The organism is Ancylomarina longa (assembly GCF_003996985.1).
GTDB classification, from domain to species: Bacteria; Bacteroidota; Bacteroidia; order Bacteroidales; family Marinifilaceae; genus Ancylomarina_A; species Ancylomarina_A longa.
Genome location: NZ_RJJX01000010.1, coordinates 57672 through 115342, shown reverse-complemented (window position 1 = coordinate 115342; position 57671 = coordinate 57672). Strand labels below are relative to the sequence as shown.

Annotated in this window: 36 protein-coding genes (2 of these 36 cut by a window edge); 19 read left to right on the top strand and 17 right to left on the bottom strand. The window is 35.4% G+C overall.

Going from position 1 to position 57671, the window contains the following annotated elements:
* Positions 1-499: the 3' portion of a glycerate kinase gene (locus DLK05_RS09205; RefSeq protein WP_127343714.1), read on the top strand. It extends 644 nt beyond the left edge of the window; the window shows 499 of its 1143 coding nt (coding positions 645-1143); its start codon lies beyond the left edge, outside the window; it ends in the stop codon at positions 497-499.
* 257 nt (positions 500-756) lie between these two features.
* On the opposite strand, the gene DLK05_RS09200 is transcribed toward DLK05_RS09205, so the two are convergent.
* Positions 757-1443 carry a hypothetical protein gene (locus tag DLK05_RS09200; protein WP_127343713.1) on the bottom strand — a complete coding sequence of 229 codons (687 nt, stop codon included), beginning with the start codon at positions 1441-1443 and terminating at the stop codon, positions 757-759.
* A 417-nt stretch (positions 1444-1860) separates the two neighbouring features.
* Between DLK05_RS09200 and DLK05_RS09195 the strand changes: the two genes are divergently transcribed.
* Positions 1861-4716 carry a helix-turn-helix and ligand-binding sensor domain-containing protein gene (locus tag DLK05_RS09195; RefSeq protein WP_127343712.1) on the top strand — a complete coding sequence of 952 codons (2856 nt, stop codon included), beginning with the start codon at positions 1861-1863 and terminating at the stop codon, positions 4714-4716.
* 190 nt (positions 4717-4906) lie between these two features.
* On the opposite strand, the gene DLK05_RS09190 is transcribed toward DLK05_RS09195, so the two are convergent.
* The 6 genes from DLK05_RS09190 to DLK05_RS09165 all read right to left on the bottom strand — a co-directional run bounded on the left by DLK05_RS09190 (position 4907) and on the right by DLK05_RS09165 (position 16865).
* Positions 4907-7153, bottom strand: coding sequence for a glycoside hydrolase family 3 N-terminal domain-containing protein (locus DLK05_RS09190; protein ID WP_235831981.1), 2247 nt, complete (start codon positions 7151-7153; stop codon positions 4907-4909).
* Positions 7154-7178: 25 nt separating this feature from the next.
* Positions 7179-8618, bottom strand: a complete 1440-nt coding sequence (locus tag DLK05_RS09185) for a glucoamylase family protein (RefSeq protein ID WP_127343711.1) — start codon at positions 8616-8618, stop codon at positions 7179-7181.
* A gap of 8 nt (positions 8619-8626) precedes the next feature.
* Positions 8627-10336 carry a family 43 glycosylhydrolase gene (locus DLK05_RS09180; protein WP_127343710.1) on the bottom strand — a complete coding sequence of 570 codons (1710 nt, stop codon included), beginning with the start codon at positions 10334-10336 and terminating at the stop codon, positions 8627-8629.
* Positions 10337-10559: 223 nt separating this feature from the next.
* On the bottom strand, positions 10560-12266 hold the full coding sequence (locus DLK05_RS09175) for a LamG-like jellyroll fold domain-containing protein (RefSeq protein ID WP_127343709.1): 1707 nt from the start codon (positions 12264-12266) through the stop codon (positions 10560-10562).
* 29 nt (positions 12267-12295) lie between these two features.
* Positions 12296-13831 carry a RagB/SusD family nutrient uptake outer membrane protein gene (locus DLK05_RS09170; protein WP_127343708.1) on the bottom strand — a complete coding sequence of 512 codons (1536 nt, stop codon included), beginning with the start codon at positions 13829-13831 and terminating at the stop codon, positions 12296-12298.
* Positions 13832-13850: 19 nt separating this feature from the next.
* Positions 13851-16865, bottom strand: a complete 3015-nt coding sequence (locus DLK05_RS09165) for a SusC/RagA family TonB-linked outer membrane protein (protein ID WP_127343707.1) — start codon at positions 16863-16865, stop codon at positions 13851-13853.
* A gap of 718 nt (positions 16866-17583) precedes the next feature.
* On the opposite strand from DLK05_RS09165, the gene DLK05_RS09160 reads away from it, so the two are divergent.
* Both DLK05_RS09160 and DLK05_RS09155 read left to right on the top strand, forming a co-directional pair.
* Positions 17584-22896 carry a T9SS type B sorting domain-containing protein gene (locus DLK05_RS09160; RefSeq protein WP_127343706.1) on the top strand — a complete coding sequence of 1771 codons (5313 nt, stop codon included), beginning with the start codon at positions 17584-17586 and terminating at the stop codon, positions 22894-22896.
* The gene (locus tag DLK05_RS09155) at positions 22896-23933 is read left to right on the top strand and encodes a PorP/SprF family type IX secretion system membrane protein (protein ID WP_127343705.1); all 1038 of its coding nucleotides are present in this window, start codon (positions 22896-22898) and stop codon (positions 23931-23933) included. Before DLK05_RS09160 ends, DLK05_RS09155 begins: the two co-directional genes overlap by 1 nt.
* Here the strand turns inward: DLK05_RS09155 and DLK05_RS09150 are convergent.
* Both DLK05_RS09150 and DLK05_RS09145 read right to left on the bottom strand, forming a co-directional pair.
* Positions 23930-26389 (bottom strand): cache domain-containing protein, encoded by a 2460-nt coding sequence (locus DLK05_RS09150; protein ID WP_127343704.1) that lies wholly within the window; start codon positions 26387-26389, stop codon positions 23930-23932. The two genes, DLK05_RS09155 and DLK05_RS09150, sit on opposite strands and share 4 nt — an antisense overlap.
* Positions 26386-26946 carry a hypothetical protein gene (locus DLK05_RS09145; protein ID WP_127343703.1) on the bottom strand — a complete coding sequence of 187 codons (561 nt, stop codon included), beginning with the start codon at positions 26944-26946 and terminating at the stop codon, positions 26386-26388. The genes DLK05_RS09150 and DLK05_RS09145 overlap by 4 nt, the downstream gene beginning before the upstream one ends.
* A gap of 363 nt (positions 26947-27309) precedes the next feature.
* Here DLK05_RS09145 and DLK05_RS09140 point away from each other — a divergent pair, with 363 nt between their 5' ends.
* Positions 27310-30339 (top strand): sensor histidine kinase, encoded by a 3030-nt coding sequence (locus tag DLK05_RS09140; protein WP_127343702.1) that lies wholly within the window; start codon positions 27310-27312, stop codon positions 30337-30339.
* On the opposite strand, the gene DLK05_RS09135 is transcribed toward DLK05_RS09140, so the two are convergent.
* Positions 30333-31148 (bottom strand): aminotransferase class IV, encoded by an 816-nt coding sequence (locus DLK05_RS09135; RefSeq protein ID WP_127343701.1) that lies wholly within the window; start codon positions 31146-31148, stop codon positions 30333-30335. The two genes, DLK05_RS09140 and DLK05_RS09135, sit on opposite strands and share 7 nt — an antisense overlap.
* A gap of 218 nt (positions 31149-31366) precedes the next feature.
* Here DLK05_RS09135 and DLK05_RS09130 point away from each other — a divergent pair, with 218 nt between their 5' ends.
* Positions 31367-31657, top strand: a complete 291-nt coding sequence (locus tag DLK05_RS09130; RefSeq protein ID WP_127343700.1) for a hypothetical protein — start codon at positions 31367-31369, stop codon at positions 31655-31657.
* 58 nt (positions 31658-31715) lie between these two features.
* Here DLK05_RS09130 and DLK05_RS09125 read toward each other — a convergent pair whose 3' ends face one another.
* The 3 genes from DLK05_RS09125 to DLK05_RS09115 form a co-directional block, all read right to left on the bottom strand.
* Positions 31716-32057 (bottom strand): avidin/streptavidin family protein, encoded by a 342-nt coding sequence (locus tag DLK05_RS09125; protein WP_127343699.1) that lies wholly within the window; start codon positions 32055-32057, stop codon positions 31716-31718.
* Positions 32058-32136: 79 nt separating this feature from the next.
* Positions 32137-33129 (bottom strand): isoaspartyl peptidase/L-asparaginase family protein, encoded by a 993-nt coding sequence (locus DLK05_RS09120; RefSeq protein ID WP_127343698.1) that lies wholly within the window; start codon positions 33127-33129, stop codon positions 32137-32139.
* A gap of 111 nt (positions 33130-33240) precedes the next feature.
* Entirely contained in the window at positions 33241-36231 is a 2991-nt protein-coding gene (locus DLK05_RS09115) for a tetratricopeptide repeat-containing hybrid sensor histidine kinase/response regulator (RefSeq protein WP_127343697.1), read from the bottom strand.
* Between the two features lie 335 nt (positions 36232-36566).
* On the opposite strand from DLK05_RS09115, the gene argS reads away from it, so the two are divergent.
* The 7 genes from argS (at position 36567) to DLK05_RS09080 (ending at position 43503) form a co-directional block, all read left to right on the top strand.
* Entirely contained in the window at positions 36567-38360 is a 1794-nt protein-coding gene (gene argS / locus DLK05_RS09110; RefSeq protein WP_127343696.1) for an arginine--tRNA ligase, read from the top strand.
* Positions 38361-38543: 183 nt separating this feature from the next.
* On the top strand, positions 38544-39875 hold the full coding sequence (gene ffh, locus DLK05_RS09105; protein ID WP_127343695.1) for a signal recognition particle protein: 1332 nt from the start codon (positions 38544-38546) through the stop codon (positions 39873-39875).
* Positions 39876-40042: 167 nt separating this feature from the next.
* Positions 40043-40924 carry a bifunctional methylenetetrahydrofolate dehydrogenase/methenyltetrahydrofolate cyclohydrolase FolD gene (gene folD, locus DLK05_RS09100; RefSeq protein WP_127343694.1) on the top strand — a complete coding sequence of 294 codons (882 nt, stop codon included), beginning with the start codon at positions 40043-40045 and terminating at the stop codon, positions 40922-40924.
* Between the two features lie 425 nt (positions 40925-41349).
* Complete coding sequence (locus DLK05_RS09095; RefSeq protein WP_127343693.1) at positions 41350-41676, top strand: DUF134 domain-containing protein; 327 nt, start codon at positions 41350-41352, stop codon at positions 41674-41676.
* 81 nt (positions 41677-41757) lie between these two features.
* Positions 41758-42135 (top strand): NifB/NifX family molybdenum-iron cluster-binding protein, encoded by a 378-nt coding sequence (locus DLK05_RS09090; protein ID WP_127343692.1) that lies wholly within the window; start codon positions 41758-41760, stop codon positions 42133-42135.
* Between the two features lie 128 nt (positions 42136-42263).
* Positions 42264-42626, top strand: a complete 363-nt coding sequence (locus DLK05_RS09085) for a hypothetical protein (protein ID WP_127343691.1) — start codon at positions 42264-42266, stop codon at positions 42624-42626.
* A 256-nt stretch (positions 42627-42882) separates the two neighbouring features.
* Positions 42883-43503, top strand: a complete 621-nt coding sequence (locus DLK05_RS09080; protein WP_127343690.1) for a CPBP family intramembrane glutamic endopeptidase — start codon at positions 42883-42885, stop codon at positions 43501-43503.
* An 11-nt stretch (positions 43504-43514) separates the two neighbouring features.
* Here the strand turns inward: DLK05_RS09080 and DLK05_RS09075 are convergent, their stop codons facing one another.
* Both DLK05_RS09075 and DLK05_RS09070 read right to left on the bottom strand, forming a co-directional pair.
* Positions 43515-44426, bottom strand: coding sequence for a cyanophycinase (locus DLK05_RS09075; RefSeq protein WP_127343689.1), 912 nt, complete (start codon positions 44424-44426; stop codon positions 43515-43517).
* Between the two features lie 66 nt (positions 44427-44492).
* Positions 44493-44762 carry a zinc ribbon domain-containing protein gene (locus DLK05_RS09070; RefSeq protein ID WP_127343688.1) on the bottom strand — a complete coding sequence of 90 codons (270 nt, stop codon included), beginning with the start codon at positions 44760-44762 and terminating at the stop codon, positions 44493-44495.
* A 411-nt stretch (positions 44763-45173) separates the two neighbouring features.
* Here DLK05_RS09070 and DLK05_RS09065 point away from each other — a divergent pair, with 411 nt between their 5' ends.
* Positions 45174-47300, top strand: coding sequence for a thioredoxin domain-containing protein (locus tag DLK05_RS09065; RefSeq protein ID WP_209319805.1), 2127 nt, complete (start codon positions 45174-45176; stop codon positions 47298-47300).
* A 56-nt stretch (positions 47301-47356) separates the two neighbouring features.
* A complete protein-coding gene (locus tag DLK05_RS09060) occupies positions 47357-48160 on the top strand; it encodes a M48 family metallopeptidase (RefSeq protein WP_127343687.1) in 804 nt (267 codons plus the stop codon).
* An 879-nt stretch (positions 48161-49039) separates the two neighbouring features.
* Here DLK05_RS09060 and DLK05_RS09055 read toward each other — a convergent pair.
* The gene (locus DLK05_RS09055) at positions 49040-49729 is read right to left on the bottom strand and encodes a rhomboid family intramembrane serine protease (RefSeq protein ID WP_235831980.1); all 690 of its coding nucleotides are present in this window, start codon (positions 49727-49729) and stop codon (positions 49040-49042) included.
* Positions 49730-49742: 13 nt separating this feature from the next.
* Positions 49743-50450, bottom strand: coding sequence for a cell division ATP-binding protein FtsE (locus DLK05_RS09050; RefSeq protein ID WP_127343686.1), 708 nt, complete (start codon positions 50448-50450; stop codon positions 49743-49745).
* A 268-nt stretch (positions 50451-50718) separates the two neighbouring features.
* Here DLK05_RS09050 and DLK05_RS09045 point away from each other — a divergent pair, with 268 nt between their 5' ends.
* The 4 genes from DLK05_RS09045 to gyrB all read left to right on the top strand — a co-directional run.
* A complete protein-coding gene (locus tag DLK05_RS09045) occupies positions 50719-53910 on the top strand; it encodes a tetratricopeptide repeat protein (protein WP_127343685.1) in 3192 nt (1063 codons plus the stop codon).
* Between the two features lie 19 nt (positions 53911-53929).
* Positions 53930-55639, top strand: coding sequence for a TonB-dependent receptor (locus DLK05_RS09040; RefSeq protein ID WP_127343684.1), 1710 nt, complete (start codon positions 53930-53932; stop codon positions 55637-55639).
* A 123-nt stretch (positions 55640-55762) separates the two neighbouring features.
* The gene (locus DLK05_RS09035; protein WP_127343683.1) at positions 55763-56263 is read left to right on the top strand and encodes a hypothetical protein; all 501 of its coding nucleotides are present in this window, start codon (positions 55763-55765) and stop codon (positions 56261-56263) included.
* Between the two features lie 348 nt (positions 56264-56611).
* Positions 56612-57671: the 5' portion of a DNA topoisomerase (ATP-hydrolyzing) subunit B gene (gene gyrB, locus DLK05_RS09030; protein WP_127343682.1), read on the top strand. The gene runs 902 nt beyond the window's last position; the window shows 1060 of its 1962 coding nt (coding positions 1-1060); its start codon is at positions 56612-56614; the stop codon falls past the right edge of the window.

The following is a 57671-nucleotide window of genomic DNA, read 5'->3' as shown; positions in this document are numbered from 1 at the left end:
TCCTGATATGGTAGCGCAACTGGATAATGGATTGATCCGCTTTAACAAGGTGGTGAACGATCAGTTTGCCATGGATCTGCAGCATATAAAAGGTGCTGGAGCTGCTGGCGGATTGGGAGCCGGCTGTATTCTTTTTCTGAATGCACAGTTAAATTCAGGTATCGAATTGATTAAGAAAGTTGCCGATTTTGATAACAAAATTATGGATGCGGATTGGATTATCACCGGAGAAGGAAAACTGGATAGTCAAACTTTATCCGGTAAGGTAATCAGAGGAGTGCTCGATGCACTCAGCGGCCAGAAACTAGCTCTTTTTTGCGGCTTGGTCGATTTGTCGGAAGAAGAATTGAAAGCAATTCCTACCGATTATCTTGCACAAATATCAAGTTCGGCTAAAGATGTTAAGGACTCTATGCAAAATGCCCGAATCTATCTACAAATGGCCGCAGAGGAGTTTGCAAGCTCGGGTTTGCTAGGATCAGAAAAGAATATGTATTAAAATGCCTTATCTAAGAACCATTCTACCAATCCCCCCAAGTCAATAATCCAATTTTTTAGGGCAAGTTGCCAATGGAGCGCGAGATATTGTCAATGGGCGTGTCGGTATTGCCTCGGGAAGCCAAAATATTGCCGATGGGCGGGTAGATGTTACCGATTGGAAGCAAAAAATTACCGATGGGATACTAAAAGTCCCGAGGGGAGGGGGTTACCTACCTCGGGACTAATAAAATCAAGGGTTTCAGAAAATCCTCTTTTTTAATTCAGGTATTTTTCTCTGCGATCCTCATTATGCCAAAATACATAACGGCCACATTCTCTAATAGTACTCATATTATTAATCAGCAAAGTATAGGCCTTATCACGAAGTGCTTTGGTATTACTGTTGTCGTCTTTCGAGCCGTTTACCATAGCTAATAGTACAGACATTTCGCTCGAGGTAGCTTTGGCAGTGGTAATAATTTCCGGATTGAGATTAATGGCATTTAAAGGCTCTGGATTATTCTCTCCCAAAATGGCTAAATCGATTAGATCCTGAATCATATCTTTATGACCGTTGCCTTCCCGAATACGTTTTACCTTTTTGCTTAGGTTATCATTATTACGATAGGCGTAGGTGAGATGGTGCAGTAACTCGTTTCGAAGATCGTAAGCCAGAGGCGACTTCTCTAACCATTCTTGTTGAGCAGCTTTTTGCTCTTTGTATTCACTCATCCATTGTGCCTGACAATATCTTAGGGCACCAGATAGTGGAACCAATTGATCGATTAGCGTTATGTCTAGTCCTGCCTGACCTAACAGCTCTTTGTCTTTAGTAGCCTCCTTTGCAAGGGTCTCTGCATTTGCAGTACATTCGTCAATTGATTGGTTGGGGAGTTTGACATCCGAATTGCAGAATTTTGCAATTGTCTCTTTCCATGATTCAAAATTGCTTTTAAAATCCATGTTATATATTTAGAAATAGTATATTGCAGGGCTCATCGGCCTCTTCTTCCAGTGGCTCGCTAAAGTTTCCGGTTGATGACCAGCCGATGAGTTACCTGTTTTTTCTGAACAGGTGAGCAAAAGTCCTTCTGTTTAGAAAACGATTTCTAAGTTAAATAAAGTTGATGAAAAATTTGCCTGTCAAATGTGTCAAGTTTGATCAAATCACTTATCTGTTTGATTCTTAATAACAAACAATTGTAAAAAATTTATGTTTGAAGAATTACAGATAAAAAATAACAGGTTTTTAATCGAAAAAATAACTTGGTAATTAATTGTGGTGAGCTCCAGCTTTCTTGAGGCTTCTCAAAGGAGCTGTAATGCCGTAGAATCCCCGAATTTGCTATATTTGTATAGATCTATCCTAAAGCCACGTTTATGAAACGCTTCTACTTTTATTTTTTTGTTTTCTTATTTCATGCCAGTCTTTCCTTTAGTGCAGCACCTTCTTATAATACTTTTGTAATTAATTACAATAGAAGTGAGTATAAGGGCCAAAGTCAAAATTGGGATGTGGCTTTTGATGATATTGGGCGTGCCTATTTTGGAAATGGAGCAGGCGTTTTGGAATTTGATGGGGAGGATTGGGAATTATATCAGCATCATTCTAAAACAGCAATCAGGGCTTTGTATTTCGATAAGGAAAGTAAGAGGCTTTATTCTGGTTGTTACGAAGATTTTGGATATTGGAAACGGGATGATTTTGGAGTACTGCGATATTATTCCTTGGGGATTTATCTGAAGGATTATCATTTTTCAGGAGAACGAATTTGGTCTATCGAAAAGAGTGGAAAAGAGATTCTATTTCAATCATTTCCATCTCTGTTTGTTTATAATACAGAAACAAATCAAGTTCACTATATCAAGACCACTGGCGATCTTTTGTTTTTGGGAAAGATAAAGGATGTTGTTTACACCAGGATTAGAGGAAAAGGGATCTGTTCCTATGAGAAGGGAAAATTTACTGTTGTTGATAGTTCTGCTTTTGCAAAGGAAGCCACTTTGCGCTTTTACTTGCCATATAACAATGGATTATTGGTTGGGGATGGAAAAACAGGACTTCATCTTATTGCAAAAGGAATATCCAGAAAATGGGATTGTGAAGCAAATCAAATACTCTCCTCTAAAGATGTGAATACAGGTGTCGCAATAGGGAAGGACTCCTATGCAATCGGCACCTTGTCGGCAGGGCTCTATATTATCAGTCACGAGGGAAAAATACTCAACCACATCGACCGCCAAAGTAAATTAGAGAACAATACTGTATTAGGATTAGGAATGGATCATTCGGGCGATCTGTGGTTAGCAATGGACAACGGGCTTTCCCATGTGGAGTTGAATTCAGATGTGAAGTATAAAATAGATGTAGAGCATGCGCCATCGGCAATTTATTCCGTTATCAAGCATAAGGGATATGTATATGTTGGCACAAATAATGGCTTGCTATATTCAAAATTTAATAAGGATCTGATGCAGCTGGATTTTCGGGATCTGAAGCCAATGAAAGGAATTTCGGGGCATATATGGAAACTGGAAGTATTGAAAGGTGAATTAATATGCTCCAGTAACGATGGTATTTATACGATAGTTGCAGATCATCAAATTCCATTATCAGAAGCGGCTGGCGGAACCGATTTTGAAATTCTTAGGTTGGATGGAGTGGAATGGCTAATAGAATCTACCTATTATAAGATAAGGGTGTTTAAGCGGATAAATAACCAATGGGTATTTTCCCATTTTGTGGATGGCTTTGAAGGAAGTTGCAGGTTTATAGAGATCGATAATGAGGGATACATCTGGATTAGTCATGAGGTAAAAGGACTGAACAGACTCAAATTGTCCGATGATTTAAAACGGGTAGTATCGAATAAATATATTGGACTAGATGCCGGATTACCAACCGAATATCATTTGAATGTATTCAAATTAAATAGTAGGGTGGTGGTAACAACAGGAGGGGATATCTATACCTACGATGATTTAAAAGATAGAATGGTACCCTTCGAAAAGCTCAATAATATACTGGGCAGATTTAAAAAGGCAGTTAATATCGTAAACGTAGATAAAAATCATTTCTGGGTAATTGCGGATAATGAAGCAGCCTATATGAGAAATATTGCAGATTCTATTGAAATTGTAAAAGCATTTACCTTAAATAAAGAATTTGCTTTTCCTGATAAATACCAAAATATATCCGTTAATAAAGATGCCAGTGTGCTTTGCCTGGAGAATGGTTTTGCCATTTTACCCAATAAGTTACCTATAAATGGAGTACATCAGGCATTAAGTATAACCCGTATTACCAGTGGAAAACGTGGGGTCGACAATAAGGGGAAACTATTGCCTTTGACAAGTGAGGAGGACATAGAATTAATGCCTCGGGATAACTCCATTGAATTTACATTAAGCTGCGTAAATTTTAGTCCTAATCGGGTAAGCTACCAATATCGAATCCCCGGCCTTATAGATCAATGGTTGGATAGCGACACGAAAAATGTAAATAATATTAGTGATATTCCTGACGGAGAATATGAATATCAGGCAAGGGTGATTTTCTCTGATGGTGCAATATCTAATGTGGTCATCTATACTTTTACCGTATTACCACGATGGTATGCATCAAAAACAGGTATTCTAATTATTATCTTATTCCTGCTTATTTCGATGAGTCTGTTGATTGTTTTTAATAAGCGCATTTTGGCAAAGCAAACCTATCAATTGGAAAAGAAACATAAAGACGAGCTCCTGCAAAGCGAATCGACTATTCAGCAGTTGAAAAATGATGTATTGAAAAAAGAATTGGAAAACCTGCAAGGCAAATTATCCGTTTCTGCCAATGCTTTGGTTGAGAAAGATATTTCGATTAATAATATTAAAAGCGAACTGGAAAAAGTGTACCACAAATTGGAGGGTCGTTTACCCCATCGCGATTTTGATAAATTACTTCATGTGATAAATAAACAATTGACTCCTAAAAAAGACAGGCTCGCTTTTGAACAACATTTCGCTGTGTCGCAGAGTGGATTTTACGATAAGATGAGGGAGGAATTTCCAAAATTGACCCCTGCAGATTTACGTTTGTGTTCTCTCCTGAAAATGAATATGAATTCAAAGGAGATTTCGAAGCTACTGGGAATTACGGTTCGAAGTGTAGAGGTAAGTCGCTACCGACTGCGAAAAAAAATGGGATTGAAACCAGAAGATAATCTTATTAAGGAGATCATGAAATATTAATTAGCCCTTAGGTGGATCATCCCAATTTATCAGGAAAAAATCAGGCTGTTCTTAAAATACAATTAATTCATGTTTTTATTGGATAGCCTGATTTTTTTCAATCCAATAGAGAGAAGTTAATTTTCGATTATTCGAAAATTAAAATCCCCCAAAGCATTTCTACTTTAGGGGAATAACCACTATCAACTAACTAATCTTTAAGAAGAAAACTCTCTTCTAATACTGAGTCAGATGCTCCACCAACAAATACATTGAATTTGCCTGGTTCACTTCCCCAACTCATATCTTTGCGATAAAATTTTAAATCATCATTGCTAAGGATAAAATTGATAGTTTTGGTTTCTCCAGCTTTCAGCAATACTTTTTGGAAACCTTTTAACTGTTTCACTGGTCGGGTAACGCTACCCACCAAATCACGAATATAAAGCTGAACTGTTTCCTCTCCATCTACTTTACTATCGTTTTTGATTTGAACGGAAACTTCTAATTTTTGATCCTTAGTAATTTCCTGCGCACTTAATTTTAAATTAGAATAAGTGAAATGAGAATAACTTAAACCATGACCGAATGCAAACAAAGGTGTGTTTGGTGTAAATAAATATCGGGAAACATATCTTTGTTCTGTACTATTTGCAGAGTAGGGTCTTCCCGTATTTTTCATGTCGTAATAAATTGGAATTTGACCGGTAACTCGTGGAAAGGTAACTGGTAATTTCCCTGAAGGGTTATATTTTCCAAATAAAACATCGGCAATTGCAAATCCTCCTTCCGTCCCTGGATACCATGCTTCCAAAATAGAATTTGAAATCTTCACTTCGCGCTCTAAGGCTAATGGACGACCATTCATTAGTACCAAAACAATAGGTTTTCCGGTTTTGCGGACGGCTTTCAATAAATCGGTTTGAATTTGTGGTAATTCAATGGAGGTTCTACTTGCTGCTTCTCCTGACCAATTCTCAGGAGCACCAAGAAATACCAATACTACATCTGATTTTTTTGCTGCACTTACCGCCTCGGCAAATCCTTTTTTATCATTGCCATTAAAGCTGCAACCTTTAGCGTAGAGTAAATTTTTATTATACTTTTTTATTGCATCAAAGGGACTGGTCACAAAATCCCATCCACCAGAGGCTCTCCAGGAACCAAGCAGGTTGACTGTGGCTTTTGCATGAGGACCAATTATTGCAATTTTTTTATTTCCTGAAAGAGGTAAGGTTCCATCATTTTGTAATAATACCATTGATTTTTTGGCTACATCTAAAGAGGCTTTTAAATGATCAGGATTATAAATCATTTCTTTTTCTCTTTTTTCATCCAAATATCTGTAGGGATCATCAAATAATCCCAGATAAAATTTCATCTTAAGAACCCGTCGTGCAGCTTCTTCCACTCTTTTTTCATCAACTTTACCTTCTCTAATTAACTCTTTCAGGTGATCCAGATAAACGGATCCTTGCATATCCATATCAACTCCAGCATTCATAGCCAATTCTCCAGCTTCTTTCTCATCGGCTACAATACCATGATCTACCATTTCGTTGATAGAGGTATAGTCTGTCACAACAAATCCATTAAAACCCCACTCGTTGCGTAGGATATCTGTTAAAAGATAATGATTTCCGGATGAAGGAACTCCATCCAATTCGTTAAAGGATGTCATGACTGTTGCCGCTCCGGCATCAATGGCTGCTTTGTAAGGTGGTAAATAAGTTTCCCTTAAAACTCTGTCCGACATATCAACAGTATTGTAATCCCTTCCTCCCTGAGGTGCTCCATATGCAGCAAAGTGCTTCACGCATGCCATAATTGTATTGGGAGCAGAAAGATCTTTGCCTTGAAAACCATGAACACGAGCAGCAGCGATTTTTTTTGCTAGATATACATCTTCACCAGCACCTTCTGATATTCTTCCCCATCTAGGATCTCTGGAGATATCACACATGGGTGCAAAGGTCCAGTTTAAACCACTAGCTGAAGCCTCAATAGCTGAAATACGGGCTGATTTTTCTATTGCTGTCATATCCCAGGAAGATGCTTCGCCTAAGGATAATGGAAAAATTGTTTTGTGACCGTGAATCACATCGTAACCGAAAAGTAATGGAATTCCCAATCTTGTTTCTTCCACGGCTATTTTTTGTAATCTCTTATTGTATTTTACGGTGTGAGCATTAAAAATATTGCCACAAAGACCTTCCTTTACATATTTTAAATAGTTGTCATTGAGGGTAGGACCAGTAACATCCCAACCACTGGAAAATAATACAGTTTGTCCTATTTTCTCTTCCAAGGTCATTAAATTAAGAACGGAATCTACTTTTCTCTCTATTTTTTGATCCTTAAAGTAAGCAGATGCAGGCTTATTCGTAATTTCCTTTGGATTCGTTTTACACGAAGAAAGGACTATTGCCATTATAATAATTACATTTAAAATTTTCACTTCTTTATTGTTAAAAATTAGTACTTTATTTATTGTCTTCTACTTTAAAATCAAGTAATTGTAATCCGTTCTTTATTTCGTCATTATTCATGAACAGATTCCAAAGCATGCCACTTCTATAGTTTTCTATCATGCATACAATTGGCCCCTGATCAATCGCCAGATAGGTTTTTGGAAACCAATTATTCTCTACACTAAATGCGTCGAAAGGACCATATTTCCCAAATGCTTTTTCTCCATAATGGAAATAGATGTTTTTTGCAACTTTTATACATTCTTCAGGAGCATAAGGAAAAGAAGATAACGCAGCAGTAGGGGAAATGATACCATAATCCCTGTCTGGAGAATGAGCAGCATAACCCATATAAGTATTGTCGGCTATTAGATCATTTCTTTGTCTGCCTCCTCCAGCTTCCCAGGCACTGTAACCTTTTATGGAGTAACTTGCTGTTAAGCCCCAAAGATCTTCACCATATCCTTTATATTTTTTAGGGTTTTGTATGCAGTAGGCTCTGTTCATCATTACATGAGCAACATTTATATCCCAATAATTGGCATAACGGTCAGAAGTTATGGAAGGATTGAATCCGATATAGGAATAATGTGCCCAAAATAACGGACCACCTGCTGATGGATTTCCATTGTGTTGTAGCGTTAGGGTATATCCATATTTGGATTTTGGTTTTACGATATCTCCGTTCCTGGCCCAACCTTCGTGATAGGATTCCGGTTGTATGGTATATTGAGGAGAGGCTGCTCCCATTATATAGGTAACCAATACCTCATTATATCCCTCCAAAGGAAAATTCATTTCCCATCCATAATTGGGAGACCAATGCCAGTATAAAACGTGGCTATCATCTTTTTCATACCAATTGTATTCGATACCATGCCATAGGTTTTTCATCCTATTGCTGAGGTTCTGCTCTTCCTGATTTCCATTTTTGAAATATTCCTGAACGCACACTAAAGCTTGTGCAAGAAATGAGGATTCCACTAAATCACCACCATTATCTTTGGTGCCAAATGGAACTACCTTTCCTGTTTTGCCATTCATCCAATGTGGCCAGGCACCATGAAATCGATCGGCATTTTCCAAAAAGCTGGCAATCTTTTCAAATCGTTGTAATCCCTGTTCTCTGGATATGAATCCACGGTGAATACCAACCAAGATGGCCATCATTCCAAATCCCGATCCTCCAGTTGTAACCACATCCTGATCATGTTGAGGATAAATTCCGGAAAGATGTATTCTCTCTCTGGCCAGCCCGGAATTGGATTCTGCACCTTCCCAAAAATATTGAAAGGTGTAATATTGAATGGTATCCAAAAGCATTTCATCTGACAATCCTTGATGAATAACCGGGCTATCATTATTGTTCTCCTTTGGAGGATCATTGTTTATTTGCTGATTGCTACAGGCCGTAAAGAGCGTGACAAATAGTATTATAAATATATTATTCATAGCATTCTTCAATATTTTATTTCAATAATATTGGTTCTCTTCGAGATACCGTTTTCATTAAATGCTTCGATGGTAAAATAATAGGTCTGATCTTTTGAGAGAGATTTCAATAGCAATTCATTATCACCATAAACCATCCAGTTATTGTATAATTTATCTGGTGCGATACCCCAAATAATATTGCATCCCTGATTGTTTTTGTCCTTTTTCCAACTTATTTTCACATCGCGTCTGTCTTTCTGACGAATTACCTTAAAGTTGTGAACGAAATTCGGAAGTTTACCTAAGCCATTTCCAAATACTCTGATATCAGAGATTGCCAGATGAGGTGTTGGTATTTCGATATTGGTATATCGTATGTATCTGGCTTTTGTGTTCTGGTTGATTTCTGCGTAATCATTTGGAGTATCCTTAAAACTCTTTGATTTATCCACAATTGTTTTCCAGTCTGTGCCATTATTGGAAGCTTCAATCAGGTATCTATGATGAAGATCTTTGTAGCGTCCATACATATTTGATTGATAATCGTGAAAATTAATCTGTATTGCTTTGATATCCATATTTTTTCCCATATCAATTGTAATCCATTCACCTCCTTTATTTGTCTTAGATAACCAAAATGTTTTTACATTTTCATCATCAATATTTTGGCTGGATTCACTGGTGGAACTTGTAACCGGTTTTTGGTAGGAGAGAAGCATCCATCCCCGAAATGCTCCAGGACTTTTTTTAGAAGAAGGAGCAAAATGTGGATAATCACCAAAACGGGTATCTGAATAAATAATACCATCCTTGTCAAAAAAAATTGGATGCATACATATTCTTCTTTCCCATCTCTCGTTTACGGCTAAAGCCATTGAACCAAAGTGCCAGTAGGTGCCGTTAGTAGTTTTGACAATACTGCCATGTCCTGCTCCATTCATAAATCCTCCTGGTTTATAAACAACAGGATTGTGAGCTTGATAAGTATATGGTCCAAGAGGATTTTTAGCCGTATAAACACCATCTGCATAAACATTCCATTCTGTTCCTGGTGCTGCATAGAGCATGTAATAGGTGTTATCATGTTTCGTCATCCATGCGCCTTCTATATACCCAGCAATAATCGTATCGGAATTATTTTCGCCAAATCGCTCCCAACCGTGCTTTTCTGCATCTAAATTGAATAATTTGGTGATGTCTTTCTCTGCAATAAATCTTTTCTTTCTATCAAGTTTTTTCCCTCTGATAGGATATACATTTGATGATCCCCAGAACATATAGGCTTGATCATCATCATCAATAAAAAGATCTGGGTCTTGTAAGTTATTTAAAATGGCAGGTATAATTTTCCAATCTCCCTTTTTGGGGTTGTCTGTGTATAACATGCTCATATGACCCGATGGATTGCCAGTAACATATAAAACAGAGTCTTTATAATTGTGTGCGGCAGGTGCGTTACAGCCTTCAAAATACCATTTCTCAGGTTGAATAAAGTCCCAGTTCTGTAAATCTGTGGAGTGCCAGTATCCTAAAGATCGGGTTACAAACATGTAATATTCCCCACGAAATTTCACAACAGCCGGATCTGCACCTGATCGATAGGAGATATCATTTTTAGAATTATAAATCATGTATGTATAATCGATATTGATAGGATTACAATAGGTCTCGACATTCGGTTGAGCAAATGTGACCAGACTTGTAAAAGATAACAGTATCGTGAGTAGTCGATGCATTCGTTTAATTTTATGAGTTTAAGGTTACTTATAGGTTGATGGAGCTAAATTGTATAATAGCTCATAAAGTTTTTTTAATAGGTTGTTTATAGAATTTAAAAACGAAATTGTTGTAGGTTAAAAGCAATAAGAAAATTATTAATAGAGAAGTTTAAATATTTCCGGAGGCTATCTTATGTAGTTCCTCCGGAAATTTTATTAAAAAATCTTAAATCAATTAAAATTAATCGTTCATAATAGTTTGAACTTCTTCTTGAGATAGCGCTTTATTAAAGATGCGAAGTTCATCGATAAAACTGGAATCTGAAAGATGACCCCAATAACTAAAGGTTTCTCCACCAGCACCTATTGTTAAGGTTTCGCAACCAGTCCAATCCACATTTGCACCCATATCTGCCGAATTAACTTCTACACCATTAATATAGATGTAGGATTTAGATCCGGATACGGTGAATGCAATATGAACCCATTCTCCAGCGGTAACATCAATAACATCACCATCATTCCAGCTTTCCCCGGTTCCAAATCCTACATTTAATTTGATTCTTTGTGAAGTGGCATCTCCTTCTCTAAATAATCTAAAACCTTGATTACGATCATCTACATTAGCACCAACAACAAGAATGCCTGCTCTATCAGGGTCGGGGTTTACTTTGTACCAGAAAGCTGCACTAAAGTCATCGCCAAAAATACCTGTAATAGGGAAGGTAAGATAGGAATCTGTAGCTCCGGCAAAAGAATCGCCATCCACACCGTCTCCGGCAAAACCTGTTGTACCAACCATGCTTGCATCAGCACCACTCACAAGTTCTGTATTGTTTCCATTAAATGGCATATAGAATGTTTCCCCATCATATTTAGGTGTATAGGGATTCGTAACATTCATAATGTTTTGAATTTCTGCTGGTGTTAAAGCTTTATTGAATAAACGTAATTCATCCATCGGACTACTATCCGATTTATGATCCCAATAGCTAAAGGTTTCACCACCTGCACCAATTGTCATTGTTGTACATCCTGTCCAATCTACAGCAGCAGCCATATCAGAAGATCTCATTTCAACACCGTTAAAATAAATGGTGTTCTTCGTTGGTGTAATGGTCATTGTTATATAAATCCATTCGCCTGCTACAACATCAATTTCTTCACCATCATTCCAACTTTCTCCTGTTCCGGTACCAACATTGAGTTTGATTCTTTGCTTGTCAGCATTTCCTTCTCTAAATAATCTGAAGCCCTGATTCCGATCATCTGCATTGGCGCCTACAACCAGAATACCAGCGCGATCTGGAGTTGCACTAACCTTATACCAGAAAGATGCACTAAACTCATCTCCAAACTTACCTTCAACAGGATAAGTGATATAAGAATCTGTAGTACCTTGATAAGCATCTGTTCCAATCATGCTTTCTCCTGCAAAACTTGGTGTTCCAACTTCCGTTGCAGGTATGAAATTTAATAGATCCATATAATCGCCATCAAAAGGCATATAGAGTATTTCACCATCAAAAAGCTGAGTGTATGGCGGTTCTTTGGTAAAATTAACTTCTGATGTTGTGCTTTGACCAACAAGATCCGTTGCAACAACAGTTAAAACGTGATCACCATTTGTTACTTGGTCGTAAGTGAACTCCTCTAGAGCTCGTCTATAGTCTGTGAAAGTAGAGAAATTAGCAATTTCATTTCCATCCATTAAAACGGAAATGCTTCCAATCTCAATATCATCAGTTATTTCCAATTTAATATCGATTGAAGTTATTACCTCCATAACTTTTACAGTGGTTCCTTCTGTAGGGTAAATGATATTTACTACAGGACCCGATCCATCTGCACCAGGATCCACTGGAGAAATGCCATCGATCCCATTGTTACATGCAAATGCTGTAACAATGGTTATCAATCCTATTAATATATTTTTAAATAATTTCATTTTTTCAAATTTTTGATAGTCAATAATAATTAGTTATTTCCCTGAAGAGCTGGTAATAAATCCACCTGATTTTGTGGATAAGGTAAATAGGTTAGATCAGCACTGAAAGTTCTTCCTTCGTAACTTAACTCATCATATTTTCCAAGTCTTACCATATCATAGAAACGAGTTCCCCATTCCATTGCCAGTTCGGCAAATTTTTCATCCATAACTTGCTCATTGGTAACTCCGGTTAATGGAGCTAAACCTGCTCTTGCTCTAACTTCATTTACTGCATCGTCAGCGGACATTACTGAGCTAGAAGCTCCTTGAGTTAATGCTTCGGCATGCATCAGTAATATTTCAGCATAACGAATACAAGTGAAATTTTTGTTTGTTCCATAATCTGTACGTCCTGGTGTTAATTCATCAGAAGGCAAGTAGTGTTTTCCACTTGCAAACATTGCCCGAGCATAGTCATTGATTTGATCACCCGATCTTGTTGTATTGGAAATCCAACTTGGTAGAGTTGCGTAATTTGGATCTTTTTCAATCTCAGCAATACCTCTATCGGTAAATAAAACACTTGTTTCCAAACGGACAGTTTCGTTTCTATCCAGCATAAATTTGATGTATTTCATGCTTGGTTCCCAGAATCCCCATCCGTCACCAGCTCCGGTAACTTTAGGTGTCCAACCTTGAGGTCCGAAAAATGCAAATAGGTAACTTTTGTTATCTCCGGCTCCCATTCCAAAGTCGGAATATTGCATTTCAAGCAAGTTTTCACTGTTGAGTTTTCCTCCAATTTTGAATAGTTCATAGAAATCAGGCTCTAAGCTAAAACCACCATTGCTAATGATTTGAGATGTCGCATCGGCCACTTTCTGATAGTTTTCCATTTCAAGGTTAGCCAACGCTTTAATGGCTAGAGCAGTATATTTTGTTACTCCTCCAGGTATATCAGTTCTCTCATTTGGTCTCATATCTGGTAATAAAGGAATAGCTTCATCCATCTGATCCGAAATAAATTGCATTACATCAGCTTTTGAGGTCAGACTTGCTACCAATAAATTGGATGGATCTGAGTTCTCAGGAATAAATATACCACCCCAAACGCGAGATAAATTAAATAATAACCATGCGCGAATAGTTTTAGCTTCAGCAATATATTGGTCTCCGAGAGCCTTGTTACTGGTGAATTCTTGATACAATTGGATTTGTTCAATTGCTGAATAGGAAGTGAAAACATCAGCATATTCATCTTCCCATACTGCATTATACATCCAGAAATCTTTGTTATAGTTGAATTTGTCAGTTTCAGCAAAATCTTGTTGATCACCAAGACCACCGGCATTAACATCGTCACCTCTAACAGCCATTAGAGGATTGTTTGGCCATCCTTTATCATTAAAGCCTGCATAAAGTCCAAGAAGAGGTAAATCCATATCTTCAGAAATGGTATAATCTGTTCCTTCTGTGAAAGATTTATTTTCAGCTGGATCATTTAAATTGTCTTCACATGAGGTGGCGAACATTATAACAGCAATATAAAGAATGAGCTGTATTGAATATTTTAATTTTTTCATTGTAATGTTGTTTTAAGAATTAAAATTTAACATTTAGCCCAATCGTATAAACTGCTGGAATAGGATACGTTTGAGTATCTACTCCATTGGCTACTTCAGGATTAAAACCGTTGTATTTAAATACAGTTAATGGACGATCCGCAGTTAATGAAATTCTTGTTTCAGGAATTGGAAATCCAAACCATTCTTTTTTTCTAATATTATAAGCTAATTGAATATTCTGGATTCTAAAGAAGGAACCGTCCTCAACAAAATAATCACTCATTTTTTGATTCCAGCCTTTTCTTAAACCTGCAGATGAAGGATATTTATTGGAAGTTCCCTCTCCATGCCAGCGATTGGTTGCTAGATCTGCATCCAGGTTGCCATCGTTAGTCCAAATTAATTCTCCACGTTTGCGATTTAGAATTTTATTACCGGTTTGTCCTAGCATGTTAGCCGAGAATTCCCAGTTTTTATAGGTTAAACCCAAATTAAATGCATACATGAATGTTGGGAAATAGGAGCCAAGAACAACTCTATCGTCATCGTCTACTTTACCATCATTATTCTGGTCTTTGTATTTGAGGTCACCAGGGACCAATCCATTTTCTAATGCAACAGGATCTGCTTGAATTTCAGCATCATTTTGATAGACACCTACTACTTCACGACCGTAGAATGCTAATAATGGTTCTCCAACAATGGAACGTTGACGGAATTCCGCCTGACCACCATCAATATGTGGTTGACCGAAAAGATTTCTTACTTCATTTTTCAAGGTGGAAATATTCGCTCCGATACTGTAACTAAAATCTTTAGATATGTTATCATTCCAATTTAATGCTAACTCAAATCCGGAATTTCTGATAACACCCACATTTTTCAAAACACTACCTCCAACAGAAGGGATACTTACATTGATAGCGGCATTTTTTGTGTCCCTAAGAAAATAATCTGCATCAAGGGATAAACGACCATTTAATAGCTTAGCAGTTAAACCTACGTTAGTTTCCTCTGTAACTTCCCATTTTAGAGAAGAAAAAGTACTGGATGTCGTTGTTCCTGAAACAAGCACATCATTAATGGCTGTAGTTACCACTTGTGTGGTTATAGCGCCATCGCTAGCTTGAATTTTGTCATTACCAAGTCTTCCCCAACTAGCGCGTAGTTTCAAGAAGTCAATAATGTTAACATCCTTTAGGAAGTTTTCTTCTGAAATTACCCAACCTGCACCAACAGTAGGGAAGTAACCCCATTTCTGCTGATACTTGGAGCTTCCGTCTGCTCTCATCGTTCCATACAACAAATATTTACTCTTATAATTGTAAGAAACCCTTCCGAAATAGGACATTCCATATTGTCTCAAACCATCATCATGAACATCCTCAGAAGGTACAGTTTCTGATTGTTCAATGTAATAGGTCTGTTCTTGGTCAGTTGGGAAGTTTAATCCTGTAGCTGTAAGCATATTAAAGGCTTGGTCTCTGTAAGACGAACCAGCCATAATAACTACATTGTGATCTCCAAAACTGTCTGTATAGGTAAGAATGTTATCCCATGTTTGATTGGAATAGGTCTCAGCTCTCTTAACCACTGAAGCATCTACTCTTTGAAAATCATTACCAATAAAATAAGGTAATCGAACATTACGTTGATCAATAGATGTAAAGTTGTGATTATAGGTAGTTTTAAAAGACAATTTTTGTGGAATAAGATCAAGCTTAACATAGAAGTTGGCAAGTAATTTTCTTATTTTTTGTTTGTTCTCGTTGAATTTAAGTGTTGGAAATGGATTTTGTCCACCTCTATATCCCAAATCCTGAGCATTTGCATAATTCGTTGGAGTAGCATTTACATTTAGATCGTCGTAAATTGGCAAAATTGGAACAGCGAAATAAGCTTGATTCCATGCGCCTGATTCAGGAGCATATTTTGTGGCATTACTAAAAATCATATTTCCACCTACAGTGACCTTATTACTTGCTTTATAATCAATCTTCGAACGAAGATTAAAACGCTCGTATTCATTTTTCATGTCGAGAATACCTTCTTGGGCGAAATAACTGGTTCCTAATGAATAGCTGGTATTATCATTTCCACCAGAAACACTTAAACTATGATTTTGAATGCTTGCAGGTCTCATGATTTCATCGTACCAATCTGTATTCACATTTGGAACATTTGGATTAACTCTACTTCTACCATAGCGTTGCATGGCATTTAAAATAAAACTTGCATCAGCAGCCGATCCTGACTCCAAAGCCATGGTGGTATATTGCTCTGCATTTGCCATCTTAAGTACATTTTGTGCTACCTGATAACCGTAATAACCATCATAAGTAATTTGAGCCTTTTGATTTGGTTTCCCTGATTTTGTTTCAATCAAAACAACACCATTCGCAGCTCTCACACCATAAATGGCAGCAGCTGACGCATCTTTTAAAACAGAAATTGTAGCGATATCTGCTGTATTTAGAAAATCAATATTGTCAAAAAATACACCATCAACAACATATAATGGGTTTTCATTTCCTCTACCAGGGTAAGAGCCAATACCACGTATTCTGATTGTTGGAGATTCACCAGGAGCCCCAGCACTTACAACTTGAAGTCCTGCAACTTTACCTTGTAAGGCTTGCATTGCCTGACCTGATGGAGTTTTGAGTAGGTCTTCTGATTTAACAGTGGTAATTGATGAGGTGAGGTCTTTGACATGGAGTTTTCCATATCCAACTACAACAACTTCATCCAGGTTAAGATTGTCTTCCTCCAATTGTATATTAATGATTTTTTGGTCATTAATTTGGAGCTCTTGTGTAATGTAGCCCATGAAGCTATATACTACAACGTTTTCGGTAGATACATTATTTAAAGAGTAGATACCTTTAATATCTGTGATAGTTCCAGAGGTAGTCCCTTTAATAAATACGGTCACTCCTGTAAGGGGTGCACCCGTTGGATCCGTTACTGTTCCTGTCAATACGCTTTTGTTTTGTGCAAAAACGGATAGGGAAAACAGCAAAAGAATTAGGTTCGTAAATAGTAATCTCATGCTAATTTTTTTAGATTGTTTATAACTACCTAAAGATCGTTTAATATAGGTGTTTCTTCCAAAAATATGGCATTTAGTAAACCTCATCAAAAAAATAATAGAATACAATAAAAACACAACAAGGCAATTAAAGTGCAAGAAAAACAGAAGGTTGGATGGGGAGAAATTAAGGATGAATGAATTTTCTGTATATGATTATTAAATGGAAGTATAAATTTTGTATTGTGCTAGTTGTGGTCTGATATCTCTCTAAATAAAACATAAATGAAATGATTGTTCCTGTTTTGCATTAAAAATGTTGCAAGTTTCATTGTTGTAAAGGATTTATGAAAGAAATAGTAATAATTGTGGTTTGTAGCTTTTGGTATCGAACCTGACTGAATTTTTATTCCTGCATTTTAAATAATTCTGTAGTATGGAGGCTAAATTAAGTAGGTGAAGAAATAAGAACTGTTTCTTAAAATTTCGGGAGGTATTATTAAAAAAATTTGATGGAATACGATCCTTTTATTTGGTTTTAATATTAATAAAAATTAAACAGTCGTGAAATGTATTCATTATCACAAGGTTGTAGTTTTTTTTATAAAAAAACAAATGATTGACATGATGAAATCAAACTTTAATCAGTAAATTTACGTAGTTAAGATAGTAAAAAAAGTCATTCGTCAAAGTTGATTTGAATGTAGATCTTGAAATGAGGTGTAAACAAGGAGATTAAATGAAGAAATTTCTACGGCTTGTTAGTATTACGGTAATTTTTGGATTTTGTTTTCATATTGGTGCGGCTCAAATAGTTAGTCCGTTAAGTGATACTACTATCTGTTTGGGAGAGTCTGTGGTTTTGGAAGCAGCAGCTGGTTCTTATATGTACAATTGGAGCACTGGAGATCTTTCCCGATCCATTAGTGTTTCTCCATCAATAACAACATCCTATAATTTAAGGGTATTCATTCCTGATATATCGACAGAATTAATTGCAAACGGGGATTTTAATGCTGGGAATACTGGATTTTATAGTGAGTATGTCTATTGTCCTGATCCAATACTTTCTTCTTCAAATCATTCCGATCCCCAATCCTTATGGGAAGAAGGTCGATATGCGGTAGATGATAATCCAAATGCCTATCACGCCAATTTTTCTTCTTGTAGTGGTCATTCAGGTGGCAGTCCCGACAAAATGCTAATTGTGAATGGAGCATCAGAGGAAGATGTAGTGGTGTGGAGTGAAACAATTACAGTAAATCCCAATCAGTATTATGCATTTTCCACATGGGCATGTAATGTGCACCCTACTAATCCTGCGCGTTTGGAGTTTATGATTGATGGTGTGTTAATGGGGGATTATATTGAACCTAGTGCCGGGACTACTTGTCTTTGGGAAGAATTTTACTCTTTGTGGTATTCCGGAGCAAATACAAGTATTGAAATTTCTATCGTGAATAAAAATACGATCAGAAGTGGAAATGATTATGCATTAGATGGGATTTCATTTAATCCTTTAAATGAGGTTCCTGATACTCGGACTATTAATGTTATAGATCCTGCTATAGTGAATGTCGGTTCTGATATAGAAATTTGTGGTAACGAAATTGCTAATTTGAGTGCCACTACTTCTAATAATACGGATTTTTATTGGACAACTTCTGGGGATGGTGTTTTCTCAAATCCAACGAGTACAAATTCAAACTATACACCAGGTAATAATGATATATTAAATGGATCTGTAATTTTATCTGCCAATGCAAATTCAAATACTCCTTGTAGAATAGTGTCTGATTCTTTAACTCTGATATTGAAGTCAATCCCAGCTGTTGATTTTGGCTCTCAGCAAGCCTCATGTGATGGTGGAGATGTGATATTGGATGCTGAAAATCCTGGTTCGACTTACATTTGGAATACGGGGGAAATGTCTCAATCTATAGCTGTATCTTCTGCAGGTAATTATTCAGTAACTATAACCGGAGCTAATAGTTGTGTTAATGCAGATACCGTATTTGTTGGGTTTTATGCTAATTTTACTATTGATTTAGGCCCGGATAGAACGGTTTGTTCCGGCGAACCAGTAGTCTTAAATGCTGGAATTTCCGGTGCAACTTATTTATGGAATACGGGGGAAACAACTCAGGAAATTATAGTCTATAATGCTGGTAATTATTCGGTAGATGTAACAAATAAACATGGCTGTAATGCAACGGATGATGTAAATGTAACTCTTTTACCACCTCCAGTTGTTGATCTAGGTCCTGACCAAGTTCTTAATAGTGGAGATGTAATACGCTTAGATGCTGGTGTGCATTTTGCATATATTTGGGATAATGGTTATCGAGGCAGGTATTTAAATGTTAATAAGCCTGGATTATATGCTGTTCGTGTCTATGATGCTAATGGTTGTTCATCGATGGATATGATTAACATTACCAGTGCAACGGGAATAATTCCAAATGTGACCTTAAATGATACTATTACATGTAGGGATGAATCTGTAGAATTATATGCCGGTAATGATTTCTTATTTAATTGGGATGTAGCTGGTTTGTCTTCACGTGTCGTGGTTACTCCCGATTCAACTACAACCTATCATCTTAGATTATTTTACATTGATCAAACTTTGGAATTAGTAAATAATGGTGATTTTACTTTGGGGAATATTGGTTTTCAGAGTGGATATTATTATTGTTCGAATCCATGGAGTTGGTCATGTCGTCATCAAAAAAGCAAGTATATAATAAATAGTAATACAACTATTTTAGGTGGTGGATTTAGTGATTGTACAGGTATAACTGGAAATTTTCCAGATAATGTAATGGTCGTTAAAGGAGCTGAGGCGCATCATACTGTCTGGGAGCAGACCATCAATGTTGATACTGACAGTTATTATATGTTTTCTGTAAACATTACTAATCTTCATTCTAATAGTTACGACGAGTTTGAAATTAAGGTAAATGGAGTAATAGTGGATCAGTTCTATACTGATGAGCCTTGTAATTGGGATCTTTTTAAGAGTCTAATTTATAGTAATTCAAATACCCAATTAACGATTACTATTGATAATATTAGTACCTCTGGTGTAGGTAATGGTTATGCTTTGGATGGTATTAGTATGTTTAAATTATCTGAAATTCCTTTGGATGTAACTGTTGATGTCGTTCAGCATCCAACAGTAAATGCAGGTTCTGATTTATCTATTTGTGAAGGTGGAGTAGCTGATTTGACTGGTAATGCAAGTAATTACTCATCCGTGATGTGGAGAACTTTAGGAGATGGTTCATTAAGTGATGTAAATCTTTTGAATACGAATTATAATCCAGGAACTAATGATGCGATAAATGGTTTTGTAGATATCGAATTAACAGCCAATCCACTAAATCCTTGTGTTGTCCCTGTAAAAGATACTGTTCGGGTTAATATTAACAAGAGTTTAATTGTTGATCTTGGATCTGACAAAGAAATATGCCAATCAGTTTCCGTTTTACTTGATGCTGGTCATCCTGGTGCTGCTTATTTATGGAGTACCGGAGAAACCACTCAAACTGTTAATGTATCAACCACTGGAAATTATCAGGTTACTGTGATAGATGCAACGGGTTGTTCTGGAACAGATTCCGTAAATGTAACCGTTCATGCCAATCCAATAGTGGATTTAGGTATTGATCAGGAGACTTGTAATGGAAATACAATCATGCTAGATGCAGGGAATCCTGGGAAGTCTTTTATTTGGAATACGGGAGATGCAATTCAGGCAATATTAGTATCTACATCAGGCAACTATTCCGTTGTTGTAACCAATACCAATGGTTGTTCCGCCAGCGATGATGTGAATGTTACTGTTCATGCCAATCCAATCGTAGATTTGGGAGCCGATCAGCAGACCTGTGCAGGCAGCAGCATTGTATTGGATGCCGGCAATGCGGGAGCAACATATTTATGGAGTACCGGAGAAACTACGCAAACAATTAGCACATCAATTAGTGGCAACTATTCCGTTGTTGTAACCAATACCAATGGTTGTTCCGCCAGCGATGATATGAATGTTACTGTTCATGCCAATTCAATCGTAGATTTRGGAGCGGATCAGCAGACCTGTGCAGGCAGCAGCATCACATTGGATGCCGGCAATGCGGGAGCAACATATTTATGGAGTACCGGAGAAACCTCACAGACTATCAATGTATCAACATCAGGAAATTATTCTGTAACAGTAACCAATGGAAATGGCTGTTCCGCCAGCGATGATATGAATCTAAGCGTTCATCCGAATCCAGTGGTCAATCTTGGAGCCGATCAGACTGTTTGTGGTGGAACAAAGACTACAATAAGAGCAAACAATGTTTATAACAGTTATTTATGGAATACAGGGGAAACATCAAGACAGATAGAAGTTAATACCTCAAATAGATATTCCGTATTAGTTTCTGATAAGAACGGATGTACAGCAGTCGATAGTATAGATGTAGTTTTTTATAAGGATTTTAATTTTGCCTTGGCTTATACGACTAATTTAGTTTGCCATGGTGACTCCACCTATATTCAAGGACCAAACAATCCTTTATACACTTATCAGTGGAAACATAATGGAGTAAATATTCCAAATACGAATATCTCTTCATTAAAAGTAGGAAAATCAGGATGGTATTCTCTAGAAATTTATAATGAGAATGGCTGTTTTGATTCTGATAGTGTTGAAGTTGAGATTATTACTTTACCAAATTCTCCTTTGCCAGATCGTGTAGACATGTGTTATGGGGAATCTGTTAAATTGGATATTGGTGAAGGTGAAAAGTTTTTATGGAATGATAGTATTAGTACACAAATACGAGATGTCAATAAGAGTGGAATCTACTCGGTAATGGTTCAGGATATCAATGGTTGTATTGCTTATGATTCTGTTGAAGTGAAGGTTCACGATTTGCCAATCGTTGATTTGGGACCAGATTTGTATATCTGCCGTGGGGAAGAGCTAATTTTAGAAGCTCCTGATGGATATTATACAGAATGGAATCCTGGAGGAAACACAAGATCAATATATGTCTATGAGGCAGGAACCTTTCAATTAAAAACAACGGATGAATTCGGTTGCACAGGAGAAGATGATATTAATATTTTTGTTCATGAGAATCCGGAAGTGAATTTAGGGCGTGATACGGTTATTGCAGAAGGTAGCGAACTGTTATTAGATGCAGGTAATGGATATGTAGAGTATGAATGGAGTAATCAGGCGAGTTCTCAATTCTTGAAAGTGGATCAGGATGGTGAATATGCTGTAAATGTGGTTGATATGTATGGCTGTAGAGGTAATGGTAAAGTTAAAGTAGCCGTGAATCCTATTCCTACTATTAATCTTGGTGGTAGCGCTGGCATATGTGAAGGTACTTCATTATTGCTCGATGCTGGCAATTGGGATAAATATTTGTGGAGTACAGGATCAACGAATAGAACGATTTCTGTAAACAAATCCGGTGATTACACCGTACAAGTTTGGGATATGTATGGAATCATGGGATCTGATATAATTCATGTGGAAGTTTATCCAACACCCCAAATTGGAATTGCTGCGGATACTTTAAGTATTTATAAAGGACAATCCGTAACGATTGATGCAGGTTCTGGATATTCATCCTACAATTGGAGCAATGGATCTGACTGGAGGAGTATTGATGTTAATGAAGCTGGAGACTATTCTGTTCAGGTTATGAATAAATTTGGGTGTATTGCTAAGGCCAATGTGACAGTAAAATATTTGAAACCCAAGATGGTTGTTCCTAATGTTTTTACACCAAATGGAAAAGGTCCTAATGAAATCTTTTATCCTGTATTTAAAGGAGTGGTTACTAATTTTGAGATGTATATCTATTCTCGTTGGGGAGAACAAGTTTTTGAACTCAAAAAGGATATGGTTAGTAATAATGAGTTAAAATATGAAGGTTGGAATGGTACGTATAAAGGAAAAGAGTCTGAAATAGGAGTGTATGTTTGGATTATCTTTTATGGTGGAAAAGAACAGGCGCACGGAACAGTAACATTATTTAGATAATGATAATAAAAAAACTAAAAATAGTTGCTATTATATTATTCATGATGAACTCTGCAGAATTATATTCTCAAGATGTAGAGTTCTCACAATTCTATGCGAATAAGGTTTATCTAAATCCGGCTTTTGCAGGATCTGATTTTGACGCCAGAGTATCTATGAGCTACAGAAACCAATGGCCTGAAATTAGTTCTGCTTATGTTACTTATAGTGTGGCTTACGATAAATATATTAATGCACTTAATGGTGGGCTGGGTTTGCATATTATGCAGGACGAACAAGGTGATGGAACCATAAGTACCACTATGATGAGTGGAATGTATTCCTATTCATTATCCATAACTCGTGATTTAGTCATCAAATTTGGATTACAGGCTTCTTATGTCCAAAGAAAACTCAACTCTGCTAATTTTACTTTTCCTGATCAAACTGATGAATTTTATATTAATGGATTAATAAATCCTTTTAGTGGAGAAAGTATGCCTGATCATTTAAAACGTAATTATTTTGATTTTTCATCAGGCATGATAGCATCATATAAAAACTGGTTTATTGGATTTGCTATTCATCATTTATCGGAACCAGATCAAACTTATAAAGACGAGAGTGATTACTCTAAATTACCTCGAAAATATACTTTGCATGCAGGAGTCAATGTTCCAGTATTTAGAAGAGGATTGCATCAATCGGAATACAGTCTGGCTCCTAATTTTTTATATCAGCAGCAAGAGACAAACAAACAACTTAATTATGGCTTATACTTATCAAAAGGCTCTCTAATTTTAGGAATGTGGTATCGCGATAATTTAGAATTGGAGTATGATGCGATAATTCTTCAATTAGGGATAATGAGAGATTGGTGGCAAGTGTCATACAGTTATGATAAAACGATATCTAAATTAATACATACAAATACAGGCGCTCACGAAATTTCATTTCTAATGAGATTTAAAAACTCAAAACGAAATAGATCTGGTTGTAACGAAAAATATTTACGAAGAAGAAGACAAATTGGAAGAATTAAATGCCCAAGATTCTAAATCATTTGATATATTAATTCCAATAATTCTTTTCTGACTATCGGTTTTGAAATGTATCCATTAAAGCCAGAATTTAGAATTTGCTCTTTCTCATTTGCCAAAGCATACGCTGTTTGAGCAATAATTTTAATCTTTGGCTGCTCTTTTCTCATCAATTTTAAGGTATCGTATCCGTTTAACTCAGGCATTTGTAAATCCAGCAACACGAGATCAATTTGATGTTTAATGCAATACTCTATGGCTAACTGACCATTTTCTGCCACATAGAGTTCAAGACCTGTGGCATGTAACATTTGCTCTATCAAGGTTAAATTAACCTTATAGTCATCAACAATCAATACCTTTTTACCATACAAATTTTTATTATACCCATTCTTACGTTTGGTATTTTTATTTATTGGAGTTAGCTCTGCTTTTTCATTTTGCAGAAATGGAATTTTTATGAAAAAGCTACTTCCGATATCCACTGTAGATTCTACCCACATAGTTCCATTTAATAGTTCTGCTAACTTTCTGGAGATAGATAATCCTAAACCTGTGCCGCCAAATCTTCTTGCATGAGAGTCATCAGCTTGACGGAATCTACTAAAGATAACATCTTGCTTGTCTTTAGAAATTCCAATTCCAGAATCTTTTACAGAGAAAATAAGCGAATCTACATCCACTTGATAGGATACCTGAATAATGCCTTTTTCAGTGAATTTCAGAGCGTTATCAACTAAATTGGTGATAATTTGCTTTAGTCTTAAAGGGTCTGAATATACAAGAGAATTAGAGTTGTCTAAACCAGTTGTAAACTCCAGCTTAATATGATCTTTCCCTTTTTTGGTTTTAATTTTTTCAAAGGTCTGATATAATTCTTCGAATAGTTGATTTAGGCTAAATGTTGTTTTTGAAATTTTTAATTCTCCTGATTCAATTTTTGAGAAATCAATTATATCATTAATAAGATTTAGGAGTGTGTTTCCACTGTTTCGAATGTGAGAGAAAAATTGTTGCCTTGTTTCCTGGGGTAAATCTTCTTGTTGCAATAATTCTGAAAATCCAATAATTGCATTCATTGGAGTGCGTATTTCATGTGACATATTAGCAAGGAAGGATGATTTTAATCGATCAGACTCTTCTGCCTTTTCTCTTGCCAAAAGTAATTCTTTCTCTTTCTGAGTTCGAATATCAATCATACGATTGATTGTTATCGCAAGGTCTTGAAATTCGGTAAAATGTAATTCTTCTGTATTTATTTTATAGGATTGCGTAGAAGCTCTGCGGAAAAAATTATTAAATGAAACAAAATTTTGTTTCATTCTTGAAGAAATATATCGAGTTGTAAAGTATAGGATGATGATAGCTAATACTATAATGCTGATAATTTGGATTATATAGCGATTCACTTTACTCTGTAATTCTTTGCCTGCAATTTCAATGCTTTTATCAATATCACTGGTGAAAACTCCAGCACCAATAATCCAATTCCAGTCTTCAATATATTGAATATATGATACCTTTGTTCCTTTTTCGGCATCAGGGTCGGGATAGCTAACAAAACCTGATTCTTTCATCACTGCAGATTTTAGAAGCATTTCAACATTTTTTCTACGAATAGGATTTTTATAATTCTGATAATTTTGACCAATACTAACGGAATCACCATGCAATAAACATTTACCATCTTTTTGGTAAACAAAGAAATAATTGTTGTTATCTAATGAAATCTGGCTTATACGTGTTAGTACTTCTTTTTGAATTTCACCTTTCATATCATCTAAGTAGGCAAAACTTCCCATGTACCAGTTATATGGCTTAAATTTTTTTATGAAGGAAACTTTAGTGTAAGCATTGTATTTGTTTTTCACCATATGATGATTCTCATACTTGGTGTATGCTTCCTCTTTGTATCTCATTAATTCGATTTCATTTTTTACAATGAAATTTTTGTTAAGATCTTGAAAGTTTGATAAATTTTTACCTTCATTTTCTTTTGAAAAAGGGTAGAGTACACCTTTTCCGCCTAAGGTATTGATAAAAATATATCCGCGACCAGATGTAAAACGAAGAGCAGTAATAGCTTGTTTAATTCTTTTTTTGATTTCAGTATCAGGAATTTTACCCTTATTTCCCAGATAAATATTATTGGCTATAGCATGAGCTTGTTTTACAAAATTTTCAAGTCTGTGCTTCAGTCTGGTTTCAGAAATTTTATTTTGATAGCTAATGAAATTCAAACACTCATTGGCATTTCTAACCAATAAATCTTTTTGTCTTTCAATAGATTCTTTTCTTAAGTTTTGAGATTCTTTGTGGAAGTCAGAAAATTCTTTGTAGATCCATACTCCTCCAATTCCTAATAAAAATGAGATTGTAAGTACTAGAAATAATAGAAAATAAGCACGGCTAATTCTCAATTTGGTAGGCTTTTTATGGGTTGGATTGGAATTCATATCTATAAAATAAATCAAATTTTAAATTGATTTAGTATTTGTTCAAATATCGGATTGAAAATATTAAATCCATTTTTTAATTCATTTAAAATCGCATCATCTGTAAAGGTATGGTTTAAGTCCTTTTCTTCAGTTATTTTTTTGAGAATCCGCAGGTTGTATCTTTTGGTAAGCATACTAATTGTAAAATGAGGAATGGTATGATATTCAGCCTTTAAAGGAAACTGATCCTTCTGAATAATATTCTTTTGAATTAGAAAGTTATAGATATCCAAAAAATGAATGGAGGAGTTTGCCAAAAACACATTCAACTCAAAGTTTTGTTTGAGTGGTATTTGGTAGTGAAAAGTAAAATTATTGCTTTGGTTATTCTCGTATTCCATCACTACCTGATTTTGGTGAATATTCACATGATCATATTCATAATACCATCTTAAATTTTGTATTTCTTTAAGTTCTTTTTTTATAGCGTATAATGCCATTATGCGTGGCAATATAGTGATGTCAAAATTTTCATTATCAGAGTATTCATTTATGGATTTTTCAATGTCTTTTTGAGTAAATGTGAATTTCATGAGCAAATGAATTTCAAGGAATAGTGTGAATAGAACAATTATGAGTTTTAGGCAAAGCTTTTTAAAGTAGTTTATTCTTGAAATTTAATTCTTATTAATAGATAAAACTCCTTTTTCTATTGGACTGATAGTTGTGCGTAATCTCTTTTTATGTTTCTTCTTTGTCCGAATAATTATCTATACGTCAAATATCAATAATTGTTTTTAAATTTAAATAATTTTAAATATTTCATTAGGAATATTAATTATTAGGCACTTTTTATTCTGGTTGTATAATCCTGAAAAAGTAGATGTTAGCTCGATTATTGTAACTTGACACTTTTGGCAGCTTAATTGTAGAAAGATAATTCCTATTATTGCACTATGAACAGTAATCACCTTAAACGACTTCTTGTTGTACTGATAACATTTGGATTTATTTCCACAATATTTGCCAATATACAAAAACATCAAAGCTTTTCCATGAAGGATGGCTTACCAAGTAATAATGTTGAAGATATTTTTCAGGATTCGCATGATGTCGTTTGGCTTGCCACCTATGCCGGTTTGTATGAATTTACCGGTAGTGAAATAAAATTTCGATCTGATTTGATTAAACTTCAAGGGGAGCGAATTAGTGACTTATGCCAACTTGGTAACGGGGATATGTTAATTTCTGTTTTAGGAAAAGGATTGTTTCTATTTGATGGGAAATCTCTTACATTTTTAAGCCGGATTAATAAGAATCTTAACTGTGAAATTAATTGCCTGTTTGCTGATAGTTTAAAAAATAGAATATTACTTGGCACTACCGAAGGATTAATTGTATTAGAGAAAGGTAAGAGAGGCTTGGTGAGAAATAACAATTCAAATTTCAGAAATATTAATATTTCGAAAATACGCAAAATCAAAGATGGTTTTATTTTGTATGGAAATGATAATTTTCCTAATCTGCCAATTCCAATACGTTTTGATCGCGACAAAATAATTGAACTCTCAACGGCTGATCACATTCCAACAATTGAATTAGATTATACAATATTAGATAGCATAGATATTGGTGCTCAGTTATGGTTAAAGTTACCTGATAAGACTCTACTTTGCGATATCTTGGAGACGGTACAAAATCATCATACGAAAGCCTATCTTTTACGGTATTTTCAAAAAGGTGTAGAACATCGTAAAGTTCTGACTTACGATGGTAAGTCTTTCAAAGATTTATCTTCAGCAAGCGATTTGAATTCCTTTTTTATTCAAACTTTATATGGTGAGAATGATAATTGGTGGATGGGAACCCGAGAACAGGGTTTGATATTTATTCCTAAATCAAATTTTAAATACTTTGATGTTAAAATAGAGGGAATTAAAAACATCAAGATAAATGATATAGCTTCAAATAAAACAGGTGGTGTATACCTTTCAACAAATTCTGAAATTCTGATTTTTAATGATGATGTGCAGGTTAATAGAATTAAAACTGAACAACTTTGTAAGTTAATTTCAAAAAAAAATATTTGTAATTGTGAATTAAAAATTAACAACATCGCATTTGATAAGGAAGACAAACTTTGGATTTCTAGTAATAAAGGATTTTTTACTTTGAATCCCAGAAATTTTAGTTTGAATTATAAGGGAATTACTTCATCAGAAAATTTCATAATTACTGGTAATGGCGAACTTTTATGTCATCATAAAAATGAATTACGCTTTTATTCTATAGATGGTAAAATTTTGGATAAGCCAATTTACAAATTCCCAAAATCATCAGAAATAGAAATTAGTAAAATACTTGAAAAAGGGAATGAAGTATGGATTGCTACCAAACAAATGGGCATTCTATATTTTCATGAGGGACATTATCAAATTTTCAACAGGAGTAATTCTGGTATTCATAATATTGTAAATGATATGCTTTTTATTTCTGATTCGACCATAATAGCCGGTGGTAATAATGGTGTGATATATAAGATATCTATCAGGAAGAATCAATTGGAAGTAATAGATTCTTTGTCGAAGAGGGATGGATTAAAAGGTGTTTCTATTCATGGGTTTCAATACTTAAAGGATGGCTCCTTATGGTGCGGTACAAACGAAGGAGTACATCGATTTGTTTATGACACATGGCACAATGATTCAACTCTTGATTATCGATTTTGGAATGCTAAAGATGGTTATTTCGACCAAACCGGTAATAAATCTGTTGTTGATAAAAATCAGAATATCTGGGTTCAAACCAATAATAAATTACTAAAAATTAATACTAAGCTTATATTGGTTGACGAGAGTAAGAGACAATTGGTTTTGTCAAAAGTACAGGTGCGGAGTCAAAAATGGGAAATGGATAGTAGTAGAATAGATTTTTGGACTAAATCGCCTTTGAATCCAATAAAATTGGGATACAAGGAGAATTTCGTGAATTTTGAGTTCTCCTATAATTTTTGTGAAAATCCGTCTAACGTATTATATCAATATAGATTAGATGGTTTAGAGGAAAAATGGACCCCTTGGACGGATAGCAATAAAACTATTTATTCAAATTTACCAAGTGGGACTTACACCTTAATGGCTAAGGCAAAAAATTTGAGTGAAACTTCTATTAGTGATTATAGTATAGAGATTCAGATAGAAACGCCCTGGTGGAGGTTGTGGTGGTTTAGAATATTCCTTTTTCTTTCTATCGTGTTTGTCCTATTTATTTGCCTATTTATATATGTGAGGAAAATCAAGAGAATAGAAAAACGAAGAACCAAACAATTCCGAAGAAATGTAGGTCTAAAGATAAAGGCTTTACAAATGCAGCTTGGACCACACTTCCTGTTTAATTCATTGAATTCTATACAAAGTTACATTTTAGAGGGTAAACAGGAATTGGCATTGGAATATTTATCTGATTTCTCAATGGTATTGAGACAAAATATTGACAACGCGAATAAAGATAATGTTTCTCTTTCTGAAGAGCTTACTTATTTAAAGTATTATTTGAAATTGGAACAAATGCGATACTCACATTGCTTTAAGTATGAAATTGAGATAGGATTAAATATTAATCCACTTACGGTTAAATTACCACCCATGCTTATACAACCATTTCTTGAGAATGCTATCAAATTTGGCATTGGAAACTCGGAGAAAGAAGGGAATTTGCAAATAAGCTTTCAATTTCAAAAAGATGAATATTTGAAATGCGTGATTACTGATAATGGAATTGGAAGAAAGGAATCAAAAACAAGATGTACCGAAAGAGAATACAAATCTTATTGTGAAGCGGTTCAGATCACTAAAAACAGGATTAAATTATTAAATCAAGTTCATTCAAATGGAAATAAGTTCTATTATCAAATTGATGATATGGAAGATGTATCAAATAGTTCGGCAGGAACAAGAGTAGAACTTGGATTTCCTAAAATTTACTGATTTAAATATTCCTTGATTAAGGATCGATACGTTCTTAATATATCAGATAAAAGTGGATGTGTAACCGAATAACGCAAGGAATTGATGCGTTGAATTGGTAGAACCATTGGGGATGTACCTGTTAAGAATGCAGCATCAAAATATCTAATATCCTCATAAGCAATAGAGGTTTTATGAACGGTAATGTTTAGTTTATCTGCAATTTCAAGTACTTTACTTCGTGCAATTCCATTTAAAACCTCATTATCCGGAGCTGTGTAGAGTTCGTTATTTTTAATGAAAAAAAGATTGGAACGACTGCCTTCAGTTAAATTACCTGCTTTATTTAATAGCAATACTTCGAATATTTCTGCTTCCCGAATTATATTATTTGTTTTGGAGCGAAGCTGATGGTGATACACTTTAGCCTTAGGAGTAGGTCTTTCTGCTGAATGAATCATTGTACGCACACCATTTGTGTATTGTATTTTATTCGGGTATTTGTGTGCCAAAAAATATGCAAAGAAATTTTTGTGATTTTTCTGGATATTAAATACCAATTTGATGTTCCCTTCATTAACATCATTTTTCTCAATCAATAGATGAATAAAACGACTAATATCCTCAAAATTGTACCAAAGCAATTGGTTAATGTGAAGTGCAGAATTGCACAACCGAGTGAAATGTTCTTGTAAAAAAATAGGTTTCCCGGATACAACCCGAAGCACCTCATATAAAGAAATACCATTCTGAACCTGCAAATCAGTAAATTCCTCACATGGTTTTAGTTGCTCATTTTTAATAAATAAATAACGATAGCATTCACTCATCTCAATAATCTCCTTTAATATTTAATTCTACAAATAAAAAGCTTTTACTTAGTATAAACAATGAACTTAGCCTGATAAGGATAAAAAAGTTTACTGTTTTTTCTATTATCATTGAACTGAGCTGCTTATTGGAAATACTGCAAGGAGTAAAAAAATATCTAAAACTATTTGTTCTATCCGCATTATTCGTATTTTACACCTTCTTAAAAACGTAAATTATGGCAAGTAAAAGGGAATTTAAAAAAGATGTAAACTTTCTAACAAATGAAATTTTGATGAGAGGAATGATATATCTTGAATTTTTTGGAAGTAAAAACTCTGATTCTGTTTATCAGATAATGAGTGATGCTGCTATAGCAAGAAATAATTATATCTCAAGAATTAATTCTAAGCTAAGTGATAAAACTGCTAAAGAAGTAAAATCTCACTTTAAATCTATTTATGATGATTTATATAAATCAACACATGATTTATTAGATAGAGTTGACGATTTGGATATGGCAGTCTAAATTATTTGAAGAATACAATAAAAATAAGGGCTGGAAAATTAATTCCAGCCTTTATTTATTATACTTTTCTAAAAGTACCAACTCCGGTCAAAATTGCTTTTGCCAGCTGTTCTTCTTCTCCTCCTTCACTTTGTGATAAGTGCCACATGGTATGAATTACAGGACCAATTTCATCTTTTTCAAATCTGCCGGTCCAACAAGCGATGGAACCATATTTCCCAAAATTAACCATAAAAGCAATCACATTATTATTGATTTTACCGCTAATTGGAAATTTTTCATCAAAAGAAGGCTGACCAATTGCAGTTTGAAATATGCCTTTAACTTGGTTGTTAACAATTTCCAGATCCATTTCTGAGTTGTACTGATTTTTCCATTTTCCATTTAAGTTGATATCCATAATGTCGAGATTTAAGGGATGATTATTTCTTTAATATCAATTTAATCCGAAATTTCGATGATGACAAAATATTCTTAAATTATTGAAAAATCTTTATTTCTTTATCACCAAAGGAATTGGTATAAGCCCTATACATTCCGGAGGTATTCATTTTCACTACTATATTTCCTTCATGATCTATGGTAATGAAACCGCCAGTACCACCTAGTTCATTAATTTTTTTAAGTTCTTTTTCTGCAGCTTTTTCCAGACTTAAATTTTGATATTCCATCATATCTGAAATATCCTTGGCTACACCTAAACGAATAAAATATTCTCCATGTCCAGTACAGGACACACCACAGGTTTCATTATTAGCATAGGTTCCAGCACCAATAATAGGGGAGTCACCAATTCTACCAAAACGTTTGTTGGTCATTCCTCCTGTCGAGGTTCCGGCAGTTAAGTTTCCATCTTTGTCTAATGCCACACAACCTACAGTGCCATGTTTATCTGAGACAGTCATTTTCTTTTCTTTACGAAGAATTTTTTGCAAACAATCCCATCTTTTTTGGGTGAAAAAATAAGAACTATCTGCCATTTGCAGATGCTCTTGCTCAGCGAAATCGGATGCTCCTTTTCCACTCAACATTACATGTTCCGATACTTCCATTACCTTTCTTGCTGCACTTATAGGATTTTTTATATCTCCAACTCCTGATACTGCACCTGCATTTAAATCTTTTCCATACATGATGGAAGCGTCCATTTCATTTTTTCCAGAGTGTGTGAAAACGGCTCCTTTTCCAGCATTGAATAGAGGCGAATTCTCTAATACCTGAATGGTTTTCTCTACAGCATCAATGCTACTTCCTCCATTTTTAAGTATTGAATCACCTGTATTTAGGGCTTGATTTAACTTGAATCTATACTGCTTCTCTAATTCCGGAGTCATATTTTGTTTCTGAATATTACCTGCACCTCCATGCAGTACAATAGCATAGCTTGGAACTTGATTTTTAATTGTAGTAGTAGTGCAGGCATAAAATGCCAAGACAAGGAAAATACTTAAAAGATTGATTTTTTGGTTCATGATTATTTGTTTGTGCTTATTGTATCGTGAAGGATATAATTATTCTATTTTTCTAGTATATCTTAATGACAGAAAGTATTCAGGATAAACATTATTCAGGACTATAGTATATTAACCAATAGTTTGAGATAAAACATCAAGTAATTGTTCTTCGGTATATGGTTTAGAAATAAAGGCATCGCAACCAGCCTCTTTCATTTTTACATATTCATCTTGTAATGCGTAAGCTGATTGAAAAATTACTAGTACATTTGGCTTTTCTTTCTTAATTTCTTGCGTAACCTGATAACCATTCAACTGAGGTAGTTGAATGTCCATAAGTATCAGATCGTAGTGATTTTCTTTACATTTTTCAATTGTTTCCTGCCCATTTTTTGACCATGTAACGTTTGCATTTACTCTTTTTAAAACCTCGTTGATGTATAGGTAATTAGATTCGGTATCTTCGGCTACCAGAATTTGTTTTCCTGATAAATCTAGTCTAATAGCAGTGATATTATTATTTGTAATCGAAATTCCTGATTTTATAAGTTGAGGTAGCTGAATGTAGAAACAGCAACCGGTACTCGGTTCTGAGATAAACCATATAGTTCCATCTAATAGTTGAATAAGGCTTTTAGAAATCGTTAGTCCCAAACCAGTTCCGCCATGCTTAACAGTATTATTGCTAGCTTGTCTAAATCTATCATAAATGTAGTCTTGATCTTGAATAGGAATTCCTATACCACTATCTTTTACAAAAAAACGGACTTGTTCTTCAAAAACTTCAAATCCAAGATCAATATTTCCCGAATTTGTAAATTTAAGTGCATTTCTTAGTAAGTTGATTAATATCTGCTTCAAGCGAATTGGATCGGATAGCATTGCAATATCTTCGCCTCCTTTTGGTATCTGGAGATTGAATTCAAGATCTGTTTTCTGCTTTTTAAGTCTTTGCTCATCAAACATGCATTTTAAATCAAGAAGCATTGGATAAATTTCAAAACTGGATTTTTTTATTTTAAGCTGTTTTGATTCTATCATGGATATATCAATTAGATCATTCACCAAGGCCAGTAAGAAATGTCCGTTATCAATTATAATTTTACTGAAATTTCTATGTTTTTCTTTAGAATCTGTAACTGCCAGAAGTTTTGAGAAACCAATGATCGCATTCATTGGAGTTCGTATTTCATGAGACATGTTTGCCAGAAATGCAGTTTTAAGTTGATCAGCTTGCTCTGCCTTTTCTTTTGCCTTTAGTAATTCCAAAGTTCTCACTTTAACCAGACTTTCCAGATTTCGCCGGTGTTCATCAAGTTGCATTTCAGCTTTTTTACGCTCCTCGTTTTCGAACCGTAGTTTGGTATTCTTTTTTTTGACAGCAATAAAAAAAATATATACAGCTAATGCAAATAATAAACTCAGTATTATAATAACAATGAGAAGTGTATTGATTACTTCTTGTTTTTTTAGCTGTTCCTCTTTTATTAATTGATCGCGAGAGTAAGCACGTGTTATACTTTCTCTCTTTTCACGTTCGTTTTGCAATTGTATCCAACCGATTCGGTTTTCTGCTTGGGCATTGTACAATTGATTGTACAAATCAAAATACAATTGATGATATTTTAATGACTTTTTGTACTTGCCTAATTTTTGGTACAAATCAGACAGATTTCTCGCATTTTCCGCTATTAGTGATTTGTTATTTGCTTTTTTTGCCAAATCCATACTTGCAAGTAAAAAATGAATCGCCTGTTCTTGTTCATTTTTAGCCAAATACAAACTTGCTAAATTATTATATACGGATGCAATACCTCCTAAATCTTCTATTTTTTTATTTATTACGATAGATTGATTAAATAGTGCTTCTGCTTTTTTTAAACTGTCCAGTTTCACATACACCAAACCTAAATTGGTATAGCAAGATGCAATTCCCTTCTTGTTATCTATATTTTTTTGAATTTGCAGAGATTTTTGATATTCTGGTATAGAAAGTAAATATCTCCTTTCCTGAGTATAAGTATTTCCTATTCTTCGGTGGCAGTTTGCTGCTCCTTCAATATTACCAAGACTTTGATTTAATTCGATTGATTTATTAAAATTTTCCCTTGAAACAGGATAATCACGCATGGAATAAAAGACCTTTCCAATATTCTCATAGCATAAAGCGATATTCCCTTTTGATTCAAGTTTTTTGAAAATTTTAAGTGCTTTATGTTGATATTCCAGAGCTTTATCATATTGAGCCATGGATTCAAACACTTCTCCAATCCCCATATAAGATCTTGCGATACCGTCTTTAGATTGGAGTTCCTGATTAATCTTGAGCGATTGGTTAAATAACTCAATAGAGGAATTTCGATGGCCTAAGTTATTTTCCAATTTGGCAATTTGATTGAGACCGTAGGCTTTATTCTTTTGTAAATGGTGTTTTTTACTAATGGCAAGAGCTTCATTAAAATATTTCTTTGCTGAGGGATAGTCATTTGTTCTCATGAAGGTGTTACCAATCGCAAAAAGACTATAACATATACCCGAGATATTATCGAATTGTTGATTAAGTTTTAACGCCTTTCGATAATATTCAAAAGCTTCCTGATACTTACATCGAGATAATTTTATATTCCCTAGGGCATTATATGAATAGGCAAAGTTTTTTATATCCTTAAGTTGAGTTTTAATCTCCAGTCCTTTGGTATAATATTTTTCTGCTTCCTTGTAATTACATTTTCGATAATTTAATTCTCCTAAATATCCATATCCAAAACTTAAGTGAATAGAATCTCTTACACTATCCCAGTAATCAAATGAGGTCGTGAAGCATCTTTCTGCTTCATCAATATTTCCTCTATAAATATAAATTCGTCCTAATAATTCATTGGCTTCGGCATATTGTTGCATTTTTTCATGCTCCAATGATTTTTCAGCAATAAGAAGAGCTGTTTCCAATGCTTTAGGATTATTGGCATAGAAATATTTTAAAGCAAGCTCATTAAGTTTTGTAAGTTCTGACCCGGAAAATTCTTTAGGGTGTATTTGAGGGATTTCTCTGGCAAAACCTGAGTATTGTAAACAGGCTAAGAGTAGGAATATAAATACTTTTTTTATTCTTAGGGGCATCAGAAAGTATTTTAGTTTTAAGCTAGCTAGTAGTTCAGTAAATAGTTTGGCGATTTTTTACCTGAGTAATAAACACACTTGTCAAAGATAAACAATGCGTACAAATAAAAAGTTAACTATTCATTCTAATTTGAGCGAAAGAATGAAGCTGGTTACGAATGACTTTTTTTAAAATGTAGATAGCAATTCACGTTATTCGTATTATCTTTGCGAATTCAGGTTACAGAATGAATTCTAGTGGGCTAAATCATAGATATTGTATGATTTATAGTGTTTGCATTAGTAGGATTACCAGTAGTGAATATTTGATTAAAATTCGAAATAAAAATATCCAAATGAGCATTGAAAGTATTATTAAAAGTAAAGTAATAGAGGCCATAAAAGTATGTTATGGACAGGATATTGATGATAAAACAATACAAATTCAAAAAACACGACGAGAATTCGAAGGAGATTTGACATTAGTTGTGTTTCCTTTTTTGCGTTTTTCAAAAAAGTCCCCAGAGGATACTGCAAATGAGTTAGGTAACTTCTTAAAGGAAAAAATTAATTGTATTGAGGATTTCAATGTTGTAAAAGGATTTCTAAATTTACTTATTGATAATACCTATTGGATTTCAGTATTAAATCAAGCAGTAGCGACTAAAAATTACGGATTTAAAGCATTAGAACCTGGTGCTAAAAAGGTGATGATTGAGTATTCGTCCCCTAATACGAATAAACCGCTTCATTTAGGACATATTCGAAATAACTTGTTGGGATATTCCGTGGCACAAATTTTAAAAGCCAATGGATACGAGGTGATAAAGGTGAATTTGGTTAACGACCGAGGAATTCATATTTGTAAATCGATGTTGGCATGGTTGCGTTTTGGGGGGGGGGAGACTCCTGAATCCACCGGAATAAAAGGCGACCATTTAGTGGGAAAATACTATGTGAAGTTTGATCAGGAGTATAAAAAGGAAATGGAAGCTTTAATAGCGGAAGGAATGGATGCTGATGAAGCTAAAAAACAAGTGTCGCTATTACTCGAAGCACAGGAAATGTTGCGTAAATGGGAGGCCGGAGATGTGGAAGTCGTTGCTTTATGGCGTAAAATGAACGATTGGGTTTTAGCTGGCTTTGATGTTACTTACGCAAAAATGGGGGTTGATTTTGATAAGGTTTATTTTGAATCGAATACCTATAAAAAAGGAAAAGCGATTGTTGAGAAGGGATTAGCAGATGGAGTATTATATCAAAAAGATACAGGATCTGTTTGGGCTAATCTGGAAGGGGATGGCTTGGATCATAAACTATTGCTTCGCGACGATGGTACTTCTGTTTATATGACTCAGGATATTGGAACAGCCTACGAGCGTTTTAATGAATTTAAGATTGATGAGCATATTTACGTGGTTGGTAATGAGCAAAACTACCATTTTCAGGTACTATCATTAGTCCTTGGTAAATTGGGTTATGAATGGCATGATAAAATTCAACACTTATCCTATGGAATGGTTGAACTACCCGAAGGTAAAATGAAATCGCGAGAAGGTACAGTGGTTGATGCCGACGATTTGATGGACGAAATGGTGAATACGGCTCGAGATACATCCAATGAACTAGGCAAACTTGAAGGTTATTCGCTTGAGGAGGCCGAAGATGTTTATAATAAAGTGGCTATGGGTGCTCTGAAATATTTCATATTGAAAGTAGATCCTAAGAAAAACATGATGTTTAATCCTAAGGAGTCTATTGATTTTAATGGGAATACAGGTCCGTTCATTCAATATACTTATGCAAGGATACAGTCAGTTCTGAAAAAAGCTATAGATTCCGGAATGGAAATACCAGATCTTGCGTCTGATAAATTGGAGATATCTGTGAAAGAATCTATGCTAATCCAACTGATAGCCAATTATCCTAATATTATCACAGAGGCTGGCGATGCAACTAGCCCGGCTCAGGTTGCAAATTATGTGTATGATTTAGTGAAAGAATACAATCAATTTTATCACGACTTCCCAATCGCAAAAGAAGAGAATGTAGATTTAAGATTTTTCCGTTTGGTTCTATCTAAACAGATCGGAGAAATTATTAAATCAGGAATGAGCCTTTTGGGAATTGGTGTTCCGGAACGAATGTAAATAAAAATATATCATTGTTAAAAGTGGATTTTTTATCAGATATCCGCTTTTTATTTTATCATAACGAAATAAATGATATGGATTGCAAATTATAAGGAAGAAAATAATCCACTTTTTAGACCTTAGCCTTTATCACTAAGCTTATTTTTTTAATTTTGCAGGGAAATATAAATCTGGATAATAATGTTTGAAAATCTTAACGAAAGACTTGAACGCTCCTTCAAATTATTAAAAGGGCAAGGAAAAATTACTGAAATCAATGTGGCAGAAACATTGAAAGACGTAAGACGCGCATTGTTGGATGCCGATGTCAACTTTAAAATCGCCAAGTCATTCACTAGTACAGTCAAAGAAAAAGCATTAGGACAGAATGTGCTTACCGCATTGAAGCCAAACCAAGTGATGGTGAAAATTGTTCACGACGAATTGGCTAAATTGATGGGTGGTACTCATGTTGATATAAATACTCAGGGGAAACCTGCCGTAATATTGATAGCTGGTTTACAAGGATCAGGTAAAACTACCTTCTCGGGAAAATTGGCAAACTTGCTTAAAACAAAACAAGCTAAAAACCCACTGTTGGTTGCTGGTGATGTCTATCGTCCTGCGGCAATTGAGCAGTTGAAGGTGCTGGGAGAACAAATTGGAGTTTCCGTTTATGCTGATCTTGAAGATAAGAACCCGGTGAAGATTGCCAAAGCTGCTATTAAGCAAGCTAAAGCAAATAATAATGATGTGGTTATCGTAGATACCGCGGGTCGTTTGGCTATTGATGAGGCCATGATGAAGGAGATCGAGGCGGTGAAGAAGGCAATCGACCCTGGCGAAACGCTTTTTGTGGTTGACTCCATGACTGGTCAGGATGCAGTGAACACAGCCAAAGAATTTAACGATCGCTTGAATTTTGATGGAGTAGTGCTTACCAAATTAGATGGTGATACTCGAGGTGGTGCTGCCCTTTCTATCCGTTCCATCGTGAACAAACCAATCAAGTTTGTTGGTACTGGCGAGAAAATGGATGCTTTGGATGTATTTCATCCCGATCGTATGGCTGATCGTATATTGGGAATGGGTGATATTGTTTCTCTTGTGGAACGTGCACAGGAACAATTCGACGCCGATGAAGCCAGAAAGCTACAGAAGAAAATCGCAAAGAACCAATTCAATTTCAATGATTTCTTGTCCCAGATTTCACAAATCAAGAAAATGGGAAATCTGAAAGATTTGGCATCTATGATTCCCGGAGTTGGAAAGGCTTTGAAAAATATAGATATAGATGATGATGCTTTCAAGGGAGTGGAAGCAATCATTTTTTCAATGACACCTGCCGAAAGAGAAGAACCTAAATTAATTAATGGTTCACGACGAAAAAGAATAGCGGATGGTAGCGGTTCCACCATACAGGATGTGAATCGTCTGATTAAGCAATTTGATGAAACCAGAAAGTTAATGAAGATGATGTCGAAGGGTGGTAATATGTCCCGCATGATGGGAAATATGGGAAGAAAAAGGTAATAAAAATCAGATAGAGTGCTTGATACTTTATGTCAGGCATTTTTTTTATAATAGCAATAAACAAACATGAAACGAGCATGCAGGTTTAATCGTTAGGATTACACCTGGTGGAATGATTAAATTCACTTGCCGCTTGCATCTGACCTGAATAAGAAAATTATAAACAGATGAAACTAATCGACGGAAAAAAAATCTCGAACGAGGTAAAGCAGGAAATTGCTGCCGAAGTAGAGCAAATGAGACAAGCTGGAGGAAAAGCTCCTCATCTTGCTGCTATGATTGTTGGACACGATGGTGCTAGTGAAACCTATGTGGCAGCTAAAGTTAAAGCTTGCGAAGTAGTAGGTTTTCAGTCTTCAGAATTTCGATTTGAGGAAGATATTACCGAAGCAGAACTATTGGAAAAAATCCGAGAGATCAATGAAGATGATTCTATTGATGGATTGATTGTGCAACTTCCCTTACCAAAGCATATTTCCGAAACAAGGGTGATTGAAACTATTGCTCCTGAAAAAGATGTTGATGGATTTCATCCAATGAATGTGGGAAAAATGGTGGCTAGTTTGCCAACTTATCTTCCTGCTACTCCTGCGGGAATTGTGGAATTGCTTAAGCGATATGAAATTGAAACATCAGGTAAAAATTGCGTTGTTCTAGGGCGAAGTAATATCGTGGGAACACCAATGAGTGTATTGATGTCACGCAAGTCTGCTTATGGTGATTGCACGGTGACGCTTTGCCATAGCCGCACCAAAAATATTGGGGAAATCACTCGTCAGGCGGATATTGTAATTGTAGCCTTGGGTAAAAAAGAATTCCTTACCGGAGATATGGTAAAAGAAGGCGCAGTAATTATTGATGTGGGTATCCACCGAGTAAAATCAGATAAAACCAAATCGGGATGGAAATTGCTAGGCGATGTCAATTTCGATGAAGTTGCCCCGAAAGCATCCTTTATTACACCAGTTCCTGGTGGAGTTGGCCCAATGACAATTGTTTCGCTTCTGCAAAACACCCTATTGGCTGCCAAAAAAGAAATATACTTATAGAAATTTCTTAATACTATCCTGCAAGTTACTTCTTTCCTTTCCGAAAGTACAAGATAACTTGCAGGAGAAATTCTCTCCTTGAGAATGACCCTAATTACCGCCACACCTTCCTATGTTTATGCTAGTTTTAATGGGACAGCATAAATTCAAAAGAATTAGCTAGAATTACTGCATCTATATTGCATGAATATTTCGATGTGCTGCATTTATTCCTGAGACAGAAGTAAAATTATTACTAAGTCGAGATCAGATACTCTTCCAAACGTTGTGCAAGACGAATTTATTTAAGTGTATTTCAACGATTCGAGATGGAATAGAAATTTTTTAATTGGATGATTGTGATTCAAAATCATCGATAAAAAAAGACGCATATGATTTGTTTGATTTGAGCATATGCTTATATTTGTCGAAAATTTAATGAGCATATGCCCAGAAAAAAATGTTTAAGACATATTTGTTTAGAGCCTGAATTAACTTATTACAAGCCAGTTGGTGTGCCATTGTGTGAATTGAAGATTGTGCTTTTACATCTTGATGAATATGAAGCGATACGTTTAGCTGATTCGGAAGGATTGTATCATAATGAGGCGGCAGCTAGAATGAATGTTTCCAGACAAACCTTTGGCAGAATCGTTAATGAAGCACGAAAGAAAATTGCGAATGCAATTGTAGAAGGTATGGCAATAAAAATTGAAGGTGGGCATTTTACTACAACCAATAATGATGTTCTTGCTAAGAGTAATTCTGAATAAGCTTAAGCAAAGGTATAATAATTCAACTCGAAAAATATTTAGATTTTAATTAGATATAAATACAATTTTAAATTAATAAACATGAAAATTGCAGTTCCAACAAGAGACAATAGAGTGGATGGCCATTTCGGACATTGTGAATTTTATTCTATTGTTACCGTAAACGAAAATCGTGAAATTGAATCCATTGAAAAAATGGAATCACCAGAAGGGTGTGGTTGTAAATCGAATATCGCATCTGTATTTCAACAAATGGGTATTTCTTTGATGTTAGCAGGTAACATAGGTCCAGGTGCGATAAACAAGATTAATGAAGTTGGTGTAGAAGTTGTTCGTGGCTGTTCTGGCGAAGTAGAAGATGTGGTGAATTCCTATTTAAAAGGTAATTTAATAGATTCAGGTATTACTTGTTCAGCACATGAAAATCACGGTGGAGAAGGACATCAATGTCAGCATTAAGGTTCTATTTGAAGGTTAAATGTAAAGAGAGCACTAAGGCTCTCTTTTTCTTTTTTCAGAGAGTTATTGATTTCTGTTGAAAATCTATCTAATTGTAATTATTTTTGTTTTTCACTCAATTTAATAGGATGGAAAAGGATTTTAATAAACTTGTAGAATTTTATTACCAAAAAAAACAGGAGGGAATGGATTTCTCTCAAATTCGAAAAGAATTGATCGATCAGAAAATTAGTGAAGAAATGATCAAGGATATAATGAAGGAAATCGACAGCCGAATTTTAGCAGTAGAAAGCAGAAAGAAAGGAAAATTAAAAGCAAAAGAATTGCGTTGGATTGGCTGGAGTCTCATGATTATTGGTGGTTTTTTAACTTTTGCAAACTATTTTCACCTGTTTGAATTAAAAGGATATGCTTTTATTGGGTATGGTCCTGTAATTGTTGGCTATTTGTTCTTGATTGCTGCAAGAAAAGCACAAAGAAAAGAATCTTAGAATAGGTTTTTAAATTGCCTCATTTTTGATAAAAGAGAATCTCATATTTCATCACTGTCTTATAATTTTTCATCACTTTATTAGATCCATGAGTATCGACATTGATTCATTTGTCAATGAAAATTGCTCCTTCCTAAATTTGTGGGCAATTCTTGAAACAAAATAAGTCAAATATTTGTAAATTAAATAGAACGATTCTTAATAAGCGAAAATTTTTTATCTTAGTTTTTCTGTTTGACTTATTAATTTGTGATGGATGAAGAGATTATACCTATGGGTTGAATTGATATTAATGTTTCTGGTTTTACCGGTTTTGTATTTTTACGAACTTATTCCGGTTCATAAGGCAATACCTCTAATTGTAGTATTCTTGTATTGTCTATTTATTGTATTTCGTGATAAGAATTTCGATCGGAATGTGTTCCGTATAAAACGAGATTATCCTTGGCGAAGTTTTTTATTGAAAGGAAGTGCGCTTTTAATCCTAAGTTCTATATGGGTTTATGTTTTTAGATCCGATGTTTTTTTCCACTTACCACGCTATAATTTCTGGATATGGGTAATGTTGGTACTAAGTTATCCGGTTTGGTCGGCATATACACAGGAATTTATCTTTCGTGCTTTTTTCTTTTATAGATATAAAAAACTTTTTACCAACCCTTTACTTTTTGTAGTGATTAATGCCTTTTGTTTCTCGATGGCGCATATTATTTTCCGCAATTGGATGGCACTAATCTTTACTTTCGTTGGTAGTATTATTTTCTCCTTTACCTATCTCCGTAACAAATCTCTTAATGCAGTATTTCTCGAGCACTCCTTGTATGGAAATATCCTTTTCACAAATGGTTTAGGAATTTATTTTTACCTTCCAATGTAGTTGTATTGCTCTCATTTCATGACTTTCCTTTCGCTTAAATTGTATTTATCTCCTTTTCGCAAAATATAGAATAATTTGTCTTTTTCAGGAAGATGCTTTAATTCACTTCCTTCCCGCGACCAAAAACTTTGATCGTAGATAAGTACATAGCTTTTACCAATTACTTTAAATTCATCTCCTTTAACTACTATAGCAGTATTTTCATCCAGACCAATGCCAAGTAAATAAGGATACCGTTGCAGAATATCAAATAGATCAAATTGCCTGTTGCGCACCATTACATGTTGATCGATTGCTACGTTGGTCAAAAAGCCAAGTCCTTTCTCGTGATCTCCCATCATAATCTGATTGTTCTTGGTATCGCCTCTGGCTAAATAGGAACCTTGAATTGTTGCCCCTGCCGACGAACCAGCAATCACACCTCCACGTTCCAACAATTTGAAAAGCTCCTCTTGCACTTTGGTGTTCAGATAAGCGTCTGCTAGTCGCCACTGTCTGCCACCCAAAAAATAGACTCCGCTAGCCGCTTCTAGTGGGGCTAAAAATGACTCCCTATTGGATTCGCTTGTATCCCGAGTATGCATAATAGTAATATCAGAAAAGCCGTAGCTTGCAAAATTCTTTTTGATCTGACTAAAAGAGGAATCATGTTGTAGATAATTATCATCCATGGCGGTGGGAATAACAACTATTTTTGCAGAATCGCTACCAGCTTGCTTTTTAAATTCATCGTAAATAGTTGCATCCAGTAATCCTCCACCAATAATAATTAAAGTCCCATTTTTTGGGCCGTGGGTGATGTATTGTTCCCCCTGACTTTGCGAAAAGGTTACGCTTGAAATAGAAAAGGTTAGGAAGAAGGTAAATAGAAGCGAAATCAGAGATATCCTTATGCTTCTGTAAGTTGTTGTTGGTTTATTCATCTGTTTGTATTTTGATGTGCTAATTGGAAGACTTCAAATAAAATTCTTTTGCTATACCGCATGTGCTTATTCTTTTTTCCAACGTTCCAGATTCGGAATGCTTTTCGTGAAAAATTTGGCGATAAATCCAGGAAATCCCATGGCTTTTAATTTTTCTTTTGCAAAATTCTGCATTTTAGCTGTAGTATTAATTTCCGGATTAAGAAATTCACCATTACTATAACAATAGGAACAATACATTTTACTTTTATTCCCGTCCTGGTCTGTTCCGCCACTAAATTTGTCCTTTTTTAAGGGCATGCCACAACTTTGGCAATTCTTATATGCTTTTTTCATCGTTTCGATATTGGTTAATTAATTCCTGGTTATGGTGTTATTTTTTAGGAGAAGCACTGCAAGGCAAAAAGCAGGTTATTCAATGGACCGAAAGATTTTTCGTTCGCGATACTAGATTTAAGCTTATCGTTTTGCTTTCTTCATTTATTCGTGAATGCTAAAGTTAGTAAAAACACATCAAAAATATTTAGAGTAAAATTTTGGGGATGAAAGCTTCCGACATGTGCAGTTGACTTCATAATGAATAAAGTAGATTTTTTCACGTTTGCAGTTGGCTTCAGCCAAGCAAGGAAGTGAACACATACACAGGGAAGAAGCTTTCCATTCAACTTAAAGGGAAACTTCTTATTCTTATTTAAAATCAATAAAAATAACTCTATCTTTAATCTACTTTAATAAAAACGATGTAGAATGAAATCAATACGGAAAGTGGTAGCGCTATGTATGCTAATTGGTATGCTTAGTATTCCTGCCACAGTTTATTCTCAAACCTCAGAAAACATGAAACAAAAGCATACCAATCGATTAATACACGAAAACAGTCCTTATTTATTACAACATGCACATAATCCGGTGAACTGGTATCCTTGGGGCGAAGAGGCGCTTGCAAAGGCAAAAAAAGAAAATAAGGTGATATTGGTGAGTATTGGATATGCTGCTTGTCATTGGTGTCACGTGATGGAGAGCGAGAGTTTCGAGAATGAGGAAACGGCTAAAGTAATGAACGATTTTTTTGTTTGCATCAAAGTAGATCGGGAGGAAAGGCCGGATATTGATCAGGTATATATGGATGCTGTGCAGTTAATGACCGGTCGCGGAGGTTGGCCGTTGAATTGTTTTCTGATGCCCAATGGAAAACCCTTTTTTGGTGGCACCTATTTTCGCCCCGATGATTGGGTGAAAGTACTGCGAGGAATTCAGAATGCCTGGCTGAATGATACGGATAAAGTGAAAAGTGTGGCAGATCAAATTGCACAAGGCATTCATGCCAACGAGCTGATAACCGACAAATCGGAACAAACAAATTTTCATTTGGATGATCTGAAAAAGGGTGTGAACCAATGGAAGACTGATTTTGATACCAAAGAAGGGGGAAATAATCGGGCGCCAAAGTTTCCTTTGCCCAACGGATTACAGTTTCTCTTGCATTACTACTTCTTTACTCAGGATAAGTCTGCCCTCGATCATGTTTCGCTTACGCTGGATAAAATGGCAAAAGGTGGTATTTACGATCAGGTAGGTGGTGGTTTTGCCCGCTATTCGGTAGATGCAATCTGGAAAGTACCGCATTTCGAAAAAATGCTGTATGATAATGCACAATTGGTGAGTTTATATTCCGAGGCGTATCAGTTGACCAAAAATCCGGAGTATAAATCGGTGGTAGATCAAACTCTCGCTTTTGTTGATCGGGAATTAAGTCTGCCTGAAGGTGGATTTTATTCCTCGCTGGATGCAGATAGTGATGGGGTAGAAGGTAAGTTTTATGTGTGGCAAAAGTCGGAGGTAGATGCACTTTTAGGTGCTGATTCCAAGCTGTTTTGTGAGTATTATGGTATAACATCACAAGCCAACTGGGAGCAAGGAAATATCCTGATGGTTCAATCCTATAAGCAAAAACTGGCTATGAAATATGGATTATCCGTAAAGGAATTCGACCGCAAAATAAAAAAAGGAAAACAGCTTCTGCTGGATAAAAGGAAACATCGCATTCGTCCGGCTCTGGATGATAAGGTACTTACCAGCTGGAATGCATTGATGCTAAAAGGATATGTGGATGCTTACAAAGCATTTGGGGAGGAGAAATATCTGCAACGGGCCATAAAAAATGCGGAATTCCTTCAGAAATATATCTGGAAAGGAAAGGGACATTTGCATCGTAATTATAAGGATGGTATTTCTAAAATTAATGGTTTCTTAGATGATTACAGTTTCACTATTGAGGCTTTTGTAGCTTTGTATCAGGCTACCTTCGATGAGAAATGGTTGATTGCTTCAGAGGATTTAATAGAGCATGTATTGCAGCATTTCTCGGATGATAAATCGGGAATGTTCTTCTATACTTCTGATGAAGATCCGGCTTTAATTGCTCGTAAAATGGAGCTGCTGGATAATGTGATTCCGGGTTCGAATTCCTCTATTGCCAAGGATTTGTTTCTGTTGGGTACTTATCTCGATAAGCAGGATTATATCGATCGATCGGCACAAATGCTGGGGAATGTGAAGGAACGAATGAGTAAGGTACTTTCCTATCACTCCAATTGGGCTCAGTTGATGTTTTGGTTCACCAACCCGCTCTACGAGATAGTTGTTGTGGGCGATAAGGCAATGGCAAGTAAGAAAAAGATTGAAGCAAAATTTCTTCCCAATGCCTTGATAGCTGGTAGTACTAAGGCCAGCAATATGCCTTTATTGCAAAATCGTTATGTAAATGGACAAACAACTTTTTATCTTTGCAGAAATAAAACATGTAAATTGCCGGTTACCAAGGTTGCAGATTTGTTTAACCAGTTAAATATAGAAATGAAAGAGGGGAAATAGGATGTTTTATGAATAAGGAAGTAATTATTCAATAAATCAATAAAAATCAAGTTAGAATGAATAAAAAAACGATTCGTACGGTACTGCTTTCGGGCATTCTGTTATTTATTATTGCTTGTGCAACAGTGCCTATTACCGGTCGCAAGCAGATGAATTTATTTCCCGAAAGCGACATGATTGCAACCAGTTTGACCCAATACGATGCTTTTCTAAAGGAAAGTAAGCTCTCGGCAAACAAAGAGCAAACTGCCATGGTGAAAAGTGTAGGAGCGAAAATATCTAAGGCAGTAGAAACTTTCATGAATACACATGGAATGAGCGATCGTGTTGCCAATTTTAAATGGGAATTTAATTTGGTGGATAATGATACCCCAAATGCTTGGTGTATGCCTGGCGGAAAAGTGGTTTTTTATACTGGAATTCTGCCTTTCACACAAAACGAAACGGGTGTGGCAGTGGTAATGGGACACGAAATTGCACATGCGGTGGCTCGTCATGGTAACGAGCGCATGAGTCAGCAAATGGGCATTCAGGCACTGGGAACTGGACTTTCGCTTGCCTTGAGTGAGAAACCTGCCGAAACGCAGCAAATATGGATGACTGCTTTTGGCATGGGAGCTAATGTTGGAGTTATGCTTCCTTTTTCGCGTGCTCATGAGTCTGAGGCTGATAAAATGGGGCTTATCTTCATGGCTATGGCCGGATATAATCCTGCTGAGGCAATAGAATTCTGGAAACGAATGGCAAAGAGCAGTGGTCAAAAACCACCGGAATTTCTTTCTACTCACCCAGCAGATGCCACTAGAGTAAAAGACCTGGAGGCATTTCTTCCCGAAGCAATGAAATATTACAAAAAATAAGGGCTCAAGCCGAATTGCTGAGGATTAAAATTTCAGGCATAGCTAATAATCTGAATAAAAAGAAAGGTATTTGAAAAGCAGCCTTGATCTTTTTTGTTTCTGTTTTTTGGATCAAGTCGGGTTTGGGCGAAGCGCCAATTTTGTTGGACAATATTGGTTGTTCGGCTTTAAAAATAATTCAGGATGCACTAAGAATGATCATGATTGGAATTCATGATTCAGTTGTCTGCCACCGATTAGAATCATACATCCAAAGCAATTCTCGCACAAGGAAAAAGGATCTCAAAATACTTGAGACTGTTTCTGCACATGGAAAAGGAATCTCAAAACACTTGGAACTGTTTCTGCACAAGGAAAAAGGATCTCAAAATGCTTGGAGCTGTTTTTGCATAAGGAAAAGAGATCTCAAAATGCTTGGAGCTGTTTTTGCATAAGGAAAAGAGATCTCAAAATGCTTGGAGCTGTTTCTGCACAAGGAAAAGAGATCTCAAAATGCTTGGAGTTGTTTTTGCATAAGGAAAAGAGATCTCAAAATGCTTGGAGTTGTTTTTGCATAAGGAAAAGAGATCTCAAAATGCTTGGAGTTGTTTCTGCACAAGGAAGGAGCAGTAAAAACTCCTTTAAAGTTACTGATTACAGTAAATCTGAAGGTAACAAAAAGCGAACTAGGCTTTCATAGTGTGTTGTATCGGTTAATCTTAATTAAATAGGACAGTAAAGATAAAGCCCTGATTATTCTCCCCAATTTTCGGTTTGATCCAAAATAAGCACTATTTTCCAGACTTTTGCTTTTGGTGGGAGTCTGGATGGTTGATAATAATGAATTTGTACTACTCGATACGAACGGTTTAAACAAAAGCCTTTGACAAGATTTGATTGCTATTTCCGCAATTCTTCCTTTGTGCCAAATAGCTCGGAATTCCATATTTCTTCAGGAATGGTATTTTCTTCCTGATCTTCATCCGTCCATCTGGATTTTGGCTTTTGAGGACCTTTATCGCGGTAAGCAAGCGCATATATTAAACCGGAAAATCCACCAAAAAGGTGACCTTCCCATGAAACATCTTTTAGAATTGGAAAGATACCCCAGAACAATCCACCATATAAAAAGGCGACCACAAAAGAAATGGCAATCAGTCGGTAATAGTTGCGAATAATGCCGCTGAAAAATAGAAAAGATGCAAAGGCATAAACTAATCCACTGGCACCAATATGATAGGCTTCGCGGGCACCAAGCCATACCAATATATTAGTAGTAAAATAGCAAAGAAAAAATATCCGGTAGGCCAACGATCGGTAGAAATAGAAAATTCCCCAACTTAAAACAAAAAAAGGAAGACTATTGGCAATCAGATGATCAAAGTCCCGGTGAATAAAAGGACTGGTGAGAATTCCTATCAATCCTTTGGTATGTAATGGGAAGATACCCAGATAATACAGATCTAATCCTAAACCCCATTCGAAAAGCTTTACCGCCCACATCAGAAAAAGAAATAGAATTGGAAAGACCAGACTATGTTTCACTTTTAGTCTTTCCAGGTTCATCTGAGGTGTGAGTGGCGATTTCAATGTCTTGGATAAATTAAGAAGATTGACTTTCTGTTTCCTCCAGCTTCTCCGATTTCTCTACTAATTTCCCCTGAATGCATTCCATGATTCGGGCAGGGTATTTCTGCAATAAGTCGTACTGGTGTGTTGCCATAATAATCGTACGGCCGTTTTTGCTAATATCCCTCAATAATTCTACTAATTCATCCGAGGTCTCAGGATCCAGATTTCCGGTTGGCTCATCGGCAAGAATAATATCAGGAGAATTTAATAAGGCACGTGCTATTACAATACGTTGTTGCTCACCACCAGACAGTTCGTGCGGCATCTTATATCCTTTCTTTCCCATGTTCACCTTTTCCAGAACATCTTCAATACGCCTGTCAATTTCATTTTTATTTTTCCATCCCGTAGCCCTTAATACAAACTCCAGGTTGTGATGAACACTACGATCAGTGAGTAACTGGAAATCTTGAAATACAATACCAATCTTCCGACGCAAAAAAGGAATTTGTTTTCTTTTGATGATTTTTAGATAATATCCTGCAACCGATCCTCCACCTTCTGAAAGCGGTAAATCTGCATATAAAGTTTTTAGTAAACTGGTTTTTCCACTACCCACTTTTCCAATTAGATAAACAAATTCCCCTTTCTCAATTTTCAGGTTAACATCTGTTAGGATAATGTTGTCCGCTTGACGGATAGTAGCTTTATTTAATACAATGATTGCAGATTCTGACATGTAATTTTTGATTTTAGATGAACGATTCATGCGTAGAACTACAAATCTAAAAAATAATTCCGGCTGATACTTTTTTCCGACTTATTTTCTTACCGTTTAAGTAGTACAATTTTTAAGGATATCCTGCGTTTTATTTTACGATGAACTGCTATATTATTTTTACCTTTAAGCCTGAATTTAGTGATCTCCAAAGCTCATAATAATTAGTCTTCCGGGATAGATTATTTTGGCCTGGTTCACTTGTTATATCTACACACACGCAAGCTATATGAGAAACAAATATCGATTGGGTATTTTAACCTCCCTGTTTTTTTTATGTATTGGCTTCAGCACACAAGCCCAAAAAACATTACAACACGATTCCGAATCAGAACGATGGCAGTCGGCAGTAGAAAAGTTTCAGAATAAGAATTTTGGAGCTGCCTGGCACGAGTTTGCAGATTATTTAGAGTTAGAACCGCAATCTCATTCCTGCCGGAAAGCTCAGGCTGAATTTTACATGGCATGGTGTTCTATTGAATTATTTCGCCCTGATGCGGAAGAAGAGATGCAGGCTTTCATTCGGAATCATCCTGAAAGTAACCAATTACAAGCTGCCTATTTTCAGTTAGGGAGACAGCAGTATAGAAATAAAAAATACAAGGAGGCTTTACTCTGGTTTAATAAGGTTGATGTGTATCAGCTAAATCACAATGACTTGCCGGAATATCAGTTTAAAATGGGCTATTCCTATTTTATGCGGAAAGATTATGAGCAAGCTAAAAAGCATTTTTATGAGATTATCGAGGTGTCGGGAGAATACAATGCTCCGGCAAATTATTATTATGCCCACATTGCTTATCTCGATCATAAATACCAGACTGCTTTATTGGGCTTTGAGAAATTGGTTACCAACAAGACTTTCGCGCCTATTGTTCCCTACTACATTACTCAGATTTATTATTTACAGGAAAAATATTCTCAATTATTAGCCTATGCAATTCCTCTATTAGAGGATGTAACCGTTTCCCGACGTGCTGAAATTGCTAAGATGATAGGATTATCGCACTATCAGCTTAAGGAGTATCAAAAAGCAATTCCTTTTCTGGAGCGAGGGAAAGAGAGTCTAACTCGTGGAGATCGATTTGCTTATGGCTATTGTCTTTACAAGCAACAGGAATTTGAAAAAGCCATTACACAATTCGAAAGAGTAGGGGGGGAAGAGGACGAGATGCTGCAGATTGCGAGTTATTGTTTGGCAGATTGTTATTTAAAAACCGGAAATAAAAGTGGTGCTAAGGTGGCTTTTGCAAGTACCGCCAGAATGGATTTCGATAAAAATATGCAGCAAGATGCACTTTTTAACTTTGCTAAGCTCACCTATGAATTATCCTATTCTCCATTTAATGAAACCATAAAAGCATTCGATGAATATTTGCAGAAATATCCCGATTCCAATCGGAATGATGAGGCCTATGACTATTTGGTGAAGGTTTATATGACTACCAAAAATTATGGCGATGCTTTGGCTTCTATGGATAAGATCAAGAATAAAACTCCTCAGATTAAGAGAGCTTATCAAAGAGTTTCGTGGTTGCGTGGTTTGGAATGGATGAAGCAATTGAAATACCCCGAGGCAGTAAAATCTTTCGATGCTTCCTTGCAATATCAAATTTATAATTCAAAAATTGCTGCGGAATGTCTGTATTGGAAAGCAGAAGCGAAATACAGAGTGCAGGATTTTGAAGAAGCAATTGTTTTGTATAAGAAGTTTTTACTTGCTTCCGGAGTTGGTGCTTCTGTTTATTTTGGTCGCGCTTATTACAATATTGCTTCTGCTTATTTTGAGATGGATAAGTATGAGAATGCTTCCGACTGGTATCGCAAGTTTGTAAATCAGGCAACGATAGAGGATCGTTATGTTTGGGATGCTTACAATAGAATTGGAGATTGTTTCTTTTTGGATAGGGAATATCAGAAAGCTGCTGAATTTTATGCTAAGGCGGCAAATGGTGCAAAGTGGGATGCAGATTATGCTATTTATCAACAAGCTTTTGTCTTGGGTTTATTAAATCAGCCTAAAGAGAAGGTGAGCTTGCTTGAAAAATTAAAAAATACATATCCCAATTCGGAATATACCGATGATGCTTTATATGAATTGGCGAGAGCAAAAGTAAAACTTGGTGATCAGCGTAGCGCAATTAAGATGTACAAAGAATTGGTGGACAATAATCCTCAAAGTAGTTACGCTGCAAAAGCTTTGGTACAATTAGGCCTGATGAATTATAATTTAAAAGATTACCAGCAAGCTATTCACTACTATAAACAGGTGGTGATGAAATATCCGCAAAGTGAAGAAAAGAAAAGTGCATTTACTGGATTGAAAAATGTGTATATCGATCTCAATCAGGTGGACGATTATTTTGCTTTTGCAGAATCCTTTGATGGAGGAGTTCGTGTTAGAAGCTCGGAAAAAGATTCCTTGAGCTATATATCGGCTGAACGTTTATATATGAATGGTGAAAGTGAGCGTGGAACAAAGGCATTCTCTCAGTATTTAGCGAATTTCCCCAATGGGATGTTTTGTTTAAATGCTCAGTTTTACAAAGCAGATGCGGCATTAAATCAAAAAAAATATGAGGAGGCTTTAACAGGATTTGAGGAGGTGTTAAAGCAATCTGATAATTTATTTACGGAGAAAGCTCTTCTGGCAGCTTCGCAACTGAATTACCGAAAAGGAAATTTTGTTGCAGCGAAATCGCAATTTTTGAGATTAAAGCAGAGTAGCGAGATTCCGGAACACATTCGAATTGCGAAAATAGGCTATATGAGAACTGCGTATGAGTTAAATGATTTTCAGGTTTGTATTGATGCTGCAAAAGAGGTGCTAAATCTTCCAAAAGTACAGGAAGAAATTGTTCGCGAAGCAACTTATAAGCAGGCAAAATCTTATTTAGCCCTTAAAGAATCCGTTAAAGCTTTGGCTGATTTAAAATCTCTTACCATAGAAACACAAAGTACTGAGGGTGCGGAAGCTAAATTTTTGTTGGCAAAACTTTATTTTGACAAGGCTAAATACGATCTGTCAGAGAAGGAAATCAATCAGTTTATAGAAATGAATTCACCACATCAATATTGGTTGGCCGAGAGTTTTTTACTCCTATCGGATGTTTATCTTCAAAAAGGGGATCGTTTTCAGGCTCGTTACACTTTACAAAGTATAATTGATAATTATGGTGTAAAAGATGATGATATCCTCCTCAGAACACAGAAAAAGTTGAATGTGTTGCTTCAGGAAGAGAAGCAGAACGAGGAGAAGATTCAAAAAAAAGAAATAGAGCTTCCTTTTGAAGGTTCTGATCCGGACGAAAATAAGAAGTTATTCGAAGATACTAAGAAGAAGAGTGATTCTTTGGGGGTAGATGAAGAGAGATTGATGTTGAAGGAGATGCTGAAGAAGGAAGATATAAACGCTAAGTAAAAATACAAAACAAGGAAAGATGTTAAAGAAAATCATATATACCTTACTTGCGATTGGTTCCATGAATTACAGCATGCAAGCACAGGAACAACGAGATTTAAATAAGGAGATACAAGTAAGAACCTCATATCAACCTAAAATTAATAAAGCATCCAGAATTGGGGAATTACCTGTTATTCTAGATACTACCAGTTTTACTCCAAATTTCACTTATTTTGTGCTAACCAGACCACTATCCGTTGCTTTTACACCTGCGGTAATTCCTGCTGCAAAAATTGTTGGAGAGCCTTTAAAGCCTATTTATTCAAGTAGTTTATCTCTTGCTGGAGGCAATTATTCCAGTTTGTTTGGGGATTATCGTTTTAATAATCAAAGATCCAAAACCACTGACATAGGTTTCCATCTTCGACATTATTCTACCAATGGGAAACTAAAACTGGAAAATGGAAATAAGGAAAAGCCAGATTGGGTAGAACAATTGGCAGAGGTGTATGGTTCAGCATATTTAGAGGAGGGGGAATTAAGCGGGAGAGTGTTCTATCAGCATTTGAGATATAATTATTTTGGATTTCCAAAATCGGAGGATGTAGGTGATATTTGGCAGGATTTGTTTCCTTACGAGAAACAAAAGCAAAATATTTTCGGACTATCTGCTGATTTCCAATCGAATTTAAAAGATGCGGAGAAACCTCTATTTGATATTGGCTTATCATTTAATCATTTTGCTGATGATATAGCAGTAAAAGAAAATGATTTGGATATAGATGCAAAAGCAAAAATAAGACATGGTGATGGATTTTGGAGTCTACTGTCTAAATTTGAATATTTTGCTATCGATGGATTAAATCATTGGAAAGGGGATGAATTTATTAAGGAACGAAAAACTCTAAAATGGAGTATTAACCCTCAATATTTACTCCAAACCGGAAGACTGAATCTTAAATTGGGTGCGCATGCAGTTTTGGCAATGGGAGATGATTCTAAAACGAAAATTTATCCTGATATCTCAATTGATGTTAATGCTGTGGATGGGATATTAAGTCTTTTTGCCGGTATCGATGGGGATTTAGAAATGAATAAATATAAGAGTATTGCTAAGGAAAATTCTTTCATTTTTTCTGGATTGAATGTCTTGCCATCTAATAAAAAATATAGATTATATGGTGGGGTGAAGGGGAGCATTTCTTCGAAAGCCTCTTTCAGTCTTACTGCGGAATATGCTGCTATCGATCAACAATATTTCTTTGTAAAGACAGATATTTATCCTCCGGATGCAGTGTTCTTTTTACCTACTTATTCCAATAAATTTGGGGTGCTTTACGATGATATTAGTTTGTTGAAACTGCAAGCGGAAGCAAATATCGAATGGACGGATCGGTTGAAATTGAATTCAAAATTCACCTTTTATCATTATTCTTTAAATCAGCTGGCAGATGCATGGCATAAACCTCAATTTGAATTAAATGTGAATGGGAATTATCAGTTTACCAAAGAATTAAATTTTAAGGTTGGGGTAAATATTATTGGAGAAAGACCAGTTTTGTATTCCGGACAAAATCAAGCATTAGATGCTGTTTATGATTTTAATGTGGGAGCAAATTATTTGTTTAACGAACACTTCACCACTTTTGTAGTTGTTAATAATTTATTTGCTGACAGATATTATAGATGGGAGGGATATCCTAGCCAAGGATTTAACTTCTTAATTGGAGTGAAAATTTTATTCTAATCAAAAGGTTGAGAGGAATAAAGATTAGGGGAATTGAGGTTTTTATTTTTTTAATAAACTAATATATTGTTTATTGGATATTTTTTATTAGTTTTAATTTATAAAACCGAATCCACTACATTTATGAAGTTTAATATAAATTCTATATACACATTAACAAAGTTCCTTTGCTTATTTTTTTTATTGTCTGGAGGAAGTATAGCAGCACAACAATTAGAGCGATGGAAACTATCGGTGAACAACGACCAAAAACCGATAGATATTCTGATGGAGATTGGTAATGATGCGAAAGATATAACTTACCTGTTTGATATTACCAGAGATACCTTAAATATGTCATTTGTTGCCGAAGAGGCAATTACCTGGAAGCATCATGGTGTGAGCGTGTTTGTCATGCCAAAGAAAAAGGAAGTGCTTAAATTAAAATTAGATAATGCTGATTTGGAGAATGTTCAAGTAGTTTTCTATAGAATGTGGAGAGCTATGCCTAAGGTTTATAAAAATGTTAATACTTTATTTGAGTTGCATGAATATGGAACTACAGATTCCGGTGAGAAAATAAGCCATTTTTTAATTCGCTTTAAAATGAAGAGACCACGTCAAAAACATTCTATTCAATTCTAGACATAAAATCGTGTAATACTAGCTGTTTTTATGCTTATTAAATGGCTTTGTCAAAAACTAAATATGACACATGATTTTTCCACTATTTTCCGTCCTTAAATTCATCATTTTTATTATCTTTGTTTTACTTTTGTTTTCCAGGGAAGGGTGCTTGTTAAGTTCCTGATTTTAAAGGTTTTTGTTTAAAATTGTGATGATTAATTTTATGGAGATTACTACTTTAATTTTACTCCTGGAGAATATTCTGAAAATTACACTTAAAAAAATAAGAATATAGGGTCAGGATTCCATCCTTTTGTGTTGGATTTATGGCCTGTTTCTTTCTTTTGAAAACTAAAGATCTGATAAATGAGTGATTTAGAAAATAAGCCAAATGGAAATGCTGAATATTCCGCGGATAATATTCAGGTGTTAGAAGGTTTGGAAGCGGTTCGCAAACGCCCTTCCATGTATATTGGAGATGTAAATGTTAAAGGATTACACCATTTGGTGTACGAGGTGGTGGATAACTCCATTGATGAGGCATTAGTCGGATATTGTGATAATATTGAAGTATTTATCAACGAAGATAATTCTATCACTGTTACGGATAATGGTCGTGGTATACCAACCGCCATACATACAAAGGAGAATCGGTCGGCTTTAGAGGTTGTGATGACTGTATTGCACGCTGGAGGTAAGTTTGATAAAGATTCTTACAAGGTTTCGGGAGGTTTACATGGTGTAGGTGTTTCTTGTGTAAATGCTTTATCCATTCATCTGAAAGCTGAAATTCATCGGGAAGGCAAAGTGTTTTTACAGGAGTATTCGCAAGGTAAGCCTTTGGCAGATATTAAAGTTGTTGGGGAAACAGATGTTACAGGTACTAATATTACTTTTAGACCAGATGATACGATATTTCTTACTACAGAATATAAATATGATATTTTAGCCGCTCGTTTGCGTGAATTGGCTTTCTTGAATAAAAATATACGTTTAAAGATTACCGATAAGCGTGAGCAAGATGAGAATGGGGAATATAAAACTGATACTTTTTATTCTGAAGAGGGATTGAAAGAATTTGTTGAATATTTGGATAATACCAGAGAAAGACTGATTGAGGATGTTATTAATGTATCTACAGATAAGAATGATGTTCCGGTTGAAATAGCACTACAGTACAATACTTCATTCTCGGAAAATATTCATTCGTATGTGAATAATATCAATACAATTGAAGGTGGTACTCATTTAACTGGATTTAGGAGAGGTTTGACCAGAACTTTAAAAAGTTTTGCTGAAAAATCAGGAATGTTAGCCAAACTTAAATTTGATATTAGTGGGGATGATTTTCGTGAAGGTCTGACGGCTGTTATTTCTGTTAAGGTGGCAGAACCACAGTTCGAAGGACAAACCAAAACAAAATTAG

What these genes read in the sequence shown, in the direction of transcription:
- DLK05_RS09120 (WP_127343698.1), bottom strand. Translation starts at nt 33,129, where the DNA reads ATGAACCAAAAAATCAATCTTTTAAGTATTTTCCTTGTCTTGGCATTT.
- DLK05_RS09045 (WP_127343685.1), top strand. Translation starts at nt 50,719, where the DNA reads ATGAGAAACAAATATCGATTGGGTATTTTAACCTCCCTGTTTTTTTTA.
- DLK05_RS09085 (WP_127343691.1), top strand. Translation starts at nt 42,264, where the DNA reads ATGGAAAAGGATTTTAATAAACTTGTAGAATTTTATTACCAAAAAAAA.
- DLK05_RS09050 (WP_127343686.1), bottom strand. Translation starts at nt 50,450, where the DNA reads ATGTCAGAATCTGCAATCATTGTATTAAATAAAGCTACTATCCGTCAA.
- folD (WP_127343694.1), top strand. Translation starts at nt 40,043, where the DNA reads ATGAAACTAATCGACGGAAAAAAAATCTCGAACGAGGTAAAGCAGGAA.
- DLK05_RS09175 (WP_127343709.1), bottom strand. Translation starts at nt 12,266, where the DNA reads ATGAAATTATTTAAAAATATATTAATAGGATTGATAACCATTGTTACA.
- DLK05_RS09130 (WP_127343700.1), top strand. Translation starts at nt 31,367, where the DNA reads ATGGCAAGTAAAAGGGAATTTAAAAAAGATGTAAACTTTCTAACAAAT.
- DLK05_RS09070 (WP_127343688.1), bottom strand. Translation starts at nt 44,762, where the DNA reads ATGAAAAAAGCATATAAGAATTGCCAAAGTTGTGGCATGCCCTTAAAA.
- DLK05_RS09080 (WP_127343690.1), top strand. Translation starts at nt 42,883, where the DNA reads ATGAAGAGATTATACCTATGGGTTGAATTGATATTAATGTTTCTGGTT.
- DLK05_RS09185 (WP_127343711.1), bottom strand. Translation starts at nt 8,618, where the DNA reads ATGAATAATATATTTATAATACTATTTGTCACGCTCTTTACGGCCTGT.
- DLK05_RS09165 (WP_127343707.1), bottom strand. Translation starts at nt 16,865, where the DNA reads ATGAGATTACTATTTACGAACCTAATTCTTTTGCTGTTTTCCCTATCC.
- DLK05_RS09125 (WP_127343699.1), bottom strand. Translation starts at nt 32,057, where the DNA reads ATGGATATCAACTTAAATGGAAAATGGAAAAATCAGTACAACTCAGAA.
- DLK05_RS09060 (WP_127343687.1), top strand. Translation starts at nt 47,357, where the DNA reads ATGAATAAAAAAACGATTCGTACGGTACTGCTTTCGGGCATTCTGTTA.
- DLK05_RS09140 (WP_127343702.1), top strand. Translation starts at nt 27,310, where the DNA reads ATGAACAGTAATCACCTTAAACGACTTCTTGTTGTACTGATAACATTT.
- argS (WP_127343696.1), top strand. Translation starts at nt 36,567, where the DNA reads ATGAGCATTGAAAGTATTATTAAAAGTAAAGTAATAGAGGCCATAAAA.
- DLK05_RS09095 (WP_127343693.1), top strand. Translation starts at nt 41,350, where the DNA reads ATGCCCAGAAAAAAATGTTTAAGACATATTTGTTTAGAGCCTGAATTA.
- DLK05_RS09180 (WP_127343710.1), bottom strand. Translation starts at nt 10,336, where the DNA reads ATGCATCGACTACTCACGATACTGTTATCTTTTACAAGTCTGGTCACA.
- DLK05_RS09115 (WP_127343697.1), bottom strand. Translation starts at nt 36,231, where the DNA reads ATGCCCCTAAGAATAAAAAAAGTATTTATATTCCTACTCTTAGCCTGT.
- DLK05_RS09155 (WP_127343705.1), top strand. Translation starts at nt 22,896, where the DNA reads ATGATAATAAAAAAACTAAAAATAGTTGCTATTATATTATTCATGATG.
- DLK05_RS09090 (WP_127343692.1), top strand. Translation starts at nt 41,758, where the DNA reads ATGAAAATTGCAGTTCCAACAAGAGACAATAGAGTGGATGGCCATTTC.
- ffh (WP_127343695.1), top strand. Translation starts at nt 38,544, where the DNA reads ATGTTTGAAAATCTTAACGAAAGACTTGAACGCTCCTTCAAATTATTA.
- DLK05_RS09135 (WP_127343701.1), bottom strand. Translation starts at nt 31,148, where the DNA reads ATGAGTGAATGCTATCGTTATTTATTTATTAAAAATGAGCAACTAAAA.
- DLK05_RS09035 (WP_127343683.1), top strand. Translation starts at nt 55,763, where the DNA reads ATGAAGTTTAATATAAATTCTATATACACATTAACAAAGTTCCTTTGC.
- DLK05_RS09195 (WP_127343712.1), top strand. Translation starts at nt 1,861, where the DNA reads ATGAAACGCTTCTACTTTTATTTTTTTGTTTTCTTATTTCATGCCAGT.
- DLK05_RS09040 (WP_127343684.1), top strand. Translation starts at nt 53,930, where the DNA reads ATGTTAAAGAAAATCATATATACCTTACTTGCGATTGGTTCCATGAAT.
- DLK05_RS09075 (WP_127343689.1), bottom strand. Translation starts at nt 44,426, where the DNA reads ATGAATAAACCAACAACAACTTACAGAAGCATAAGGATATCTCTGATT.
- DLK05_RS09065 (WP_209319805.1), top strand. Translation starts at nt 45,174, where the DNA reads ATGAAATCAATACGGAAAGTGGTAGCGCTATGTATGCTAATTGGTATG.
- DLK05_RS09170 (WP_127343708.1), bottom strand. Translation starts at nt 13,831, where the DNA reads ATGAAAAAATTAAAATATTCAATACAGCTCATTCTTTATATTGCTGTT.
- DLK05_RS09200 (WP_127343713.1), bottom strand. Translation starts at nt 1,443, where the DNA reads ATGGATTTTAAAAGCAATTTTGAATCATGGAAAGAGACAATTGCAAAA.
- DLK05_RS09145 (WP_127343703.1), bottom strand. Translation starts at nt 26,946, where the DNA reads ATGAAATTCACATTTACTCAAAAAGACATTGAAAAATCCATAAATGAA.